At 63.3% G+C, this 44,062-nt stretch carries 43 protein-coding genes and 1 riboswitch (1 of these 44 cut by a window edge); of the genes, 23 read left to right on the top strand and 20 right to left on the bottom strand.

Annotated features, from left to right (window positions below; genetic code table 11):
- Positions 1-137: 137 nt before the first annotated feature.
- The 3 genes from HEP69_RS13620 to HEP69_RS13610 are packed head-to-tail and all read right to left on the bottom strand — an operon-like array spanning position 138 to position 4,782.
- A complete protein-coding gene (locus HEP69_RS13620; protein ID WP_290559091.1) occupies positions 138-830 on the bottom strand; it encodes a TetR/AcrR family transcriptional regulator in 693 nt (230 codons plus the stop codon).
- The gene (locus tag HEP69_RS13615; RefSeq protein ID WP_290559090.1) at positions 827-2,374 is read right to left on the bottom strand and encodes a trimethylamine methyltransferase family protein; all 1,548 of its coding nucleotides are present in this window, start codon (positions 2,372-2,374) and stop codon (positions 827-829) included. The genes HEP69_RS13620 and HEP69_RS13615 overlap by 4 nt, the downstream gene beginning before the upstream one ends.
- On the bottom strand, positions 2,371-4,782 hold the full coding sequence (locus tag HEP69_RS13610; RefSeq protein ID WP_290559089.1) for an FAD-dependent oxidoreductase: 2,412 nt from the start codon (positions 4,780-4,782) through the stop codon (positions 2,371-2,373). The genes HEP69_RS13615 and HEP69_RS13610 overlap by 4 nt, the downstream gene beginning before the upstream one ends.
- A 234-nt stretch (positions 4,783-5,016) precedes the next feature.
- Here HEP69_RS13610 and HEP69_RS13605 point away from each other — a divergent pair, with 234 nt between their 5' ends.
- A complete protein-coding gene (locus HEP69_RS13605) occupies positions 5,017-7,311 on the top strand; it encodes a bifunctional salicylyl-CoA 5-hydroxylase/oxidoreductase (protein WP_290559088.1) in 2,295 nt (764 codons plus the stop codon).
- 153 nt (positions 7,312-7,464) lie between these two features.
- Complete coding sequence (locus tag HEP69_RS13600; RefSeq protein WP_290559087.1) at positions 7,465-8,202, top strand: 3-keto-5-aminohexanoate cleavage protein; 738 nt, start codon at positions 7,465-7,467, stop codon at positions 8,200-8,202.
- Between the two features lie 547 nt (positions 8,203-8,749).
- On the opposite strand, the gene HEP69_RS13595 is transcribed toward HEP69_RS13600, so the two are convergent.
- A complete protein-coding gene (locus tag HEP69_RS13595; RefSeq protein WP_290559086.1) occupies positions 8,750-9,805 on the bottom strand; it encodes a pyridoxal-phosphate dependent enzyme in 1,056 nt (351 codons plus the stop codon).
- Positions 9,806-9,955: 150 nt separating this feature from the next.
- Positions 9,956-10,043: riboswitch (glycine riboswitch) on the top strand.
- A gap of 161 nt (positions 10,044-10,204) precedes the next feature.
- On the opposite strand from HEP69_RS13595, the gene gcvT reads away from it, so the two are divergent.
- From gcvT to gcvP, 4 genes are all read left to right on the top strand, one after another.
- On the top strand, positions 10,205-11,329 hold the full coding sequence (gene gcvT, locus HEP69_RS13590) for a glycine cleavage system aminomethyltransferase GcvT (protein WP_290559085.1): 1,125 nt from the start codon (positions 10,205-10,207) through the stop codon (positions 11,327-11,329).
- A 22-nt stretch (positions 11,330-11,351) separates the two neighbouring features.
- Positions 11,352-11,711, top strand: coding sequence for a glycine cleavage system protein GcvH (gene gcvH / locus HEP69_RS13585; RefSeq protein ID WP_290559084.1), 360 nt, complete (start codon positions 11,352-11,354; stop codon positions 11,709-11,711).
- Between the two features lie 141 nt (positions 11,712-11,852).
- A complete protein-coding gene (locus HEP69_RS13580) occupies positions 11,853-12,215 on the top strand; it encodes a VOC family protein (RefSeq protein WP_290559083.1) in 363 nt (120 codons plus the stop codon).
- Positions 12,212-15,061: an aminomethyl-transferring glycine dehydrogenase gene (gcvP, locus tag HEP69_RS13575; protein WP_290559082.1), complete on the top strand. Its 2,850-nt coding sequence runs from the start codon at positions 12,212-12,214 to the stop codon at positions 15,059-15,061. The genes HEP69_RS13580 and gcvP overlap by 4 nt, the downstream gene beginning before the upstream one ends.
- A gap of 163 nt (positions 15,062-15,224) precedes the next feature.
- On the opposite strand, the gene HEP69_RS13570 is transcribed toward gcvP, so the two are convergent.
- Positions 15,225-16,241 carry a phosphotransferase family protein gene (locus HEP69_RS13570; RefSeq protein ID WP_290559081.1) on the bottom strand — a complete coding sequence of 339 codons (1,017 nt, stop codon included), beginning with the start codon at positions 16,239-16,241 and terminating at the stop codon, positions 15,225-15,227.
- Between the two features lie 109 nt (positions 16,242-16,350).
- Between HEP69_RS13570 and HEP69_RS13565 the strand changes: the two genes are divergently transcribed.
- The 3 genes from HEP69_RS13565 (at position 16,351) to gndA (ending at position 20,059) form a co-directional block, all read left to right on the top strand.
- Entirely contained in the window at positions 16,351-17,586 is a 1,236-nt protein-coding gene (locus HEP69_RS13565) for an acyl-CoA dehydrogenase family protein (RefSeq protein ID WP_290559080.1), read from the top strand.
- A gap of 4 nt (positions 17,587-17,590) precedes the next feature.
- Positions 17,591-18,580: a 2-dehydropantoate 2-reductase gene (locus HEP69_RS13560; RefSeq protein WP_290559079.1), complete on the top strand. Its 990-nt coding sequence runs from the start codon at positions 17,591-17,593 to the stop codon at positions 18,578-18,580.
- An 81-nt stretch (positions 18,581-18,661) separates the two neighbouring features.
- The gene (gndA, locus tag HEP69_RS13555) at positions 18,662-20,059 is read left to right on the top strand and encodes an NADP-dependent phosphogluconate dehydrogenase (RefSeq protein WP_290559078.1); all 1,398 of its coding nucleotides are present in this window, start codon (positions 18,662-18,664) and stop codon (positions 20,057-20,059) included.
- A gap of 61 nt (positions 20,060-20,120) precedes the next feature.
- Here gndA and hrpB read toward each other — a convergent pair whose 3' ends face one another.
- Positions 20,121-22,565 (bottom strand): ATP-dependent helicase HrpB, encoded by a 2,445-nt coding sequence (gene hrpB, locus HEP69_RS13550; RefSeq protein WP_290559077.1) that lies wholly within the window; start codon positions 22,563-22,565, stop codon positions 20,121-20,123.
- Between the two features lie 114 nt (positions 22,566-22,679).
- On the opposite strand from hrpB, the gene meaB reads away from it, so the two are divergent.
- Positions 22,680-23,672, top strand: a complete 993-nt coding sequence (gene meaB, locus HEP69_RS13545) for a methylmalonyl Co-A mutase-associated GTPase MeaB (protein WP_290559076.1) — start codon at positions 22,680-22,682, stop codon at positions 23,670-23,672.
- Between the two features lie 89 nt (positions 23,673-23,761).
- Here the strand turns inward: meaB and HEP69_RS13540 are convergent, their stop codons facing one another.
- Positions 23,762-24,859 (bottom strand): DUF2855 family protein, encoded by a 1,098-nt coding sequence (locus tag HEP69_RS13540; protein ID WP_290559075.1) that lies wholly within the window; start codon positions 24,857-24,859, stop codon positions 23,762-23,764.
- A 222-nt stretch (positions 24,860-25,081) separates the two neighbouring features.
- Between HEP69_RS13540 and rpmB the strand changes: the two genes are divergently transcribed.
- The 3 genes from rpmB to HEP69_RS13525 all read left to right on the top strand — a co-directional run bounded on the left by rpmB (position 25,082) and on the right by HEP69_RS13525 (position 26,510).
- Positions 25,082-25,369: a 50S ribosomal protein L28 gene (rpmB, locus tag HEP69_RS13535; protein ID WP_290559074.1), complete on the top strand. Its 288-nt coding sequence runs from the start codon at positions 25,082-25,084 to the stop codon at positions 25,367-25,369.
- Positions 25,370-25,629: 260 nt separating this feature from the next.
- Positions 25,630-25,977 carry a hypothetical protein gene (locus HEP69_RS13530; protein WP_290559073.1) on the top strand — a complete coding sequence of 116 codons (348 nt, stop codon included), beginning with the start codon at positions 25,630-25,632 and terminating at the stop codon, positions 25,975-25,977.
- Between the two features lie 38 nt (positions 25,978-26,015).
- Entirely contained in the window at positions 26,016-26,510 is a 495-nt protein-coding gene (locus tag HEP69_RS13525; protein ID WP_290559072.1) for a copper chaperone PCu(A)C, read from the top strand.
- A gap of 22 nt (positions 26,511-26,532) precedes the next feature.
- Here the strand turns inward: HEP69_RS13525 and HEP69_RS13520 are convergent, their stop codons facing one another.
- Positions 26,533-27,231, bottom strand: a complete 699-nt coding sequence (locus HEP69_RS13520) for an NAD-dependent deacylase (RefSeq protein ID WP_290559071.1) — start codon at positions 27,229-27,231, stop codon at positions 26,533-26,535.
- Positions 27,232-27,274: 43 nt separating this feature from the next.
- Between HEP69_RS13520 and HEP69_RS13515 the strand changes: the two genes are divergently transcribed.
- Positions 27,275-27,718 carry a low molecular weight protein-tyrosine-phosphatase gene (locus HEP69_RS13515; protein WP_290559070.1) on the top strand — a complete coding sequence of 148 codons (444 nt, stop codon included), beginning with the start codon at positions 27,275-27,277 and terminating at the stop codon, positions 27,716-27,718.
- A 26-nt stretch (positions 27,719-27,744) separates the two neighbouring features.
- Here the strand turns inward: HEP69_RS13515 and HEP69_RS13510 are convergent, their stop codons facing one another.
- The 3 genes from HEP69_RS13510 to HEP69_RS13500 form a co-directional block, all read right to left on the bottom strand.
- A complete protein-coding gene (locus HEP69_RS13510) occupies positions 27,745-28,710 on the bottom strand; it encodes a LysR family transcriptional regulator (protein ID WP_290559069.1) in 966 nt (321 codons plus the stop codon).
- Positions 28,711-28,966: 256 nt separating this feature from the next.
- Positions 28,967-29,299 carry a hypothetical protein gene (locus HEP69_RS13505; protein ID WP_290559068.1) on the bottom strand — a complete coding sequence of 111 codons (333 nt, stop codon included), beginning with the start codon at positions 29,297-29,299 and terminating at the stop codon, positions 28,967-28,969.
- 472 nt (positions 29,300-29,771) lie between these two features.
- Positions 29,772-30,962, bottom strand: a complete 1,191-nt coding sequence (locus HEP69_RS13500; RefSeq protein WP_290559067.1) for a hypothetical protein — start codon at positions 30,960-30,962, stop codon at positions 29,772-29,774.
- 66 nt (positions 30,963-31,028) lie between these two features.
- Here HEP69_RS13500 and lepA point away from each other — a divergent pair, with 66 nt between their 5' ends.
- Both lepA and HEP69_RS13490 read left to right on the top strand, forming a co-directional pair.
- The gene (gene lepA / locus HEP69_RS13495; protein ID WP_290559066.1) at positions 31,029-32,828 is read left to right on the top strand and encodes a translation elongation factor 4; all 1,800 of its coding nucleotides are present in this window, start codon (positions 31,029-31,031) and stop codon (positions 32,826-32,828) included.
- A gap of 178 nt (positions 32,829-33,006) precedes the next feature.
- The gene (locus HEP69_RS13490; protein WP_290559065.1) at positions 33,007-33,291 is read left to right on the top strand and encodes a hypothetical protein; all 285 of its coding nucleotides are present in this window, start codon (positions 33,007-33,009) and stop codon (positions 33,289-33,291) included.
- On the opposite strand, the gene HEP69_RS13485 is transcribed toward HEP69_RS13490, so the two are convergent.
- The gene (locus HEP69_RS13485; protein ID WP_290559064.1) at positions 33,288-33,563 is read right to left on the bottom strand and encodes a hypothetical protein; all 276 of its coding nucleotides are present in this window, start codon (positions 33,561-33,563) and stop codon (positions 33,288-33,290) included. The genes HEP69_RS13490 and HEP69_RS13485 overlap by 4 nt on opposite strands.
- 230 nt (positions 33,564-33,793) lie before the next feature.
- Here HEP69_RS13485 and HEP69_RS13480 point away from each other — a divergent pair, with 230 nt between their 5' ends.
- Positions 33,794-34,072 carry a hypothetical protein gene (locus tag HEP69_RS13480; protein WP_290559063.1) on the top strand — a complete coding sequence of 93 codons (279 nt, stop codon included), beginning with the start codon at positions 33,794-33,796 and terminating at the stop codon, positions 34,070-34,072.
- 57 nt (positions 34,073-34,129) lie between these two features.
- Here HEP69_RS13480 and HEP69_RS13475 read toward each other — a convergent pair whose 3' ends face one another.
- Complete coding sequence (locus HEP69_RS13475) at positions 34,130-34,336, bottom strand: cold-shock protein (RefSeq protein WP_290559062.1); 207 nt, start codon at positions 34,334-34,336, stop codon at positions 34,130-34,132.
- Between the two features lie 233 nt (positions 34,337-34,569).
- Here HEP69_RS13475 and HEP69_RS13470 point away from each other — a divergent pair, with 233 nt between their 5' ends.
- Both HEP69_RS13470 and HEP69_RS13465 read left to right on the top strand, forming a co-directional pair.
- A complete protein-coding gene (locus tag HEP69_RS13470) occupies positions 34,570-34,890 on the top strand; it encodes an ArsC/Spx/MgsR family protein (protein ID WP_290559061.1) in 321 nt (106 codons plus the stop codon).
- A 44-nt stretch (positions 34,891-34,934) separates the two neighbouring features.
- Positions 34,935-35,303 (top strand): hypothetical protein, encoded by a 369-nt coding sequence (locus tag HEP69_RS13465; RefSeq protein ID WP_290559060.1) that lies wholly within the window; start codon positions 34,935-34,937, stop codon positions 35,301-35,303.
- A 21-nt stretch (positions 35,304-35,324) separates the two neighbouring features.
- On the opposite strand, the gene HEP69_RS13460 is transcribed toward HEP69_RS13465, so the two are convergent.
- The 7 genes from HEP69_RS13460 to HEP69_RS13430 all read right to left on the bottom strand — a co-directional run bounded on the left by HEP69_RS13460 (position 35,325) and on the right by HEP69_RS13430 (position 41,361).
- A complete protein-coding gene (locus HEP69_RS13460; RefSeq protein WP_290559059.1) occupies positions 35,325-35,882 on the bottom strand; it encodes a DoxX family membrane protein in 558 nt (185 codons plus the stop codon).
- A 14-nt stretch (positions 35,883-35,896) separates the two neighbouring features.
- Positions 35,897-36,643 (bottom strand): DNA-binding domain-containing protein, encoded by a 747-nt coding sequence (locus HEP69_RS13455; protein ID WP_290559058.1) that lies wholly within the window; start codon positions 36,641-36,643, stop codon positions 35,897-35,899.
- Positions 36,640-37,497, bottom strand: a complete 858-nt coding sequence (locus tag HEP69_RS13450; RefSeq protein ID WP_290559057.1) for a DUF692 domain-containing protein — start codon at positions 37,495-37,497, stop codon at positions 36,640-36,642. The genes HEP69_RS13455 and HEP69_RS13450 overlap by 4 nt, the downstream gene beginning before the upstream one ends.
- Positions 37,498-37,599: 102 nt before the next feature.
- Complete coding sequence (locus tag HEP69_RS13445; protein WP_290559056.1) at positions 37,600-37,887, bottom strand: DUF2282 domain-containing protein; 288 nt, start codon at positions 37,885-37,887, stop codon at positions 37,600-37,602.
- A 222-nt stretch (positions 37,888-38,109) separates the two neighbouring features.
- The gene (thrS, locus tag HEP69_RS13440) at positions 38,110-40,071 is read right to left on the bottom strand and encodes a threonine--tRNA ligase (protein WP_290559055.1); all 1,962 of its coding nucleotides are present in this window, start codon (positions 40,069-40,071) and stop codon (positions 38,110-38,112) included.
- Positions 40,072-40,207: 136 nt separating this feature from the next.
- Complete coding sequence (locus HEP69_RS13435) at positions 40,208-40,618, bottom strand: MAPEG family protein (protein WP_290559054.1); 411 nt, start codon at positions 40,616-40,618, stop codon at positions 40,208-40,210.
- Entirely contained in the window at positions 40,618-41,361 is a 744-nt protein-coding gene (locus tag HEP69_RS13430) for a metalloregulator ArsR/SmtB family transcription factor (RefSeq protein ID WP_290559053.1), read from the bottom strand. The genes HEP69_RS13435 and HEP69_RS13430 overlap by 1 nt, the downstream gene beginning before the upstream one ends.
- Before the next feature lie 111 nt (positions 41,362-41,472).
- On the opposite strand from HEP69_RS13430, the gene HEP69_RS13425 reads away from it, so the two are divergent.
- From HEP69_RS13425 to HEP69_RS13410, 4 genes are all read left to right on the top strand, one after another.
- On the top strand, positions 41,473-42,291 hold the full coding sequence (locus tag HEP69_RS13425; RefSeq protein WP_290559052.1) for a creatininase family protein: 819 nt from the start codon (positions 41,473-41,475) through the stop codon (positions 42,289-42,291).
- 1 nt (position 42,292) lies between these two features.
- Positions 42,293-43,039: an alpha/beta hydrolase gene (locus HEP69_RS13420; protein WP_290559051.1), complete on the top strand. Its 747-nt coding sequence runs from the start codon at positions 42,293-42,295 to the stop codon at positions 43,037-43,039.
- Between the two features lie 97 nt (positions 43,040-43,136).
- A complete protein-coding gene (locus HEP69_RS13415) occupies positions 43,137-43,751 on the top strand; it encodes a hypothetical protein (RefSeq protein ID WP_290559095.1) in 615 nt (204 codons plus the stop codon).
- A gap of 65 nt (positions 43,752-43,816) precedes the next feature.
- Positions 43,817-44,062, top strand: the beginning of a protein-coding gene (locus HEP69_RS13410; protein WP_290559050.1) for an alpha/beta hydrolase. 486 nt of this gene lie beyond the right edge of the window; 246 of the gene's 732 nt are visible here — the first part of the coding sequence; its start codon is at positions 43,817-43,819; the stop codon falls past the right edge of the window.

The following is a 44,062-nucleotide window of genomic DNA, read 5'->3' as shown; positions in this document are numbered from 1 at the left end:
GGCTCCCGAAGGGCCGGGCGACCCCTCCCTCGCCAGGATTTGAGGCCATCGGAGCAATCTGCGATCCCTACGACCCGACCGAGCGCTGGAACTACTTCAAGGCCGCCGGATATATCGCAGATTAATGTCGAAATGCTTTAGGTTTGGCGCGCGGTCGAAAGACTTTGAAACCGCGTCGCATAGGTGGTGAATTCTTCGACCTCCGCGGCCAGCGGTTCCTGCCCGGAAAAGATGCGCAGGTAATCCGGCACCCGGTCCAGCCGAATCTCGGCGGTCTCGGGCGGGCCTGCGAAATCATAGCCCAACTGCATGTAATAGAGCACTTTGGCGCGGGTCTCGGCCTCTCTATCGGGATAGTCATAGCGCCGGAACATCGCCGCCAGGGCCGCTTCCCGCGTGGCATCCGATCTATCGAGGGTGTGCCGGACCTTGGCGTCCCGCCGGGCCCAGTCACGGATGGCGAAATCCAGCGCGGTGTCAAAGAGCACCGGGTTGGCCGTGCAGCGGAACACGTTGCAGATGGCGGCGGTGATCGTGGGTGCTGCCGTCTCGGCCTGAGCTACCATGGCGGCGGTATTGCGTTCCTGCCAATCGGTCAGAAGGGCCTCCAGCAGATCGCGGCGTGAGCCGAAATACCAATAGAAAGACGAGCGCGAGACCCCCATCGCCTCGGCCAGAGTCAGGATCTTGACCCGGTCGACCCCGTCACGGATCAGCACATCCATCGCGATATCGATCCAGTCCTGACGCGTAACCTTGACATTGCCCGAGAGCGGTGCGCGATCCGGATCGTCGCGATGCAGCACGGGGTTTCGGAGCGGACGGCTCATGAGCTGACCGGCGGGGCGCCGCCCGCCTGCGTTTTGCGTGCGATATAGGCCATGAGCGCATCGACCTTGTCAGGGTCAACCCGGGGCCGTGCATCTTCGGACAGAATACGTTTCCAGACGGCGGTTGCACGTTGGGTCGCGTCCTCGCCGCCGCGATCTGCCCAGGTGCCGTAGTTGGAGAAATCATGCACGAGCGGTGCGTAGAACTCGGTCTGATAGCGTTGCATCGTGTGCGCTGCGCCAAAGAAATGCCCGCCCGGTTGAACCTCCGTCAGGGCATCGACAGCCCGCGCCGCTGTATCGGCCGGGGTGGGCACGCACAGCTCGGCCACGCTCTGGATCACCTCCAGATCGGTGATTAACTTTTCATAAGACACCGTCAGCCCGCCTTCGAGCCAGCCTGCTGCATGCATGATCACCGTGGCTCCGGCCAAGAGGTTGCCCCAAAGACCGAACTGCGTCTCGTTCGCGGCCTGCGCGTCCCCCAGATTGGCCGCACTTCCGGTGGCCGAGCGCCAGGGCAATCCCACCAGATCGGCCAGTTGTCCCGCGCCGACAGAGGCGCGCATATGTTCGGGCGTACCAAAGATAGGCGCGCCGGATTTCATATCCACATTCGAGGTGAACGTGCCGTAGGACACCGGCGCGCCGGGCCGCACCAGCTGGGTCAGGACGATTGCCGCCAGCGCCTCGGTATGGCTGAGCGTGAGCGCACCCGCCACCGTGATGGGCGCCATGGCCCCCATCAGCGTAAAGGGTGTCACGATGGACATCTGCTTGGCACGGGCAAAATCGATCAGCCCCTGGGCCATGGGAATGTCGATCTGGCGCGGTGAGTTGGTGTTGATGATCGTATAGGTCCAGGGATCGGCCTCGAACTGCGTCTGGCTCAGCCCATGGAAATCCGCCAGCATCTCGAAGACCTCTTCGACCTGCGGCGTGCCGCGCGCATAGGTAAAGGGGATCTTGTCCGACAGCGTCAGTTGCGCGTCCATGAAGGCATAATGGCGCAGGTGGCTCGGCACATCCTGCGGCTCGATCGCGGGGCCGAGGATGGGCAGCACGTCGAAATGCTGGATCAGCCGGGTGAACTCGCGGAAATCGCGGTTGCTGCCGGGGCGGCGGCCTCGCTCCAGATCGGTGGCATGGGGTGCTCCAGCGCCGGCCATGAAGATCAGCGCGCCCGGTTCATAAAGCACGGTGCGTTCGGGATTGCCGCTGCGCAGGGTGACAGAGGCGGGTGCGGTTTTCAACGCCTCCTCGACCGCCTCACGGCCGATCCAGACCATCTCGTCGCTTTCGTCGACCTTGCAGCCTGCCTTGGCAAAGATCGCGCGCGCCTCGGGCAACAGGACCTTGAGGCCCAGCGTTTCCAGAACGTTCAGCGCGTCATGGTGGATCGCGTGAACCTCGTCGTCAGAGAAGATCTTCATCCGAGGGAACGGGTTGCGCAGGGTGCGGTAATCAACGGTGCGGACCGGTGTCGCCACCTCCAACGCACGTTTGCGCCTGCCCTTGCGGATGGGGGTGGGGGCGCCGGTCATGATCGCATCGCCTTGCCGCCGGGGTCATAAGGGGAGGGAGCAATGACTGTGGCCGCGCGCTCCATGCCTACCACATGCACCGACAGCGCCTGACCGGGGGTCGATTGGGCGGTGTCCACCAGGGCCATGGCCAGCGATGTGCCAGTCGTGTGGCCATATCCGCCCGAGGTGACAAAACCCACGCGGGTGCCGTTGGCCCAGACCGGTTCGAACCCCGTGGCATCTGCTCCATCTGCGTCGACTTCCAGCGTGACCTGCCGTTGCGCGGGGCGATTGCCCTTGCGTTCGGCCAAGGCGGCGGCACGTCCGACGAAATCGCCCTTCTCCCAATCGATCCAGCGATCCATGCCGGTCATGCCCGGGGTGTAGCCTTGGGTGAACTCTGCGTTCCAGATGCCAAAGCTCTTCTCCAGCCGCAGGGAGTTGAGCGCGTAGAACCCGTATTCCTTAAGGCCCAGATCGGCGCCTGCCTCCATCAGGGTGCGGCGCAGCCCGATGTGATGCTCGGCGCGGACGTTGATCTCGTATCCCAACTCTCCGGTGACGGAAATCCGGGCAACATGTGCGCGCGCTAGCCCCACATTCATCTGCGTGCAGCCCATAAACGGCAGGGCGGAGGTACTCACATCCGCGTCTGTGACCCGTTCTATGATCTCACGTGACTTGGGTCCAGAGAGCGAAAAGCCCACCATCCCGTCCGAGATGTCGGTGACGCTTACACCGTCCTCCATATGGTCGTGATACCAGCGCATATGCCATGCGCGCAGATAATAGCTGCCCATGATCCAAAAGCGCCCGTCGCCCCAGTTGAAGACGGTCAGATCGCCCTTGAGGCGTCCCGTCTCGGCCACCATCGGCGCCAGCCGCGCGCGCCCCGGTGCGGGCAGACGCGAGGCCATCATGCGGTTCAGCCAGCGTTCCGCGTTAGGCCCCGAGACCTCGAACCGCGAAAAGCCCGAGATATCCAGCAGCCCGCAGGCCTCACGCACGGCGCGGCATTCTCCGGCTACGATCTCATGTGCGTTCGACCGGCGCAGGCTCGGGGTTTCCGCGAACCCCTCTGGCCCGAACATCAGCGGCACTTCGAGCCCGTAAGAGACACCCCATTGCGCGCCCGCCGCCGTCATCGCGTCATGGGCGGGGGCCATCTTCATGGGCCGTCCGGCGGGCAGCTGTTCGTTGGGATAGGTCATCACGAAGCGACGGGAATAGAACTGACCCGTCGTCTCTTTGATATAGCGCTTGTTGCCCGCGTAATCGCCATAGCGCGCGACATCCATGCCAAAGACATCCTCTTCGGGCTCGCCATGGACGATCCATTCGGCGAGGCTTTTGCCGACGCCGCCGCCCTGAAGGAACCCGGCCATCACCGCACAGGCGCACCAATAGCCGGGCTTGCCGCGCACCGGACCCACCAGAGGGTTGCCGTCGGGCGAAAAGGTGAAGGCGCCGTTGACCCAGGTCTTGATCCCGGCATCCTGCAAACAGGGATAGCGCTCGAACCCCAGCATCAGTTCGTGCTCGATGCGGTCGGGGTCTTCCTGCTGTAACTCGAACCCGTACTCCCAGGGCGCGCCGTCCATCATCCAGTGTTCGTGGTTGATCTCGTAAATCCCAAGCAGCATGCCCTTTTGATCCTGCCGCATATAGGTGAAGCCTTCGAGATCGGCGGTCATTGGCAGCATCGTATCCAGCTTGGCCACCTCGGGGATGCTGTCGGTCACCAGATAGTGATGGTTGAGCGGAGAGACCGGCAGCTCCATCCCGGCCATGCGCCCGACCTGCTTGGCCCAAAGACCCGCCGCGTTGACCACATGTTCGGTGCGAATGGTGCCTTTTTCAGTGACGACGTCCCAGCCGTCCCTGGTCTGGTTCAGCTCCAGCACGCGGTTGTTCTCGATTACTTCGGCGCCGCGTTTCTTGGCGGCTCCGGCATAGGCATGGACCGTGCCCGTGGTGTCGATATGCCCTTCGCGGTCCGCCCAAAGGGCACCCACAATGCCGTCGATATTCATCACCGGGTTCAGTGCCCCGGCCTCTTCAGGGGTGACCAGGCGGCAGTCTTCGATGCCAATGGTCTGGAATACCCGGTAGGCCGATTGCAGCCACTCCCAGCGTTCCGGCGTGCCCGCCAGCATCAGGCCACCGGTCATGTGCAGTCCGATATTCTGGCCGCTTTCCTTCTCGATCTCGCTCAGCAGATCGATGGTATAGGCTTGCAGCGCGGCGATATTGGGATCGGCATTCAGCGCGTGAATACCGCCCGCGGCATGCCAACTGGACCCGGCGGTGAGGATCTTGCGTTCGATCAGGCACACATCGGACCAACCGAATTTCGCCAGATGATACAGCACCGAGGCGCCGACAACGCCGCCACCAATCACCACGACCCGATAGTGAGATTTCATCGCTCGTCCTTCCGTGTCACGCCCAAGCATGTTGACGCTAATCAGGCGGCGTCGCTTCTGTCTAGACATTTGTGTCCAGTGGTCCTGAGTTTCTGTCCACGTCTGTCCAGTTCATAATGCACCACCGATTGCGCCGGTGTTTGGTTGCCACGCGCGTCCTCAAAACTTTAAGCTTGAAACGATTTGGGTGGACGTTACCTTTGCCGCAACACGGGATCATCAATGGAGCGAGACGTGAAAGCACTCTGTCTGGGCGGCGGGCCCGCGGGCCTCTATTTTGCCATCACCCTGAAACTGCGGCAGCCCGGGGCCGATGTAACGGTGATGGAGCGTAACCGGCCCGATGACACCTTTGGCTGGGGTGTTGTGCTGTCGGATGAGACGCTGGACAATCTCGAACAGAACGATCCGGTCAGCGCCGCGTCGATCCGGGCGCATTTCGCCTATTGGGACGATATCGCGCTGCACCATCGGGGTCAGAGGCTGGTCTCCTCCGGTCATGGCTTCTGCGGAATCGGGCGCAAGCAATTGCTGCTGTTGTTGCAGGACCGGGCGCGGGACCTGGGTGTGCATCTGAAATTCGAGACAGAGGTCGGCGCGGCCTCTGACTATATGGATGAGTATGACATCGTCGTGGCCTCGGATGGGCTGAACTCCAGAACCCGGCTTGAGTTCAAAGAGACGTTCAAACCCGATATCGACCTGCGTACCTGCTATTTCATGTGGCTGGGCACGCATCAGAAATTCGACGACGCCTTCACCTTCATCTTCGAGAAGACAGATAAGGGCTGGATCTGGGTCCATGCCTATCAGTTTGACGACGATACCGCGACGTTCCTCGTGGAATGCGGGCCTGAGACATTCGAGAATTTCGGCTTTGGCGAGATGACCCAGGCCCAGACGATCGAGACCTGCGAGGAGATCTTCAAGGACTATCTCGGCGGTCATGCCCTGATGACCAATGCCAACCACATTCGCGGTTCCGCCTGGATCCAGTTCCCGCGCGTGCTGTGTGAGCGTTGGGCGCATGAGAATGTGGTGCTTTTGGGCGATGCCTCGGCCACGGCGCATTTTTCCATCGGATCGGGCACCAAGCTCGCGATGGAGAGTGCCGCAGCGCTCGCGCATATGGTCACCGATGAGCCTACGCTCGAAAAGGCCTTTGCCCGTTATGAGGACGAGCGGCGGCTCGAAGTGCTGCGCCTGCAATCGGCGGCGCGTAACTCGCTGGAATGGTTCGAGGATGTGGAGCGGTATCTGGAGCTTGATCCGGTACAGCTGAATTACTCGATGCTCACCCGGTCGCAGCGGATCAGCCACGAGAACCTGCGCGAACGTGACCCTAAATGGCTGGAAAGCGCCGAACGTTGGTTTCAGACCCGGGCGGGTGTGGGCCCCAACGCGCCGGTGCGCGCGCCGATGTTTGCCCCGTTCAAACTGCGCGAGATGGAGCTGGCCAACCGCATCGTCGTCTCGCCCATGGCCCAATACAAGGCCGTCGACGGCGCCCCAACCGACTGGCACCTGATCCATTACGGCGAGCGGGCAAAAGGCGGCGCGGGGCTGGTTTATACCGAAATGACCTGCGTCTCGCCTCAGGGGCGGATCACGCCCGGCTGTCCGGGGCTTTATGCGCCCCAGCACGAGGTCGCCTGGCGCCGCCTGACCGATTTCGTGCATGCCGAAACGCAGGCCAAGATCTGTTGTCAGATCGGCCATTCGGGCCGCAAGGGATCGACCCAGCTCGGCTGGGAAGAGATGGACGCGCCGCTGAAAGAGGGCAATTGGGAGGTCATCTCGGCCTCGCCTATTGCCTGGTCCGATGCCAATCTCGTCCCGCGTGAGATGACCCGCGCCGATATGGATGTGGTGACCGAACAGTTCGTGCAGGCCGCTCGCATGGCCGAGCGCGCCGGGTTCGACATGATCGAACTGCACGCGGCACACGGCTATTTGATCTCCTCCTTCATCTCACCCAAATCCAATATCCGCACCGATGCATATGGCGGCAGCCTGGAAAACCGAATGCGCTATCCGCTGGAGGTGTTCACGGCGATGCGCGCGGCCTGGCCTGCGCACAAACCGATGTCGGTGCGCATCTCGGCCACCGATTGGGTCGGCGACGAAGGGGTGACGCCCGAAGACGCGGTAGAGATCGCGCGCGCCTTTTCCGAGGCGGGGGCGGATATCGTCGATGTCTCGGCCGGGCAAACCTCGACCGAGGCGCAGCCCGTCTATGGCCGCATGTTCCAGACACCGTTTTCGGACCGTATCCGCAACGAGGCAGGGATCGCTACCATGGCGGTCGGCAATATCTATGAGGCCGATCACGTCAATTCGATCCTGCTGGCCGGACGCGCCGATCTGGTTTGTCTCGCCCGTCCGCATCTCAGCGATCCCTACTGGACCCTGCGTGCGGGCGCGGGCATCGGCGACCGGCTGGCGCAGTGGCCGCAACCCTATGAGGCAGGGCGGGACCAGATGTGGCGTTTGGCTGACCGCGCTCAGGCCGATGAGATCCGCGCCTGAACCTTGTGCCATGCGGGGTTGTGCGCAATCATATGCGAACACCCCGTTTCGGGGGGCCATGGTTCGAGGGGAGGTCATGATCGACAATCAAGCGCAGTCCGGCGTAGAGGCCCCTGCCGCGCCACCGCTGCTGCGCTTTGAGAGACCGACCCCATGCTCCAAGCCTGTCTGAACGGGGGCCGCACGGCGGCAGAGACCCCGAACGTGCCGCTCACGCCCGAAGCTCTGGCGCGCGATGCCATTGCCGCGCGGGAGGCCGGTGCGGACGCCTACCATGTCCACCCGCGCAACGCCGAAGGCGCCGAAAGTCTGGCGCCCAAAGACGTCACGGCCGCCTTGCGCGCGATCCGCGCCGCGGTGCCGGGATTGCCCGTGGGCATCGGAACCGGCGCCTGGATCGCGCCCGGTGGTCAAGAGCGCCATGCCCATATCCGCGCCTGGGAGGAGCTGCCCGACTATGTGTCGATCAATCTCAACGAACCCGACTGTATCGACGTGATGGAGATGATGCACGAGCGCGGCATCGGGATCGAGGCTGGGGTATGGAGCGTTGCCGATGCCCGCAAGCTGTGCCGGGAAGCCAACAAATCTGATGTTCTGCGTATTTTGGTGGAGATGCCCGACGTCGCGGCTCCACGTGCCCGGACCGAGGCAGCGCTGTGCCTGGAGTTGCTGCGCGCACGCGGTGCGACGGCTCCGATCCTGTTGCATGGTGAAGGTCAAAGCGCCTGGCCTTGTGTCGTCGAAGCGGCACGATTGGGGCTTGATACACGTATGGGATTTGAGGATGTGCTGGACTTGCCGGATGGGACGCCCGCGCCATCGAACGCCGCGCTGATCGGCGCGGCCCGTGATCTGATTGACCACAGCTCGCAAGGACTCACCGGCTGAGCACGGGCAGGGGTCAAGACCCACAGGCCAGACCAGGTATCGCAGGCCGGATTGACCATGTGCCGCGGACCCGCCAGCCGTCATTCGGGAATTATCGGCGCCGGCTGCATTGGTCGCCATGGGACCTGCCGCTCCATAACGCCGGGACGCGTTGCCGAGAAAAAAGCAAAGCCACGTTCCCTGCCAAGCATAGGCTCACACACCAGCCGCCTCTCGGGGTCTAGCACGACCTTTCCGGATCGCTCTCTGGTTCGCTGCAAAAAAACCGTCAGGTTCGCGCCAAGTGGGCAGGTCCCGTGCTGTTGCGCTGCCCGACCTCAGGATCGCGGTTGCTGCCGACCGGCTCCACAGCCTCCGAGGCTCAGCGAACCCAAAGACGGAGCGTGCAATGCAGGCGGCCGACCCGGTTGCTCCGCTGGCAATGGACACATAGCGACTGCGCTATTCTGTGGTCCGCTGTCTGGGCATCCCTCACACCCGACAAGACCGGCTTGAACGGGACCGCGGTCATCAGCACTCTGTCGTTCGGACCTTTGGCGGCAGTTTCTCAGATCTCGCACCCTTCGCTGAGGATTGCCAGCACACGCGCCTCGGAGGTGAGATGCAATGCAGCGCGATGCGGGGCAGAGGCCAATAAGGCCGCGATCCCGCTCACACCTTTGGGCGTGGAGGCCAAGCCCATCTCGGCCAAGCGCTCGACCGCGTCCTCCACGTCCGCCTCGGACATCCGCGCAAAGACATCCGCATCTCGCGCGAGCCCCTGCATAGCGATCACCGAGGCCCCTTCGTAGCCGTGTCCCGCTGGCTCATGCGTGCTGCCGCGGGCGGTGGCCTGGATCGCTGTCCCCAGTCCGGCCGGGGCGTCTGGTTCCACCACGATAATGCGCGGTTCCGCCCCCCAATCGCGCCGGGCCAGGGTTGCACAGGCAGCCGCAAACCCGCCCGCGCGGGCCTGGACGAACACATGGCTGGGTGGGACAGGGATCTGGGTCAACACCTCCTCCATCAGGACCAGATACCCTTCCATTATCTGGAGGGGGCGATCAGTGTAGCCGGGCCAGGACGTGTCTGAGAGCAGCCTCCAGCCTTCCGTCTTGGACGCGCGGACGGCGGCGGCGTGGCTGTCGGTGTCGCAGCCCCCCTCGCGGACGACCTCAGCACCCTTGGCGCGCAGGCGATCCGCGACCGTCTCAGGCGCGCATTGGGGAATATAGATGACTGACCGGGCGCCAAAGGCCCGCGCGCCCATCGCCACCGCAAGGCCATGCGCGCCCGCGCGCGCCGCGACATAAGTGACCCCGGTCAGCGCGCTGCCCATATCGGTGGAGTTGCTGGCATCGGCGTCCTGGGCAATCGCATAGGCGGCCCCCAGCGCCTCGACACTGCCCAGTCCCATGCGCGTCCGCTCATCCTTGATATGGACCGCGCGCACACCAGCCATCCGGGCCAGATCGTCGCGCGCCAGCAAAGGCGTCTGCACATCCGCAGGGCAGCGCGCCAACAGGTCCAGTGGCCTGTCCGACCGGACCGATGGGACCGGGACATCCGGGTCGAGGCTCAAGATTCCAGAGCCGTCCCGAAAGGGGTTCGTCAATAATTCCATACTGCCCCCGGGGGGTGAGACATCCGTTCGGCCCATGTCCTCTCAGACATCCGCGCTCACCCTGGTTTAGAGGGTTCGGCTAAAGGACGGGTAAACGACACCCGCGCGTTTTTTGGCTTGCCCGGGAGAGCACCGCGCGATACCGGTGTACGCGTGCATACGGGAGAATCGGCGCATGCCGGTGCCGAAGGAGCAACCGCCCCGGAAACTCTCAGGCCACAAGGACCGGATGCGCAGCAAAAAGACTCTGGAGAGAGCCCGGATTTGACGGGACGCCGAAGGGATAACGATCTCAGGCGAAAGGACAGAGGGGGCATCTGATGCGTCGCGCGGTTGCGCGGACTGGGATGCCGGATGGTTTATCACATGACCAGATCGGCCTGGAAACAGGGACGGGGTATGAGCGATCTGAACCGCACGCCGCTTTATGACACGCACCTTCAGCTCGGGGCCAAGATGGTGCCGTTCGCGGGCTATGAGATGCCCGTGCAATATGCTGCCGGCGTGATGCAGGAACATCAGCACACGCGCGCGCAGGCCGGACTTTTCGATGTCAGCCATATGGGGCAGCTGCGTGTCAGCGGCCCATCATGGGAGGCTGTGGCACTGGGCCTTGAGCGGCTGGTACCACAGGATGTTCTGGGTCTGGCCGACGGGCGCCAGCGATATGGTCTGTTGACGAACGACGCGGGCGGGATATCGGACGATCTGATCTTTGCCCGACAGGGGGATGCGCTTGTCATCGTGGTCAACGCGGCCTGCAAAGAGGCTGATATCGCCCATATCCGCGCAGCTTTTGAGCCGGATCTGACGGTAACGGATCTGGCGGATCGGGCGCTGATCGCTTTGCAGGGACCCGTGTCCGAAGCGGTCTTGGCCCCGCTTGATCCCAGGGCCGCCGAGATGCGCTTCATGGACTGTGCGCATTTGGATCTGGGCGGGGTCGAGGTTTGGGCGTCGCGTTCGGGTTATACCGGCGAGGACGGGTTTGAAATCTCGGTCCCGGCGACTGCAGCGGCGGGTCTTGCCGAAGCTTTGCTGGCACACAGCGCCGTTCAGGCCATCGGTCTGGGCGCGCGTGACAGTCTGCGGCTGGAAGCGGGCCTGTGCCTGTATGGCCAGGATATCGACGCAGGCACCACCCCTGTGGAGGCCGGGCTGACCTGGTCGATCCAGAAAGTGCGCCGCGCGGGCGGCGCGCGCGCGGGTGGATTTCCCGGTGCCGATCGCATTCTTGCGGAGCTACAAGACGGTGCCGCGCGTCGGCGGATCGGCCTGCGGCCCGAAGGGCGTGCACCGATGCGCGCAGGCGTGCCGCTTTTCGCGGTGGCCGAAGGCGGCACTGCGATCGGACAAATCACCTCGGGTGGGTTCGGTCCGACGGTCGGAGGCCCACTTGCCATGGGCTATGCGCCCAATGCGCTGGCGCAGCCAGGCGCTGTACTTTTCGGAGAGTTGCGCGGCAAACGCTTGCCCGTCACTGTGACACCGCTGCCCTTTGTGGCGGCCCGCTTTAAACGCTGAATACCCAGGGAGGGGACATCTGATGAAATACACCGAAGAACACGAGTGGCTGCTGGCAGAAGGGGAGTTGATCGTGGTGGGCATCACCGAACACGCCGCCGAACAATTGGGCGATGTGGTGTTTGTCGAGTTGCCGGATGAGGGCGACGAGGTCAGCAAGGATGACGAGATCGTGGTGATTGAGAGCGTCAAGGCCGCCTCGGACATTCTGGCCCCTCTGGATGGCGAGATTGTCGAAATCAACGAGGCCCTCGTCGAAAACCCGGCCCTGATCAACGAAGACGCCGAAGGCGCTGCGTGGTTCTTCAAGATGCGGCCGTCGGATCTCAGCCCGATGGACGATTACATGGACGCCGCCGGGTACAAGACATTCATCGGCTAAGGCACGGAACGGGCCAGAGACCCGCCTGACTTCGGTCAGTCCAGGCGCGGATCGCACCGACGGGCGCGCCTGTGAGGCCATGTTGCAGGGGTCATCAGGGTCCTAGTGGTGCGGCAGGACCAATCACCAAACGGAGTGCCAATGACCATCTTGCGGATCGTTCCAAATCTGGCAGCCGCCGACCCCGACGGGCTGGCGGCCTTCTACGGGTCGGTGTTCGGCCTCGCTCCGGTGATGGAGGCGGGGGTCATCGTCGCCAGTGCCGCGCCGGGAGAGGCGCGGGTACAGATGAGCTTTGCGCGCGCGGGCGGCTCGGGTACGCCCGTCCCCGCCGTGTCGATCGAGGAGGACGACCTTGAGGCGGCTCTGACCCGTGCGCGCGGAGCGGGAGCACGCATCAGCTATGGACCGGTGACCGAGCCCTGGGGTGTACGCCGCTTTTTTCTGCAAGATCCCGAACACAATCTGATCAACGTGCTCAGCCATATCGAGGAGCCGACATGACCTTTACGCCAAGTGACTATCTTCCCTACGACTTCGCCAACCGTCGCCATATCGGCCCCAGCCCCGCCGAGATGGCGGAGATGCTGGAGGTTCTGGGCGTCGACAGTCTGGATGACCTGATCGACCAGACCATCCCGGCCGCTATTCGCCAGAAAGAGCCGTTGGATTTCGGCAAAGCCTATTCCGAGCGCGAGCTCTTGCACCACATGCGCAAGGTTGCGGCCCGCAACAAGGTTCTGGTCAGCCTGATCGGGCAGGGGTATCACGGCACCGTCACACCTCCGGCGATCCAGCGCAACGTACTGGAAAACCCGGCTTGGTACACCGCCTATACCCCCTATCAGCCAGAGATCAGCCAGGGACGGCTGGAGGCGTTGTTGAACTTCCAGACGATGATTTCGGATCTGACTGGGCTGGAAATCGCCAATGCCTCGCTGCTGGACGAGTCCACCGCCTGCGCAGAGGCGATGACCATGGCCCAACGCGTGGCGAAATCGAAAGCCAAGGCGTTTTTCGTGGACGAGAATTGCCATCCTCAGAACATTGCGGTGATGCGGACGCGGGCCGCGCCGCTGGGGATTGAGGTGATCGTCGGCGATCCGTCGGATATGCAGGCCGATCAGGTCTTTGGCGCGATCTTCCAGTACCCTGGCACATATGGTCATCTGCGCGATTTCACCCCTCAGATCGCGGCTCTGCATGCGGCCAAGGCCATCGGTGTGATCAGCGCCGATCCACTGTCGCTGACCTTGCTGAAGGAACCCGGCGCGATGGGCGCGGATATCGCTGTGGGCAGCGCGCAGCGCTTTGGTGTGCCGATGGGCTATGGCGGGCCGCATGCGGCCTATATGGCCACCAGACAAAGCTATGCCCGCGCCATGCCCGGCCGCCTTGTGGGGGTCAGTGTGGACAGCCATGGCAACCGCGCCTACCGGCTGTCGCTGCAAACCCGGGAGCAACATATCCGCCGCGAAAAGGCGACCTCGAATGTCTGCACGGCGCAGGCGCTGCTGGCGGTCATGGCCTCGTTTTATGCCGTGTTTCACGGTCCCGAGGGCCTGCGGGCGATTGCCCAGCGTATTCACCGCAAGACCGTGCGTCTAGCCCGCGGGCTGGAGGCTGCGGGCTTCAAGGTCGAGCCCAAGGCGTTCTTTGACACGATCACGGTGGATGTGGGTCTGTTGCAGCGCGGCGTGTTGCAGGCTGCGGTCCGCGAAGGGGTGAATCTGCGCCGTGTGGGCGAGACCAGGATCGGTATCACCCTGGACGAAGCGACCCGTCCGCGGGTGATCGAGGCGGTCTGGCGCGCCTTTGGCATCGTTATGGAAGATACTGATTTCAAACCCGAGTACCGCCTGCCGGATGATCTGGTGCGCGAAAGCGGCTATCTCGAACACCCGATCTTTCACATGAACCGGGCCGAGACCGAGATGATGCGCTATATGCGCCGTCTTGCCGACCGCGACCTGGCGCTTGACCGGGCGATGATCCCGCTGGGCTCGTGCACGATGAAGCTCAACTCGGCGGCCGAGATGATGCCGGTGAGCTGGCGGGAGTTCTCTCTGATGCACCCGTTCTGCCCGCCCGATCAGGCCGAAGGATATCGGTATCTGATTGACGATCTTTCGGCCAAACTGTGTGAGATCACCGGCTATGCCGCCATCTCGATGCAGCCCAACTCCGGCGCGCAAGGCGAATATGCGGGGCTTTTGACGATTTCTGCCTATCACCGGGAACGCGGAGAGGGGCATCGCAATATCTGCCTGATCCCGATGAGCGCGCATGGCACCAACCCGGCCTCCGCCCAGATGGTGGGCTGGACGGTGGTCGCGATAAAATCGGCGGAAAACGGGGATATCGACCTCGATGATTTCCGCGCCAAGGCAGAGCAATATGCCGACAGGCTGGCCGGTTGCATGATCACCTATCCTTCGACCCACGGTGTGTTCGAAGAAACGGTGACCGAGGTCTGCGACATCACCCATCAGCACGGCGGCCAGGTCTATATCGACGGGGCCAATATGAACGCGATGGTCGGGCTGTCGCGGCCGGGCGATCTGGGCGGGGATGTCAGCCACCTGAACCTGCACAAGACCTTCTGCATCCCCCACGGGGGCGGCGGGCCCGGAATGGGACCCATCGGCGTCAAGCAACACCTGGTGCCCTATCTGCCCGGTCATCCAATCACCGGCGGCGCACAAGGTCCGGTCTCTGCCGCGCCATTTGGGTCGCCCTCGCTCTTGCCGATCAGTTGGGCCTATTGCCTGATGATGGGCGGCGAGGGGCTGACCCAGGCCACGCGCGTGGCGATCCTGAATGCCAATTACATCGCCAAGCGGCTGGAGGGCGCATTCGATGTGCTCTATCGCGGCGGCGGAGGCCGGGTGGCGCATGAGTGCATCATCGACACCCGCCCTTTTGCCGACAGTGCCGGTGTCACCGTGGACGACATCGCCAAACGTCTGATCGATTGCGGGTTTCACGCCCCCACCATGAGCTGGCCCGTCGCGGGCACGCTGATGGTCGAGCCGACCGAAAGCGAGACAAAGGCCGAGCTCGATCGGTTTTGCGAGGCCATGCTTGCGATCCGCGCCGAGATCCGCGGGATCGAGGAGGGGCGGCTGGATGCCGACACCAACCCCCTCAAGATGGCGCCGCACACCATGGAGGATCTGGTGCGCGACTGGGACCGGCCCTACAGCCGCGAGCAAGGGTGCTTTCCGCCGGGCGCGTTCCGGGTAGACAAGTACTGGCCGCCTGTAAACCGGGTCGACAACGCTTGGGGCGACCGCCACCTGATCTGCACCTGCCCCCCGATGGAGGACTACGCCGAAGCGGCAGAGTGATCAGATAGCGCGCCTGCGGCGCATTCCTTTCTGGTCATTGGGGGCGCTGCCCCCAAACCCCCGCCGGTATTTAGAAGAGAAGAAGCCATCCTCACGACCTTGCATTTCTTCTCTTTCAAAATACCGGCGGGGAGCGCGAGGGGCTGGCCCCTCGCTCCTGTCCTTATCCATCTGCCAAAAGGCGAGCCTGCTTGGCCATGACCTCGATCACGTGCCGCATCTGTCCCAGATCGCGCGGATTGGATGCATTTCCATCCAGTCCGCGCCTCAAAACGCCCTGGAGGATCGCCAAGAGGCGGAAGAACGAAAAGACCAGATAGAACGTCCAGTTCGCGGGCTGTTCGATGCCGCGCCGTTTGCAGTAAAGCGCGACGTATTGCTCTTCGGAGGGCAGGCCAAGGCTCGCGCGATCCACGCCGCCCAAGCCTCGGAAATGCCCCTCATGCGGCAAGCGCCAATGCATGCATTGATAGGCAAGATCGGCCAGCGGGTGGCCCAGGGTCGACAGCTCCCAATCGAGGAGCGCAACCACGTCTATCCGGTGAGGGGCGAACATCATGTTGTCGATCCGGTAATCGCCATGCACGATGCTGATCGCGCCGTCATCGGGAACCATATGCGCCTCCAGCCAGTCGATCAGCCAATCGGCATCGGGCAGAGGGTCGGTCTCGGAGGCCGTGTATTGCCCCGACCAGCGCTCAAGTTGACGGGCAAAGTAATTGCCGGGTTTGCCGTAATCGCCCAAGCCAACCGCATTCGGGTCGACCGAATGGAGCCGGGCCAGCGTCAGGTTCATCCGGTCGTAAACCGCCGCGCGATCCTGGTTGCTCAGCTCGGGCAGGGCAGGGTCCCAGAAGATCCGGCCCTCCATCATCTCCATCACGATAAACTGTGTACCCATCGGAGTGTCTGCACTTGACAGGTGATACATCCGCGGCACCGGCACATCCGTCCCCTCCAGCGCCTTCATAACGCGAAACTCGCGGTCTACGGCGTGCGCGGACTTCAGCAATTTGCCCGGCGGTTTGGCTCTCAACACATAGGCCTGCGCGCCCGAGGTCAGTTTGTAGGTTGGATTGGATTGCCCGTCACCGAACTTCTCGATCGCATCCAGCGTGCCGAATCCTTCCACATTTTCCTGTAGATAATGCTCCAGCTCGCGCTGATCGTACTTGTGCATGACGCTGCGTTCTCCCCGTAGACATTGTCCGCGCATCTAAGCAATCCTCCGGATCAAAGGTAAAGGTGGGACGCGCCGTCATGCGCTGCGTCCGACGGGAGGAAGAGAGATGGACATGAATTTCGGGATGCGGGCCGAAAACCGCGCGCTGTTGGACCGCGTGGCCGCGATGGTCCGCGATGACATTATGCCGCTGGAGCAAGAGTATCAGGCCGAGATCGGCACCGGAGACCGCTGGACCTATACCGCCCGCCAGACAGAGATCCTCGAAGGGCTCAAGGCAAAGGCCAAAGCCGAAGGTCTGTGGAATTTCTGGCTGACCGACAGCGACAAGGGCTTTGGCCTGAGCACTGTGGAATACGCTCTTTTTGCCGAAGAGATGGGCAAGACCCCTCTGGGTGCGGAGGTCTTCAACTGCTCGGCCCCCGATACCGGAAACATGGAAGTGTTCGAGCGCTACGGCTCTGACAAGATGAAGCAAGAGTGGCTCGAACCTCTGCTGAACGGAGAGATCCGCTCGGCCTATCTGATGACCGAACCGGATGTGGCCTCTTCGGATGCGACCAACATCTCGATGTCCTGTGTGCGCGACGGCGATGACTATGTCTTGAATGGTGAGAAATGGTGGGCCTCGGGTGCCGGTGATCCACGCTGCCGGGTCTATATCACCATGGTACGCACCGGGGGCGAGGGCACGCCCAAGCATCAGCGCCACTCGATGATCGTCGTACCTGCGGAGGCGGACGGGATCGAGATCCTGCGCCCGATGGAAGTTTACGGCCATGATGACGCGCCGCATGGTCATATGCATATCCGTTTTGCCGATGTGCGCGTGCCGACCGAGAATATGCTTCTGGGCGAAGGGCGCGGATTCGAGATCGCGCAGGGCCGTCTGGGGCCGGGGCGGATCCATCACTGCATGCGCGCGATCGGGCAGGCCGAGGCCGCGCTGGAACAGCTCTGCCGCCGGTCCGTGCGGCGCGAGGCGTTTGGCAAGCCGTTGGCGCAACTGGGTGCGAATTACGACATCATCGCCGAATGCCGGATGGAGATCGAGATGGCGCGGCTGCTTTGCCTCAAGGCCGCCTGGTACATGGATCAGGGCGATGGGCGTGCCGCCGCGCCGTGGATTTCGCAGATCAAGGTGATCGCGCCGCGCGTGGCGCTCAAGGTCATCGACGAGGCTGTGCAGATGCATGGCGGCCAGGGGATCAGCCAAGATACACCGCTGGCGCAGGCTTGGACCCATGTGCGCACCTTGCGTCTGGCCGACGGGCCGGATGCGGTTCACCGCCGTCTGGTGGCGCGGGCCGAGCTGAAGAAATACACTCAGGAACTGGTGTGAACGGATGGTTGGCCCCCGGATCGTGATCGCCGGGTCAGGCAGCATCGGCTGTTTCGTGGGGGGCTGCCTGGCCGATGCGGGTCATGATGTCGCCTTTCTTGGCCGCGCGACTGTGCTGGACGGCATCCGCGACCAGGGTCTGCGTCTCACGGATTTCACCGGGCTTGCCGTGGCCGTGCATCCTGCGACACTGTCCGATGATCCCGCGATCCTGGGCGAGGCGGATCTGATCCTTGTCACCGTCAAATCCGGCGCAACCTCCGAGATGGCGGAGCTGATTGCCACCCATGCCCAGGGTTCGGCCACGATCGTCAGCCTGCAAAACGGGATGGAGAATGCCGCGATGCTGAAAGACCGCCTTCCCGACAGCGATGTGCGGGCGGGCATGGTGCCCTTCAACGTGGTCCCCAAGGGGCCGGGCGCCTATCATCGTGCGACCTCGGGCGAGATTGCGATTGCGGCCGGTCCTGGGGAGTGGGCGGCCCTGCTCAGCACGGCCGCATTGCCCATCACCGAAACCGACCGGATCGAGGCGGTGCAGTGGGCCAAACTGCTCTTGAACCTGACCAATGCCATCAATGCTCTATCGGGGCTGCCTTTGCCTGAGATGTTGCGCGCGCGGCCTTGGCGGCTGTTGATGGCCGATCAGATGGCTGAGGCGCTGCGCGTGCTCAAGGCCGCGGGGATCCCGGTGCAGTCCTCTGCTCCGGTGCCCATGTCCTGGGTGCCCAGAATCCTGCGTCTGCCCACGCCACTTTATACCCGGGTGGCGGCGGGTATGCTGACGATTGATCCCGAGGCGCGCACGTCAATGGCCTATGACCTGATGGCCGGGCGCCTGACGGAGGTCGATCAGCTTCAGGGACGCATTCTGGAACTGGCCCGGAATCGCCGGATCGCAACGCCAGTGATCGCCGCCGTCCACCGTGCAGTGAAATCCGCTGAAGCTGGGGGCACAACGCCTCTCAACCCGGCCCAGATCCGGGCGGCGTGATCGCCCGCCCTTGATCCGGGTTGCATGGCGCGCGGAACGCAGTCAGTCTGTTCGGCACGAATGCACGCAAGGCGAGGCAGCATGGCATCAGCCGATATTGGGGTTTACGGGCTTGGCACGATGGGCAGCGCACTGGCGTTGAACCTCGCAGGCAAAGGGTTCACCGTCACCGTCACCAATCGCGAGATTGACTGGATTGCCCCGTTTATGGCCGAGGCCGAAGAGTTGTCGGCCCGGATCGTGCCCCAGCAGACGCTTGCGGGTTTTGTGGCCGAGCTCAAGACACCTCGGGTCATCCTGTTTATGATCCCGTCGGGCGCGCCCATGGATGCGATGATCGACGCGGTTACGCCGCTTTTGTCCGAAGGCGATACGATCATCGATGGTGGCAATGCCGATTTTCACGACACGCGCCGCCGTGCACAGGCCATGGCGGACACCGGTCTGCACTATGTCGGCATGGGCGTGTCGGGGGGCGAGGCCGGCGCGCGCACCGGCCCGTCGATGATGGTGGGCGGGACCGATCACAGCTGGCAACAGCTCCGCCCGATGGTCGAGGCGATTGCCGCGCGGTATCGGGGGGCGCCCTGCGTTGCGCATCTGGGCCCGGACGGGGCCGGGCATTTCGTCAAGACGGTGCATAACGGTATCGAATATGCCGATATGCAGATGATCGCCGAGATCTATGGTCTCTTGCGCGATGGTGACCATTGGGACGCGCCGCGTATCGGGGCTCTGTTCGCTCACTGGAACGAGGGACCGCTGGAAAGCTTTCTGACCGCGATCAGTGCCCGAGCGCTGATGGCCCTGGATGCCGAGACGGGCCAACCGATGGTCGATGTGATCGCCGACCGCGCGGGCCAGAAAGGCACCGGGCGCTGGACGGTGATCGAGGCGCTGAAACTGGGCCAATCGGCCAGCACGATCGAAGGGGCTGTGGCCGCGCGGGCCTGGTCGGCGGAGGCCGAGGCACGCCGGATGGCCGAGACGCTCTATGGGCCGGAGACAGGCCCGCTCAATCTGTCCGAAGAGACGCTGGAAAGCGCGCTCATGGCCGGTCGCATCCTGTCGCACGCGCAGGGCTTTCGGGTGCTGGACGCAGCCTCCGACCTCTATGACTGGTCGCTCGATCCCGCCCGCATCGCCGAGATCTGGCGCGCGGGCTGTATCATCCGGTCGGCCTTGCTCGACGATCTCGCAGCCGCGTTCCGCTCCGATCCGCCGCAGGGTCATCTGGTCTTGTCGGATGGCATCGCTGCCCGTCTTGCGGTCGCCATCCCGGCTTTGCGCCAAACCGTGGCCGCAGCAGTGACCGCCGGGTTGCCGGTGCCTGCGCTGTCGGGGGGGCTGCAATGGTATGACAGCCTGACCCGGGCGCGCGGCACCGCCAATCTGATCCAGGCACAGCGGGATTTCTTTGGCCATCACGGGTTTGAGCGGATAGGCGCAGAGGGCACGTTTCACGGCAAGTGGGGCTGATCCAAAGCGTCTCGACTGTCTTTTGAGATTTCACGCAAGGCATGACCCTTGAGGCGCGCGCTTAGGTGCCGCGCCGCTTGGCCCGCAGGGTCGGATCGGCCTGGGTCGGATCCTCGGGCCAGGGATGTCTGGGATAGCGCCCGCGCATATCCTTGCGTACATCTGCGTAACTTGTGGCCCAGAACCCCGGCAGATCGCGGGTCACCTGGACCGGGCGCTGGGCGGGCGACAGCAGGGTCACGATCAGCGGCACACCGGCACTTGTCGGGTGGCGCGTCACGCCGAACATCTCTTGCAGGCGCACGGAGATCCCCGGCGCTTCCCCGGAATAGTCGATCGGCACCTTGCGGCCCAGTGGGGTGATGAACTGACCGGGCACCTGGCGATCCAGCGCCTGGAGCTGATCCCAGTTCAGCATCGCGCGCAGCGCGGGCAGAGGATCGAACCGCTTCCAATCCTCGGCGCTGCGCACGTCCGAAAGCATCGGCAAGAGCCAGCTCTCAAGGTTTTCGAAAAGGGCCGTTTGGGACATGTCGGGCAAATTGGTTCCATTGGCGCGGGCCAGTTCCACCCTGGCGACAAACCGCGCCGCAGCCCCGTCCAGGCGCAGGCCCAGATCGCGCACCCCGTCCAGCATGGCGCGGGCGATGGCGTCGTCGGGCACGTCCTTCCAAACCCGGTCCTCCAGCACCAGCGCGCCGAACCTTTCCTGCTTGCGGGCCACAACGCGGCGGTCGCGGCGCGACCAGGCGCAAACATCCTGCCAGCCGATCTGGTCGGCAAAGAGGGTGCGGATCTCCCCCTCCGAGATCTGGGCGGTCAGCCGCACGCGTGCCTCGCGCGGATCGCCGTCAAGATCCGTGGCCACCAGATAGGGCGCGCCCGCCAGCGGATCGCCATCGGGCATCACAGCGCCCTTGCCGCCTGAGAGCACATAGCGCGGCGCCTCGCCCTTGCGGCGCTGGGCGATGCGGTCGGGATAGGCGAGAGCCGCCAGCGCGGCGGTAGAGAGCTCACGCCCGGGCCCGGCCCGTCGCCTCAGCCGCCGGGCCTCGGCCCGCACGCGGTCGAGGGTGCCGCGATGCACCTCATGCCCCCGATCCCGGGCAAAGCGGTGGGGATCGCGCAGCGCCTCCACCCGCAGGGCCAGATCCAGGGGGGCGCCTTTCAACACATCCCGGTCGCCCATCAGCGCGGCCAGATCCGCCGCATCCGGTCCGCCCACAATCAGCATATGGCCCAGGCGCGGGTGCAGCGGCAGCGCTGCCAAGGCCCGCCCGTGGCCGGTGATCCGATCCGCGCCATTCAACGCGCCCAGCATCCGCAACAGCGCCTGCGCCTCGGCATAGGCGCCGGGATTGGGCGGTGTGAGAAAGGCCAGATCCTCCGGCGCGGCCCCCCAGACGGCCAGTTCCAGGGCGAGCGCAGCCAGATCCGCCGCCTCGATCTCTGCCGGGGGGAAGGCGGCGAGCGCGCCCTCTTCGCCTTTGCTCCAGAGCCGGTAGCTGACGCCCGGTGCGACACGGCCCGCGCGGCCCGCGCGTTGTGTGACCTCGGCGCGGGTCACCCGTTCGGTCACCAGCCGGGACATCCCCGATCCCGGATCGAACCGTGCCCGCCGCGCGCGACCTGCATCCACCACCACCCGGATATCGGGAATGGTGAGAGAGGTCTCGGCAATCGCGGTGGCCAGCACCACCTTGCGCCCGTCGGCCAGCGGCGCGAGGGCCGCGCGCTGGGCCGCAAAATCCATGGCTCCAAAGAGCGGTTGTATCCGGCAGTCGGACGGCAGGCGTTTGGCCAAGACCGCCGCGGCGCGCCGGATCTCGCCTTCACCGGGCAGAAACACCAACAGGCCGCCGCCCATCTTGCGCGTCCCGGCCTCGGCGCGCGTCACCAGGTCGTGTAGATGCGGCTCCCACCGGCCCGGCCCCAGCGGGCGGTCGAGCCAGCACGGCTCGACCGGAAAGGCGCGGCCTTCGGCGGTCAGGATGGGGGCGTTCATCAACCGCGCCACCGGCTCGGCATCAAGTGTTGCCGACATCGCCAGCACGATCAGATCCTCGCGCAGCGCACCCCTGACCTCCAGCGTCAGGGCAAGGCCAAGATCGGCATTGAGGGAGCGTTCGTGAAACTCGTCAAAGATCACCGCGCCGATACCGGGCAGGTCGGGGTCGGACTGGATCATCCGGGTCAGGATGCCTTCGGTCACGACCTCGATCCGGGTGGCGCGCGAGGTTTTCGCCTCCCCCCGAATGCGGTAGCCGACGGTCTGGCCAATCTCTTCGCCCAGACTCTGCGCCATGCGTTCGGCGGCGGCGCGCGCGGCCAGGCGGCGCGGCTCCAGCATGACGATGCGGCCATGGGTGAGTTCCGCGTCAAGCAGCGCCAACGGCACGCGGGTGGTCTTGCCCGCGCCGGGAGGGGCTTGCAGCACCGCGCGCCGGTCCCGGCGCAGGGCCGCGACCAGATCGGGCAGGATGTCATCAATGGGCAGCCGGGTCATCGCCCGGGTTATGGCCTGCGCGGCGGCGTGCGTCCAGCGGATCGGTCAATCGGCTCTGGACAAGCCCCGCGATTGGCCGTCATTTATCCCGCCAAAGAGCAGGGCCAGAGACAGATGGATATCACCGAACTGGGCAACAGGATCATCGCGGGCGATCGCAGGGCATTGGCGCGCGGCATCACGCTGGTGGAAAGTGCGCGCGCCGATCACCGCGCCGATACAGCGCGGTTGATGGAGGTGTTGCGCGGGGCGGACCGGCAGGCTTTGCGCATCGGATTGTCGGGCACGCCGGGGGTCGGTAAATCCACCTTTATCGAGAGTTTTGGCATGATGCTGATCGCGCAGGGCCTGCGGGTGGCGGTTCTGGCGGTCGATCCCAGCTCGGCCCGCTCGGGGGGGTCGATCCTGGGCGACAAGACGCGGATGGACCGGCTGAGCCGCGCGCCGGGCGCGTTTATCCGACCCTCGCCCAGCCAGACCCATCTGGGCGGCGTTGCAAGGCGCACCCGCGAGGCGGTTCGTCTTTGTGAGGCCGCGGGGTTTGACATTGTGCTGATCGAGACGGTGGGCGTTGGTCAGTCCGAGACGGTGGTGGCCGAGATGTCGGACATCTTTCTGTTGCTGCTGGCCCCGGCGGGCGGGGATGAGCTGCAAGGCGTCAAACGCGGCATCATGGAGATGGCCGATATCATCCTGGTCAACAAGGCCGATGGCGATCTCAGACCGGTGGCGATGCGGACCTGTGCAGACTATGCCGGTGCGCTGCGCCTGTTGCGCAAACGCCCGCAGGACCCTGAGGGGTATCCCAAGGCGATGACGGTTTCGGCGCTGGAGGACACAGGGCTGGAGATCGCCTGGGACGAGATCAAGACGCTTGCAGACTGGCGCCGCGCGCACGGCCATTGGGCCGCGCGCCGTGCCGATCAGGCGCGCTACTGGTTCCAGCAGGAATTGCGTCAGGCGCTGTTGGCGCAGCTGGAAACGCCTGAGATGCGCGGCCATCTCGCGGCGCTGGGCGATGCGGTGGCGGGGGGGCAAACCTCGCCCGCGGCCGCGGCGCAGGAGATGCTGGCGCTGTTGCGCCAGACATCCGGCGCGCGGCCGTAACCAAATGGACGCGCCTGCGGCGCGACACGGTTCTGTTGCCGCAAGGCCCGGATCTGAGCCCCCGGATCTCTGAGCGGATGGTCGATGGATCAGCGCTCCCAGAGCGAAACCATATCCCCCTGTGCAGGATCGAACTGACCTGCAAGCGCCGAGAGGTAGCGTGCCTTTACGGCGTCGGGACCCGCATGGGTGACCACACTCAGCCAATCCGTGGTTGTCATAAAGGCCGCCCATGCGTCACCCAGCCGGGACTGGAACCCCTCAAAGCCCCAATCCGCGATCCGGTCCTGCGCGTAGGACGGGGCAAAGAAGAAGGCCGGTTTGGGTCCGGGCAATCCGGGCACGCGCAGATTTGCGTTTTGCCAGTCGGTCACCCCCACCTGTGCGCTGTGGCGCATGAGGTCACCGAAATGGCTGTGGATGCGCATGGTCAGATCGCCGTTCCCCGAAAAATCCACATAGACCGACGGTGCGGGGGATAGGGTCGAGATATCCGCATAGCTCACGACATGGTCGTAAAGCCCCAGCCCCTCGACGAAGGCGATGTTGCCGGGGCTCGTGAGGCCGATCACCTGAACGCCATCGCGTCTGTGCCGCGCCATCTCGGCGGCAAGGCCCAGTGCCGTCTTGCTCGACGCGCTGGATAGAAGGAGTTGCCGGGCGCCGAACATCTCGTTTTCCAGACAGAAATCGGCCAGCAGGAACGAGGTTGTGAAAAGCGGGCGGAAAAGTGCGATCTGCGGCTCGGCCCGTGGCTCATACCCTGGATCGGTGTCCGTCAGGGCATAGCGGTTATAGATCGGCGACATCGCCTGGCGATGCGGCGCCAGATCGCTGAACCCGTCCGGGCCGATCCTGCCGGGCTGTACCATCAGATGGGTGGACATCGGCACATAGCCACAGACCCGCTGGCCGACGGAAATCTCCGGCACGCCGGAGGCCACGACATCGGCAAACCCCCAGGCCGGGATGCGGCCAAAGCCCTCCTGCTCGGTGGGAAAGAAGTTCCAGTACCCCAGGCTGTCTGTCGCGGTGCCATAGGTAATCGTATTGGCGGTCAGCGCGAAGCGATCCACACGCAGCAGGACATGGCCTTCGGGCGCCATGTCGGGATGCAGGGCGGTCGCGATGCGGGCAGCGGTCAAATCATGGCGGTTGATGATCAGATCCTGTCCGGTGATGGTCATTGGGGCCTCCGTGTTCGCATGCTATGATCACCCTGCGCGCGCAGGTGCGGGGGATGCAAGCATGCCCTATCGTCATCATTTCTGGCCGCTGCGGGAACCGGCTTGACCCGATACGCGATTCCTCCTATGTCGATCCAACCAGATTTCGGGCGCCGCCAATGGCAGCGCCCTTGTGCATTTGGCAGGGAACCGCCTGCCTCTGAGATACGAAGGATGACACCCATGTCGCGCCGCTGCGAACTGACCGGAAAAGGCCCGATGGTAGGCAACAATGTCAGCCACGCCAACAACAAGACCAAGCGCCGGTTTCTGCCCAACCTGAACGATACCACGTTGCATTCCGAAACGCTGGGCCGTGCGGTCAAACTCCGCATCTCTGCCCATGCACTGCGCAGCGTCGATCATCGTGGCGGCCTGGACGCATTCCTGGCCAAGGCCAAGGACACCGATCTGTCGGCCCATGCGCTGAAAATCAAGAAAGAGATCGCCAAGGCGGCCGCCGCCTCCTGACGCAAGATGGATGAGTGGATGTAGATTTGAGCCTCGCGGCAACGCGGGGCTTTTTGCTCTGGGCAAGTCATAAGCCATACCAGAGACAAGGCGCCAGGCCCACGCCGCGCGTGTCGACGACGGGGCCAAGGCGTCGGGTTCATGACCGGGCGGTCCCGAGGGGGCGGTATCTCGACATGGTCGATATCTCGCACGGCCGCTCCCGGAAGAGGTGCGAATGTGCATTTTACCTGCCGGGCGAAGGGTCTATATTGCGCGCGATGAAGCCGCGTCCCCTCCTCTGCGCCGTTTTGGCGTTCTGTCTGGTTATCACCGGTCAGGTCGTGGCACAGGCCAAGGCAGCCGCGCCCGCGACAGGGCAGATGGTGCTGTGCGTCGGGGCCGGATCCATCGTCGTGTTCACCGATGCCGAGGGTAAACCAACCTCTGCCCCGCATCTGTGTCCCGATTGCACCTTGGGCGCGTTGCCGGGCCCCGCTGGAGCGGACCGGGTCTCACGATCGCGGGATCGGTCTGGCCAACGGCTGAGATGGCCCGTTGTCGCGCTGGGGCAGCCGGTGTCCTGCGGCGCCTTGCTGAGCGCGCGTGACCCGCCCGCTGGGATCTGATCCACATCTCCTAGAATTCACACAGAAAGGGACCAGACATGTCCTTGAAAACCACTCTCTTCGCTGCGGCTGCTGCCGCGTTGCTGGGCACCACCGCCTGGGCCGACGGTATCATGGTCAAAGACCCCTATGCGCGGTCTTCTGGGGCCAATGCGGCCAGCGGGGCCGCGTTCATGGGGCTGATGAACCATGCCGACAGCGATGACCGGCTTATCGCGGCCCGTTCCGACGTGGCCCAGCGGGTCGAAATCCACACCCATATCGAGGACGCCAATGGCGTCATGCGCATGGTCGAGGTCGAGGACGGCATCCCCGTGCCCGCAGGTGGCATGGCACTGCTGCAACGGGGCGGCGATCACGTGATGCTGATGGGCCTTAACCGGTCGCTGACACAGGGCGACGAAATCTCGGTCACGCTGGTCTTTGAGAACGCGGGCGACATTGATGTCACCATTCCCGTGGACCTCGAGCGCAAGCCGACCCATGGTCATGGTGGCGGCCATATGCACGGTCAGACAAAGACCGACGGCTAAACGCGGTTCTCGGGCCGCGCGGCTAGGTCGCGCGGCCCAAAAGCTCCTCCACCCATTCCGGGACGATCCGCGACGCAGGTCCAAACCGCCTCTCGGCAAAACTGGACACGACCGAGGAGGGCTCAAGGTTCAGCTCAACCGTGTGGGCCCCCGCGTGCGCGGCATCTTCCACGAACCCCGCTGCGGGATAGACGGTGCCAGAGGTGCCGATCGCGGCAAACAGATCGGCTTCGGCCAGATGGGTCAGGACCTCGTCCATCCGATAGGGCATTTCTCCGAACCAGACGACATCGGGTCGGCCCTTCGGGGCGGCGCAGCGCGGGCAGCTCTGCCCCGGAGACATCTCATCGGGAGCCTGCCAGCGATGCCCGCAGGCGGCACAAAGCGCACCGGCCAGCTCGCCATGCATATGGATCACCCGGCGCGCACCGCCTGCCTCGTGCAGGGCATCGACGTTTTGCGTGACCAGCGTCACGCGTCCGCGCCAGTGGGTCTGCAACCGCGCCAGCGCCAGGTGCGCCGCATTCGGGCGGGCCTTGGCGGCCTGCACCCGGCGCGCGTTATAGAACCGGTGCACCAGCGCGGGGTCGCGGGCGAACCCTTCGGGGGTGGCCACGTCTTCTATCCGGTGCTGGCTCCACAAGCCGCCTGCGTCGCGAAACGTGCCCAGGCCGCTTTCCGCGGAAACCCCTGCCCCGGTGAGAATGACGATGTTTTTCATGCCCCCTCCTTGCGCGCGCCAGCGTGGCATGGAAGATGCCATTATGGCCAGTCGTATTCTCTTTGTTTGCCTTGGCAACATTTGCCGGTCGCCTGCTGCCGAAGGGGTCTTTCGCGCGCTCCGACCCGATCTAGGGGTCGACAGCGCAGGCACTGCGGGCTGGCATGTGGGCAAAGCGCCTTACGCGCCGATGCAGGATGCCGCGCGCACCCGGGGCATCGATCTGTCGGATTTGCGCGCGCGTCAGTTCTGTGGCGCGGATTTCCATCGGTTCGATCTGATCCTCGCCATGGACACTCAGAACCGCACCGCGATCGAAGCGTTGCGCCCCGGCGGGGCCGAGACGCCGCTGCGCCTATTTACCGATTTCGCGCCGGGGTCCGGGATGGATCACGTGCCCGATCCTTATTATACGCGCGATTTTGATGGTGCGCTCGACCTGATCGACGAGGCCGCGCATGGTCTGGCCGCGCATCTCAGCCGATAGGTCAAAGCGTTGCTCATTGCGCGGGCTCAGTCGGGGATGATCCGCAAACGCCCGTTCAACCACGGCAGGCGCGACGTGGCCGGATCGATCATCTGGGCTTGCACCAGCCGCCGCACGGTCTGGGCGATTTCGCGCGGCACCTGATCGGACCAATCCGACCCGGCAAAGAGCGATATCGTGCGGGAAAACTCGGCAAATGGCAGCGGATGTGCCGCGATATCGTCATGAAACCGGGTTGCCCGCATATATCCCAGGGGCGTCGTGATCGCCCAGCCGATGCGCCGGGCCACCATCGCCATCAGCGCCAGATGGCTGCCCACCTCGAACCGGTGCTCGAACGCCATGCCTTCGCGGGTCATCTGCACTTCGATCTGGTGGCCGATCATCTGTTCGCGGGCATAGCGCAGGAAGGGCAGATCGCGCAGCGCGGAAAGCGGATCCGCGGGGTTCACTGTCAGGTGCTGCGGGGTGACGAGGATGAACGGATCGCGCACCAGCGGGTATTCGGTGATCGTCTCGCGCGTCTCACCGGTGCTGGCGGCCACCGCCACATGCAGATCGCCCGCCACCATCGCCTCGCTGATCTCATGGCTGGGGGCGGTGATCATCTTGAACCGGCACGAGGTCAGGCTGTCGGCCAGGATGGTGACCAGACGCGGTGTCAGATCGTTATCGAAATCGTCGATCAACCCGATGCTGAGCGTGTCGAGATGGGTCAGATCCATCACCGTCAGTTCGCTTTGTGCCAGCCTCAGTTCCGACAGGACAACCTCCGTGCGCGCCAGGAAGCTGCGCCCGGCCGCGGTCAGCCGCATGGGCCGCTTGCCGTGATCGACCAGGTCGGCCCCAAGCGCGGATTCGAGATTGCGCAATTGCTGGCTGACAGCAGGCTGGCTCAACCCGGTCATCTCAGCCGTCCGCGCAACCGAGCCGGACGCGGCCAAGACCTCGAACACCTCCAGCCCGCGCAGGCTTATCCCCTTTTTCAGCATATGTGCATGGCTCCGCCAGTTTTCGGATTTGTGAAATCAACTTGGTGCAAGGTCAAGCGGATCACCAGTTTGGCGTCAGGAAATTCGTATTTTCCAAATAAGGGCCAAGGCGGTGATGCGTTGCGGCGAACCGGCAGATCTGTCCTGGCCGGATCCGATAAGGGGGCGGCAACAGGCTCTGGGCTCACGGCGCCGAGCGTCGGAAGAACCCGGACCCGAGGGCCCGGCCAAGGCGGCCGCCCCGCTCAGGTCAGGATCAGCTGCACAAATCCCGCGCGGTCGAGCCGAACCTGGACCAGCGCGCCCAGAACGCGTCGTCGCGCTCGGTGTCCGACAGGCGCACCGAATGGGCCAGCGCCGCATCGCGAAAGAACGGCGCGCCGCGCCGCTGATCGGCCCCGCTGAGGGTCTGATCGGCAGCCGCCTGAATACAGCCGCAGATCTGCCTGTTCGCCGCAGACCGGCCCGAATTCACGCAGGCCGTCTTGATCGGACCGCTCGCGGTCGCAAACCGCGTCGCAGGCTCGGTCCCGCCGCCGCCGCAGGCCACCAGAATACCACATGCCAGAATGGCCAGGAATTTACCCATATCGCCTTGCCCTATACTGCGCCCCACGCCGGTTGGTGCCGGCAGGTTGTCTTGCTGGGTGGATTATGGCGGAAACCGATGCAGGGGGCAATTCACGAAGGTGGGGGTGATGTGGAGGAGACTTCGCCAAGGCCCTGAGCCAAAAAGCACTGGACATTGAACGAACCTGCCGCCCGGCGGCCGCGCCGGGCCGCGCCGATCCGCCCCCGTCAAACCAAAGGTTTGCCTTCGGCAAAATGGGTGGCGCGATTGCGCCACCCCTCGGATCGGCGCGGCCCTCAGTGCAAAGTACCACTGCGCGGAATCAAGGCCTCAGGCCGCCGCGCCATCGCCAGGCCGCCCCCCGGTCTGGCGATTGGGTGCCACCAGCGCATAGATCGGAGGAAAGATGTGGCTGGCTGCCATAAAGCGTCTCAGAACGTCGGTCGAGCGCCAGCCCGCGGCCTGGCGATGGCACGGCTCAGGGCGTCGATTATGGCCTTAGCCATATTTCAGCTAACTCAATAATTTTCTGCAATTTGTCCGGATGGGTCACGAAATAGCCGCCGCCTACAACAGGGATGCCCCATTGGATCGTCGTGTTTATCGCCAGATCAACTTTGCGACCGACGTACCTGCAAGCTGCAAGGAACCAGCCCCGCAGGACCGCCAACGCTTGCAGAGCCCTTGATTGGTCCGGCGCGTCTGCCTTAGCCTCTTCTTCAAGTGTATCCAGCGCCGCCCAAACGATTTCCACTTGGGTCACCAACTGCGGATCATCTATCAGTTCGGGCGGATTGTTGTGCCCCCGCAAGGGCACAAAGCTCTCAGATGCGACACGCGTTTCACTGTCACGCAGATCCGTGATAATCGGCCCGAGCGCCCGCCGCGCCTCAATCGCCCGAATAGCCTCTGCTACCTTGGCCAGCGCATCTTCGCCCTCCCAAAGATCATCCGGCAGGGTCGCCACTTCAATCGCCAGATCCCAGTCGCGGAACGTGCCCTCCCACATCTGAGCGTACCAGCGGCGCCAGAAGGTCCAGTCGGGATCGCTGTCTAGATAGTCCAGAAACTGCGCGTGGTATTCTGCAATGGATGGGGGCGGGGAGGCGTCCGGCCAGACCGGTTCTCGCATCAGCGCTTCGGGAGCGCGGATGGTATCTCGTGACACGGCGGAGAGGGCGGCGGAGCGGGCGGCGGAGTAGGCGGAGTCGGCGGAGTCGACGGCGGAGAGGGCGGCGGAGTAGGCGGAGTCGGCGGCGGAGAGGGCGGAGCGGGCGGCGGAGTAGGCGGAGTCGGTGGAGTCGGCGGAGTAGGCGGAGTCGACGGCGGAGAGGGCGGCGGAGTAGGCGGAGCGGGCGGAGTCGGCGGAGTCGACGGCGGAGTAGGCGGAGAGGGCGGAGTCGGCGGCGGAGTAGGCGGAGAGGGCGGCGGAGTAGGCGGAGAGGGCGGAGCGTTCCAACGCATCCACATCTGCGGGTCGACCCGAGCCGCGACCCGCAGATGTGAGGATGGCCCAAAACGACACCAGTGTAAGCGTTTTCCTCCGAGCCCTATCAAACAGGCATAGTGTCGCCAAAACACGCAACGCCGCCCGGCTGGCCATGGCGCACCGCATTTCCACGCTTTGCGTCTCAAACCACGCTTGCGCGCTGTCAAAATCCGAAAAATCTACCTCAGCCACGCACCATCCGCCCGCAATCCATCATCCCCCTTGCCAACCCCCCAAAACCCTTACATATCCCCGAACATGACACCGCTTTCGCATATCCGCAATTTCTCCATCGTGGCGCATATCGACCACGGGAAATCCACGCTCGCCGACCGGCTGATCCAGGAGACGAACACCGTCTCGGCGCGGGATATGAAGGAGCAACTGCTCGACAGTATGGATATCGAGCGCGAGCGCGGGATCACCATCAAGGCCAACACCGTGCGGATCGATTATACCGCCGATGATGGGGAGGCTTATGTGCTGAACCTCATCGACACGCCGGGGCATGTGGATTTCGCCTATGAGGTCAGCCGGTCGATGCGCGCGGTCGAAGGCTCGCTTCTTGTGGTGGACAGCACGCAAGGGGTGGAGGCGCAGACGCTCGCCAATGTCTATCAGGCGATTGACGCCGATCATGAGATCGTGCCGGTTTTCAACAAGATCGATCTGCCCGCCTCCGATATCGACCGGGTGGCGGAACAGGTGGAGGATGTGATCGGCATCGACGCTTCGGGCGCGATCCCGGTCTCGGCCAAGACAGGGCAGGGCATCCATGAGGTGCTGGAGGCCATCGTGCGGCATCTGCCGGCACCTCAGGGCACGCGCGACGCGCCGCTCAAGGCGATGCTGGTCGATAGCTGGTATGATGCCTATCTGGGCGTGATCGTTCTGGTGCGCATCATGGACGGGGTTCTGAAAAAGGGCGACCGGATCAAGATGCTGTCGAACGGATCGACGCATCATGTGGACCGGATCGGCGTGTTCCGCCCCGAAATGACGCAGATCGACGAATTGGGGCCGGGGGAGATCGGGTTTCTGACAGCCTCGATCAAACAGGTGCGCGACACCCGCGTGGGCGATACGATCACCCATGAGAGGAAGGGCACAGAGGACGCTTTGCCCGGCTTCAAGCCCTCGGTGCCAGTGGTGTTTTGCGGTCTTTTCCCGGTGGATTCGGCTGAGTTCGAGGATCTGCGCGATGCCATCGAGAAGCTGGCGCTGAACGACGCTTCGTTCAGTTTCGAGATGGAGACCTCCGCAGCACTTGGCTTTGGCTTCCGCTGCGGGTTTCTGGGGCTGTTGCATCTGGAGGTCATCCGCGACCGGATCGAACGCGAATACGATATCGAGCTGATCACCACAGCGCCCTCGGTCGTCTATCACGTCTTCATGCGCGACGGCACGATGCGCGAGCTGCACAATCCCGCCGACATGCCCGATCTGACCCATGTGGATCATCTGGAAGAGCCGCGCATCAAGGCCACGATTCTGGTGCCGGATGAGTATCTGGGCGATGTGCTGAAGCTCTGCCAGGATCGGCGCGGGATCCAGGAGGATCTGACCTATGCCGGGTCGCGGGCGATGGTGGTCTATGACCTGCCGCTCAACGAGGTGGTGTTCGATTTCTATGACCGGCTTAAATCGGTGACCAAGGGCTATGCCAGTTTCGATTATCAGATGATGGGATATCGCGAGGATCATCTGGTCAAGATGCAGGTTCTGGTGAATGACGAGCCGGTCGATGCGCTCTCGACGATGGTGCATCGCGACCGGGCCGAACAGCGCGGGCGGGCGATGTGTGAAAAGCTCAAGGATCTGATCCCGCGGCATATGTTCAAGATCCCGATCCAGGCGGCGATCGGCGGCAAGGTCATCGCGCGCGAGACGCTGTCGGCGCTGCGCAAGGACGTAACGGCGAAATGCTATGGCGGGGATGCGACGCGCAAACGCAAGCTGCTGGACAAGCAAAAGGCCGGCAAGAAGAAGATGCGCCAGTTCGGCAAGGTGGATATCCCGCAAGAGGCGTTTATCTCCGCGCTCAAGATGGATGGGTAAGGGGGCGACCCTTTTTTTGCTGGCGCGGGGTATGTGAGCCGCAGAGTGGGGGCCAGCCCCCACACCCCCGGGAATATTTTCAGCCAGAAGAAGCAGCAACGCTGCGCACAAAAACAGTGTGAATTTTGGGATGAAAGATATCCACAGAGCGTCATAGATCTGTTACAAAGCGCGCATGATGCGACTTGCCTTGACCTTTGCCCTGATTGCCCGGCCTGTTTGTGCAGCCAGCCCGATTGCAGAAGTGATCTGCGAGCCGACCGAGGTTTTGCACAGCAAGCTCACCAGCCAGTTTGGCGAGACCCGACAGGCCATGGGGCTGAGGGGGCGTGAGCAGATCATGGAGGTCTGGACCGATCCCCAGGGCGATTGGACCATGGTGGTCACCTATGCGTCAGGCACCTCCTGTATTGTGGCGATGGGGGAGCATTGGCAAACCGTCATGCCGCAGGACCCGGCTTAGCCGCCCAACTCGGCGCGGGCCTGTTTGCGCATATTGGCAACCAAAATGGCGTTGTCGGTCTCCCAGGCTTTGAACCCGGCATAGGCCGCGCGGTTTCGGGCCGCGATTTGGTGTGCGGTCAGTGGGCCCTCGCCCTCCAGACCCGAGAAATATGTTTTGACCATCTCATAGCTGCGTTGGCAGCCAATCAATTCCTCGGCGGTGAGGGGGCGGGTCGAGGCGGCGCTGTCGCACATGTAATAGATGGCCAAGAGTTTGAGAAATTCTGTCACCTGACACTCCATGTTCGGGGGATGAAAGATGAGAACGCGCGATCTCGGGCTGTGGTTTGAGCTTAGAGGGAGGCGGGCTCCGCTCCAAAGAAAAAATGCTGCACTGCGGCATTCTGCGCGTGCGTGCAGGGTGGATGCCCAAGAAACAGACTGTTTCCGATTTCAGAAAGTGCTGGACTTGACCCCCTGTCAGTTTGCATGGTGTTGCCATCTTAACGGGGGAAAGTCTGATGCGTTTTCAACGAGTTCTTTCAGCGGCCGTGGTCGCGACAATTCTGGGCGCCGTGCCCGGCATGGCAATGGATGCCAAGATCTATCCGTATCACGCCAAGCAGAATTTCTGTCCGGCGGGTCTTCAACCGGTGACACTGGGCGGGGTGATCTGCTGTGGCACACCGAACCAATCGGTCAGCTATCAGAGCGTCATGCAACACCCGGCGCAAACGCGCAGCCACCGCGTGGCCAGCGCGCGCGCTGATTGCCCTGTTGGTGTCAAGGGCTGTCGCTGATTCCGCTGCGGTCGCGGCGCGCGTCTTTGTCAGGCCGCGCGCCAGGTGTTGCGCGGTCTAAAGTGTCTTGATATCCGCAGCCATCGGGCGGCCATCCCGACCGTCCTGAAGTTCGTATGACACTTTCTGATTATCGGCGAGACCTTGCAGCCCCGACCGTTCAACAGCCGAAATATGCACAAACACATCGTTTCCCCCCTGGTCCGGGGCGATGAAGCCGTAGCCTTTTGTACTGTTGAACCATTTCACGGTGCCTGTCGGCATGTCCCGTGTCTCCTTCTGACTTACTCACTCTTTTCAGAGGGCTGGCGCGCCCCCCGTCACCCAGTTCGGAACACTGTGAGGGATCAAGGGTCATGCCTTGCGAAACCGACCACTTTGTTCACCTCTCAACTGTCTCCCTCTGAAAAAGATTGCACGACACAGCGAAAAATCAAGAAAAAGGCAGGAGTCGATTCAAGAATGACGAAAATCTGCTTAAGAAACAGGAGATCTCGATGATCCTCTATGGTCTGAAAAACTGCGATACCTGCCGCAAGGCGCTTAAGGTGCTAGACGGCGCGCGCCTGGTCGATGTGCGCGCCGAGGGCGTCGAGCCACCCGTCATCGAGGCCGCGCTGGCACAATTCGGCGAGGCGCTGGTCAATACCCGCTCGACCACATGGCGGGGGTTGAGCGAGGCAGAGCGGGGCCGGGATCCCGCGGCGCTTTTGGCCGAACATCCCGCATTGATGAAGCGTCCGTTGATCCGGGACGATGCGGGTGTCTTGTATCTGGGGTGGACACCGGCCACGCGAACGGCCCTTGGCGTCGGCTGATCCAGGCCTTAGGTGACACTCTGGCAAGACAAGGAGAGACAGGCATGCGCAGCGCCGCCGCTATCTTGGGGATCATCGCCGGGCTGACCGGCATGGTCGTCGGCTTTTTCGGCTATGGCTATACCGCCGCGGTCGAGCATTTCGGCGAGATCGACGGCATCGCCACTCATGTCAGCAATGTGGAGCTGATCCGCACAGTGTCTCTGATGGCACCGATGCTGGCCATTGCCGGTGGCGCCATGGCGCGGATGCGCGCCTTGTGGGGCGGGGCGCTGATGCTGCTATCGGCAGCGGGGATGTATTACGGGTTTGGGTTCAACGTCTTTACCATGTTCCCCATTGCCTTTGCCGGTGTGGCGGGTGTGCTGGCCGTGGCGGCAGGCAAACCGGATGAGCCGAAGGCGCATTTCTAGGCGCCTTGCGGCCATGCAGCGTCAGGCGGCACGCCGATTGCCAAACACCCGGTCCAGCGAGACTGGCCCGCCGCCTTTCAGCACCAGCACGATCAGCACGAACATCCAGAACATGCGCTGATCCAGGATCACGCCGTCCGGGATGCGGTCAAACATCGCGCCCAGCGTTTCGATATGGGCGATGCCGCCATGGCCGTAAAGATCGGTCAAGGATTGGACGATCACGAACCCGATCATCCCGATGCTGGCCAGCCGCGTCAGCAGCCCGACCACGATCAACAGGGGCAGCACGAACTCGGCCACCGTGCCTGCGGTCACCACCGCCCAGTGATAGAGGGTCAACTGGCTGACATCAAAGCTGACGGCTTCCATCGCTTTGGGAAAGACCTGGGCATAGGCGCCCAGCGACGGTTGGAAGATCCCGAAGATGCCATCGCCAAGCTTGGTCATCCCCGAGGCCCAGAAGTAAAACAGCAGCGTGGAGGCGAAGACAAACCTGGCCAGTGTCGGCAGCAGCCAATCGGCGGATCGTTCCAGAGGGTTGAAAATGGCGTTGTACAAAGCGGTAAGTGCGGACATGGCCTTGGGTCTTTCTAGTTGAGGGCGCAAATGGCGCCGCCGTCAATCAGCAGCGCAAGAACGGGTGTCAGATCGAATTGCGGCGTCTCGGCAAGGGCCGCGTCATGGGCGGCTCCCAGCGTCGCACCCGTCCGGAGCGCGTCGATGAACGCGCCGCCACCTGCGGGCAGGAGGTGAGGCATTGGGTCGAATTCCGGGCGCAGGATCACGACATCCTCGGCTTGCGGCTTGGGCTTGGGCGCGCCTGGTTCGGTGTTGAACCGCCACAGGCTGTGAACCGGCCAGATCGACCGCAGGTGCCGGACTGCCGGGGCGAGGGTCAGCCGTGCCGCCATCAGTGCTTTGGGTGTCAGAGAGCCCAGCGTGGCAGGGTCGATGGGCGCGGTATCCGCGGCGTGATACGAGCTGCGCAGCGCCAGTTCCAGACGGGCCACATCCCCGAGATATCCCAGATGCTGGAGCTGCGGCATCTGGGCGACAAACGCGGGAAAGCTGGCGCCGTAAAACATCATCAACGGCGATTGCGGTGGGTGCGCGCGCAGAAAAAGTCCCGCAAGCCCATCCATGTTCTGTTGTCCGAGCAGCTTTGTTACAACGGGAAATCCCTCGCGCAGCGCCTCGGTCAGGGAAACGGCGACGTTGTTGCGATAGACGTTGTAACGTCGCCCGGCGGGGCGCTTTAGCCCGTCGATCAGCCCATCGGGCACGGGTTCAGCACCATCCAGAAGGGCCGAGCGAAACGCACTTTGCGAGACGGTCATGCGGCAATCCGGGTCAGAGCGGTTGCTGCGCGTGCCGCTTCGGTGGCCAGAACCGGCCAATCGGGCACATCGGTATCCCATTCAACCAGGGTGGGACGCGGACCAGAGCGATCCAGCGTATGATCCAAAAGCGCCCAAACCGGGTCGACAACTGCGCGGCCATGGCTGTCGATCAACAGCGGCGCGCCGTGGTCGTCTTGGTCTTCATCATGGCCGCCCAGGTGGATTTCCCCTACCTTATCAAGAGGGTACGCATCTATATAGCCTTGCGGTGAATACCCGAGATTGGTGGCCGAGACAAAGACGTTGTTGACGTCCAAAAGCAGGCCGCACCCTGTCCGGTGCGCGATCTCGGCCAGAAAATCCGTCTCCGACCAGGTGCTTTCGGCAAAGGCGAGATAGCTTGAGGGGTTCTCCAACAGCATCTGCCGCCCAACGACCTGCTGCACTTGGTCGATGTGAGCGGCGACGCGGGTCAGGGTCGCGTTGGTATAGGGCAGGGGCAAAAGATCGTTGAGGAACTCCGCGCCATGGGTGGACCAGGCCAGATGCTCGGAAAAGCTTGCCGGTTTCAACCAGCCCACCAGCTTTTTCAGCCGCGCCAGGTGGTCGGGATCGAGAGGGCCCTCCCCCCCGATGGATAAACCCACGCCATGCACCGAGATGGCAAACCGCTCCGACAGCGCGCGCAACTGGGCCAGCGGTCGCCCCCCCTCGCCCATGTAGTTCTCGGCGTGAATCTCCAGCCATTCAACCGGGCCGGGATCGTCCAGAATCTGGGCAAAATGCTGAGGTTTGTATCCCACGCCGGGGGCGTTGGGCAGCCGGTCGTATCGGGGGGTGGCGTCAAGCATTTCGCAACTCTCCGCAAAAACTGGGAACCGGTCGAGGCCCGTGTTCAAGCTTGAAGAACCGGCGTGGCCCGGACGAGGGAGACCGGACCACACCAGATGTCGTTAGCTGGGCAGGTCACGATCCAGCGCTTCGAGCGAGCCGATACGGCCATCTGGCAAGTCGATCTCGGCGCAGGTGCCCGCGTCGACCAATGTCCATGCGTTGCCCTGATAATCCACGGTCGAGGTGCCCGCGCAGGTGGTGCCGGGGCCTGCGGCGCAGTCGTTCTGGCCAGCCAGGCTCACACCATAGCATTTTTCCTTGGCTTGTGCGCTTGCGGTGGTGGTCTGACCGACCAGAGCGGCAGCGACGGCGCCAGCGACGGCCAGAGTTTTCATGGTATTGGACATCTTCATTTCCCCTTGGGTTGGTAATGGGTGTCTGTGTTCGACACCAATAAGGTACTGGGGACCAACGGTCGATGTGAATTCACGAGCCTGTGTCTCACGCCTGCGTCAATGCATGTGACGCTCGGACGCCTTGTAAGATATTGAAAATACTCGATTGTGATCGAATTGTTTCAATCGGACCCCGCGCTGGAGGCCCGATTTATGGCTGTTTCGTATTAATTGTTACAAAAGATCCGGCGGCGTTGCCGCACCCGCCAACATCTTTGTTACATCTGCCAGTGTTTCCACGCGGGTCTGTTTCTCGCCCAGTTGCCGAAGGGTTACGGTCCGGTCGTCGATCTCGCGGTGACCAACGGCCAGAATCACCGGCACCTTGCCGACAGAGTGTTCGCGGACCTTGTAGTTGATCTTCTCGTTGCGGATATCGGCTTCTGCCCGGACACCGGCGGCGGTCAGGGCCGCGACCACCTCATGCACATAGGCATCGGCCTCTGACACGATGGACGCGACAACCACCTGTCGCGGTGCCAGCCAGAAGGGCAGCTTGCCCGCGTGTTCCTCGATCAGAATACCGATGAACCGCTCGAACGAGCCCAGGACCGCGCGGTGCAGCATGACCGGGCGATGCTTGGCCCCGTCGCTGCCGATATAGGTGGCGTCCAGCCGCTCGGGCAGCACGAAATCCACCTGCAGCGTGCCGCATTGCCAGTCCCGCCCGATCGCGTCGGTCAGCACAAACTCCAGCTTTGGGCCGTAAAACGCCCCTTCGCCGGGGTTCAGCTCGAACGCACAACCTGCGGCAGTCGTGGCGGCCTTGAGGGCGTTTTCGGATTTGTCCCAGACGGCATCCGATCCGGCGCGCAGGTCGGGCCGGTCAGAGAACTTGACCTTGAAGCTTTCAAATCCAAGGTCGCGGTAGATGTCGCTGAGGAAGTCAATAAAGCGCTTGGTCTCATATTCGATCTGGTCCTCTCTGCAAAAGATGTGCGCATCGTCCTGCGTAAATCCGCGAACGCGCATTATTCCGTGTAACGCACCGCTTGGCTCGTACCGGTTGCATGATCCGAATTCGGCCATACGCAGAGGAAGATCACGGTAAGACTTTAACCCTTGGTTAAAAACCTGAACGTGACAGGGACAATTCATCGGTTTCAGGGCGTTCATACGCTTTTCGTTGATGCCCTTGTCGGAGGTGCTCTCTTCCTCGACCTCCACGATGAACATATGCTCCTGGAACTTGTCCCAGTGGCCCGACGCCTCCCACAGCTTGCGGTCAACGACTTGCGGGGTGTTGATTTCAACGTATCCGCCCGCGCGTTGCTTGCGGCGCATATAGTCCTGAAGCTGGGTGTAGATCATCCAGCCATTGGGGTGCCAGAAGACCTGGCCGGGCGCTTCCTCCTGCATGTGGTAAAGGTCCATCTCGCGGCCCAGTTTGCGGTGATCGCGCTTGGCGGCCTCCTCCAGCATGTGCAGATGGGCTTTGAGCTTTTCCTTGCCGGTGAATGCCACGCCATAGATCCGTTGCAGCATGGCGCGGTCGCTGTCGCCCCGCCAATAGGCGCCTGCGATGGACATCAGCTTGAAGGCATCCGCCGGAACCTGACCGGTATGTTGCAGATGCGGACCCCGGCACAGATCTTGCCAATGCCCATGCCAATACATGCGGATGGGCTCGTCACCCGGGATCGCCTCGATCAGCTCAACCTTATAGGGTTCATTATTGGCGTTGTAGAACTCAATCGCCCTGGAACGCTCCCAAACCTCTGTCGTGACGGGATCGCGCTTGTTGATGATCTCTTTCATCTTTGCTTCGATCCGCTCCAGATCCTCGGGGGTAAAGGGCTCCTCGCGGTCGAAGTCGTAATACCAGCCGTTTTCGATCACCGGCCCGATGGTGACTTTGGTCGCGGGCCAGATCTCCTGCACGGCACGGGCCATGATATGGGCCAGATCGTGGCGAACCAGCTCGTTGGCCTGCGCGTCATCCTTCATGGTGTGCAGGGCGATCTGCGCGTCCTCTTGGATGGGCCATTGCAGGTCCCAATGCTGACCGTTCACGGTCGCGCTGATCGCTTTCTTGCCCAGAGAGGTCGAGATGCCCGAGGCGACTTCGGCGGGCGTTACCCCTGCGTCGAAGCTGCGTGCATTGCCATCGGGGAAGGTGAGTGAGATTTGGGCCATCAAAAGCCTCCTCGTCGGTTTGGCGCCCACGGAACGCCCGGTTGCGGGTATGTCGATCCGGCTTCAATGGCGCCAAGGAAAGGGGCTGTCAAGCATCTGCCTGACAGCCCCGCTGCATCTGAGGTGGCCCGGTCACTTAGGCGGCGGCGAACACCGCATAGGCCATGATCAGGCAGCAGAGCCAGCCCAGCGTAAAGACGATGGGGCGCAATGGCATGCCCAGAAAGCCTGCGGTCATGCCGATCGCATGGATCACGCGCAGCCAGAAGAATGCAATCGCCGTCCAGTAGGTCAGCACGGTGAAACCGTCCAGCGCGTGCACGATCAGCACAAGCACCGCAAAGGGCATCGCCTGCTCAAGCAGGTTCAGATGGGCCCGGTGCGCCCGGTGGACCCAGGGTCGCAGCGTGCGCAGATCGACGGGGCGGCCGAAATTGTCCGGGTCCCCCTCTTCGCCATTGATGCCGACGATAAAGGGGATCCACATCGACACGGCCAGGATCATCAGGCAGGTCAGAACGCCCAGTTCGGTGGGAAAGCTTTCCATCACATCGCCGCCTTCATCGCAGTGCCGGTCTCCAGATAGGATTTGAGGCTGGCGGCCAGACGCGCCCAGCCTTCGGCAAACCCTTCCTGACCCGGTGCCATATCGTAATGCTCGATCGTCAGCTTGCAGCTGTCGCCCTGCGGTTCGATCAGATAGACCATATGCGAGGCAGGTGCGTCAGGCCCCATGAATTTCGGCTCGAACGTCATGGCGATACGGGTTTTGGGGTCCATCTCGGTGGTGACCTGGCGCAGCATCGGGTTGCCGTCGGGCAGGATGAACTCGGTCACGTTGTCGGGGCGCGCATCGCCGCGCACCTCGTTGCACATGAAGTGATAGGCCGCCATTTGATCGGCCTTGGTCAACGCATCCCACAGCGCGTCCTGTGTGCATCGGATGAAAGTCTGCATCATGAAATCGGGTTTACCCATTACTGTCTCTCTCTCCAGTCGTGATTTGAGGTCACTCAGCGCCTGCGCCTGCGGTCGCAAGAACGGTGCGACCCAGCGGTCGGTCATTTCCTGCAGCGGCAGTGCGTTCAGATAGTGGTATTTGAACCGCCCCAAGCGGCGCGTGACGATGAGATGGGCGTCTTCGAGAACCTTGAGATGTTTCATGACACCGAAACGGGTCATGTCCAGCTGCTCTTCCAGATCACTCAGGGATTGCCCGTCGTTGCGGCGCAAGCTGTCCAGCAGCGCGCGCCGGGCCGGGTCGTTGAGGGCTTTGAAGATCGCATCCATGGTATCATTATAGGTTACTATCAAGTCACGTGACAATAGAGTCACTTAAAAATCGCATTGAAGGTGCCCCAACCCCATGCAGAATAGGCGAAACACTAAATGGAGCACGGCATGACCGAAGTGGATTGGACACGTTTGAAAGCGCAGGAACTGCGCGTCTTGGCCGAACAGGAGGCCGTGGTGATTCTGCCCGTCGCGTCGATTGAACAGCACGGGCCGCACCTGCCGGTGATGACCGACACAAGGCTGGGCCATGAGGTTGCCCTGCGTGCCGCACGCCTGGCCTTTGCGCGGCAGCCCACGGTCGTGGCCCCGGTCGTGTGGTCGGGCCTGTCAGAGCATCACATGCCCTTTGGCGGCACGCTGACGGTCAGCCACGCCACATTCCGCGCGCTGGTCGCCGATCTGATCACGGCACTGGTGCGGCAGGGGTTTCGCAAGATCCTGATCTCCAACAGCCATGGCGGCAACATCATCGCGATGCAGCAGATCCTCGATGAGTTGTCGCCCGATTGCCCCGCCACGCTGGTTGCCACGACCTATGTGTCGGAGGCCGGTGCGCGCTATGGCGAGATCCTGGAAGATCAGCCAAGCGTCATGCATGCCTGCGAGGCCGAAACCTCGATGATGATGGTGTGTGAGCCCGATCTGGTGGACAGCTCCGATCTGGCCGCGTTGAATACGCCAATGGACGGGCCCAAGTTTCTGGGCGCGGGCGAGGCGTCTTATCGCTGGCGGCCCTTTGCGCATGTGACCGCGAACGGGGTCGCGGGTCTGCCGGGTAAATCCACCGCCGAGAAGGGCGAGCGGCTCTTGCAGGTGGGCGCCGAGGCGGTTGCAGATCTGATCGCCGATCCCGAAACATGGGTCGCGCCCCAGGACATGCGCGGCGACAGGCTGGCTGGTGTGGCCTTCCGAAAGGACGTGTGACATGGCCGCGCAGGGCATGTTGGAGACCGCGCAGGGGCGGCGGCTGGCCTATCACCGGACGCAGGGTGCGGGGCCATGCATCGTTTTCCTGGGCGGGCTGAAATCCGACATGGAGGGGACCAAGGCGGTGCATCTTGAGGCCTGGGCCCGTGCGCGCGGGCAGGCCTATCTGCGGTTCGACTATTCCGGCCATGGTGAGAGCTCGGGCCGGTTCGAGGATGGCGCGATCGGGGACTGGCATCTTGACACCTTGGCAGCGATTGATGCGCTGACAGAAGGGCCGCTGATCGTCGTGGGTTCGTCCATGGGCGGCTGGCAAGCGCTGCTCTTGGCGCGTGCGCGGCCTCAGCGGATCGCAGGTCTGATCACGATCGCGGCAGCCCCGGATTTCACCGAAGACGGCTATTGGGCCAGCTTCACCGAGGACGAAAAACAGACGCTTGAGGCTGTGGGCCAAGTGGAACGCCCATCCGATTACATGGACCCCTATGTCATCACGCGGCGTCTGATCGAGGATGGGCGCGACCATCTGGTGCTGCGCAGCCCGCTGGTCTTGCCCTTCCCGGTCCGCTGCCTTCAGGGCACGGCGGACACGGCGGTCAGCGCACAAACGGCGCTGCGGCTGCTGGAGCATGCGGACTGTCCCGATATGCGCCTGACACTGGTCAAGGATGCCGATCACCGGTTCTCGGATGGGCCGTGCCTGGGCATGATCGAGGCGGCGGTGGCCGAACTGTCACAGCGATAGGCGGCGGCTTTACAAAGGCTTGTTTCGGCGCAACTCTGACCGCCTCAAACCGCGCAACCCGATCAGAGAGGCCACCGACATGCGCAGACCCGGGTCGATGTGGAGCCTTGAGACGCTGGGCCGGGTGCGGCTGTCGCGTCATTTCTTCATGCGGGAGTTTCTTTACTCCGAGATCGGGAACTTCCACGAAATCCAGAATATCCCCGACGATCCCGATCTGGCCATCGAGACTGGGCGCGCGTTCTGCCAGACCCTGCTCGATCCTCTGGAAGAGACCTTTGGCCGGGTTGCGGTGCGCTCGGGGTACCGCTCGCGCAGGCTCAACCGGTTCGGCAATGAAAACCGGCTGAACTGTGCACGCAACGACAATCCGTTGGAGTGCCATATCTGGGACTGGGCCAGCGGGGAGGGGCGGGTTGCGGGCGCTTCTGTCGTGATCCCGTGGTTTTCCGATCAGTACGATCAGGGCCGCGACTGGCGGGATCTGGCCTGGTGGATGCACGACCATCTGGATTACTCCGAAATCTGGTTCTTTCCCAAGCTTTGCGCGTTCAACCTGGTCTGGCGGGCGGTGCCGCGCCGCCGGATTGACAGCTATATCGCGCCGCGCGGCTGTCTCTTGCGGCCAGGTGCCGAACCCTCCGAACGAGTAGAGGCGCGGCAGGCCCGCTACAGCGACTTCCCGCCATTCCGGGGGATCGCAATGCCCTGAATGCCGCATTTCCGGCTTGCCGGTGGCCTGTCTTTCGCCCATCACTTGGCAACGGAACGGCAACCATGGGGCAGGGGACGGAAAACGTGGCAGAAGCGGTGGTTCTGATCCCCGGCCTGATGTGCGATGCCCGGGTATTCCAGTATCAGATCAATGCGTTATCCGCGTCACGCGCAGTCATGATCGCGCCTGCCGTGGTGGGCGAGCGCATCGAGGAGATGGCCTCGGCCCTCTTGGATGCGCTGCCGCAACGCATGGCGCTGGCTGGTGTCGGGCTGGGCGGTACGGTCGCGATCGAGATCCTGCGCCGG

The organism is Aestuariivita sp., from assembly GCF_021404545.1.
Lineage (GTDB): Bacteria > Pseudomonadota > Alphaproteobacteria > Rhodobacterales > Rhodobacteraceae > Aestuariivita.
Note: the sequence above shows the minus strand (reverse complement) of the source record. Positions and strands in the feature narration are given on the sequence as shown.

Bases quoted from the DNA above. Each gene is read 5' to 3' on its own strand.
- HEP69_RS13620 (WP_290559091.1), bottom strand. From the start codon at position 830: ATGAGCCGTCCGCTCCGAAACCCCGTGCTGCATCGCGACGATCCGGAT.
- HEP69_RS13615 (WP_290559090.1), bottom strand. From the start codon at position 2,374: ATGACCGGCGCCCCCACCCCCATCCGCAAGGGCAGGCGCAAACGTGCG.
- HEP69_RS13610 (WP_290559089.1), bottom strand. From the start codon at position 4,782: ATGAAATCTCACTATCGGGTCGTGGTGATTGGTGGCGGCGTTGTCGGC.
- HEP69_RS13600 (WP_290559087.1), top strand. From the start codon at position 7,465: ATGCTCCAAGCCTGTCTGAACGGGGGCCGCACGGCGGCAGAGACCCCG.
- HEP69_RS13595 (WP_290559086.1), bottom strand. From the start codon at position 9,805: ATGGAATTATTGACGAACCCCTTTCGGGACGGCTCTGGAATCTTGAGC.
- gcvT (WP_290559085.1), top strand. From the start codon at position 10,205: ATGAGCGATCTGAACCGCACGCCGCTTTATGACACGCACCTTCAGCTC.
- gcvH (WP_290559084.1), top strand. From the start codon at position 11,352: ATGAAATACACCGAAGAACACGAGTGGCTGCTGGCAGAAGGGGAGTTG.
- HEP69_RS13580 (WP_290559083.1), top strand. From the start codon at position 11,853: ATGACCATCTTGCGGATCGTTCCAAATCTGGCAGCCGCCGACCCCGAC.
- gcvP (WP_290559082.1), top strand. From the start codon at position 12,212: ATGACCTTTACGCCAAGTGACTATCTTCCCTACGACTTCGCCAACCGT.
- HEP69_RS13570 (WP_290559081.1), bottom strand. From the start codon at position 16,241: ATGCACAAGTACGATCAGCGCGAGCTGGAGCATTATCTACAGGAAAAT.
- HEP69_RS13565 (WP_290559080.1), top strand. From the start codon at position 16,351: ATGGACATGAATTTCGGGATGCGGGCCGAAAACCGCGCGCTGTTGGAC.
- HEP69_RS13560 (WP_290559079.1), top strand. From the start codon at position 17,591: ATGGTTGGCCCCCGGATCGTGATCGCCGGGTCAGGCAGCATCGGCTGT.
- gndA (WP_290559078.1), top strand. From the start codon at position 18,662: ATGGCATCAGCCGATATTGGGGTTTACGGGCTTGGCACGATGGGCAGC.
- hrpB (WP_290559077.1), bottom strand. From the start codon at position 22,565: ATGACCCGGCTGCCCATTGATGACATCCTGCCCGATCTGGTCGCGGCC.
- meaB (WP_290559076.1), top strand. From the start codon at position 22,680: ATGGATATCACCGAACTGGGCAACAGGATCATCGCGGGCGATCGCAGG.
- HEP69_RS13540 (WP_290559075.1), bottom strand. From the start codon at position 24,859: ATGACCATCACCGGACAGGATCTGATCATCAACCGCCATGATTTGACC.
- rpmB (WP_290559074.1), top strand. From the start codon at position 25,082: ATGTCGCGCCGCTGCGAACTGACCGGAAAAGGCCCGATGGTAGGCAAC.
- HEP69_RS13530 (WP_290559073.1), top strand. From the start codon at position 25,630: ATGAAGCCGCGTCCCCTCCTCTGCGCCGTTTTGGCGTTCTGTCTGGTT.
- HEP69_RS13525 (WP_290559072.1), top strand. From the start codon at position 26,016: ATGTCCTTGAAAACCACTCTCTTCGCTGCGGCTGCTGCCGCGTTGCTG.
- HEP69_RS13520 (WP_290559071.1), bottom strand. From the start codon at position 27,231: ATGAAAAACATCGTCATTCTCACCGGGGCAGGGGTTTCCGCGGAAAGC.
- HEP69_RS13515 (WP_290559070.1), top strand. From the start codon at position 27,275: ATGGCCAGTCGTATTCTCTTTGTTTGCCTTGGCAACATTTGCCGGTCG.
- HEP69_RS13510 (WP_290559069.1), bottom strand. From the start codon at position 28,710: ATGCTGAAAAAGGGGATAAGCCTGCGCGGGCTGGAGGTGTTCGAGGTC.
- HEP69_RS13505 (WP_290559068.1), bottom strand. From the start codon at position 29,299: ATGGGTAAATTCCTGGCCATTCTGGCATGTGGTATTCTGGTGGCCTGC.
- lepA (WP_290559066.1), top strand. From the start codon at position 31,029: ATGACACCGCTTTCGCATATCCGCAATTTCTCCATCGTGGCGCATATC.
- HEP69_RS13490 (WP_290559065.1), top strand. From the start codon at position 33,007: ATGCGACTTGCCTTGACCTTTGCCCTGATTGCCCGGCCTGTTTGTGCA.
- HEP69_RS13480 (WP_290559063.1), top strand. From the start codon at position 33,794: ATGCGTTTTCAACGAGTTCTTTCAGCGGCCGTGGTCGCGACAATTCTG.
- HEP69_RS13475 (WP_290559062.1), bottom strand. From the start codon at position 34,336: ATGCCGACAGGCACCGTGAAATGGTTCAACAGTACAAAAGGCTACGGC.
- HEP69_RS13470 (WP_290559061.1), top strand. From the start codon at position 34,570: ATGATCCTCTATGGTCTGAAAAACTGCGATACCTGCCGCAAGGCGCTT.
- HEP69_RS13465 (WP_290559060.1), top strand. From the start codon at position 34,935: ATGCGCAGCGCCGCCGCTATCTTGGGGATCATCGCCGGGCTGACCGGC.
- HEP69_RS13460 (WP_290559059.1), bottom strand. From the start codon at position 35,882: ATGTCCGCACTTACCGCTTTGTACAACGCCATTTTCAACCCTCTGGAA.
- HEP69_RS13455 (WP_290559058.1), bottom strand. From the start codon at position 36,643: ATGACCGTCTCGCAAAGTGCGTTTCGCTCGGCCCTTCTGGATGGTGCT.
- HEP69_RS13450 (WP_290559057.1), bottom strand. From the start codon at position 37,497: ATGCTTGACGCCACCCCCCGATACGACCGGCTGCCCAACGCCCCCGGC.
- HEP69_RS13445 (WP_290559056.1), bottom strand. From the start codon at position 37,887: ATGTCCAATACCATGAAAACTCTGGCCGTCGCTGGCGCCGTCGCTGCC.
- thrS (WP_290559055.1), bottom strand. From the start codon at position 40,071: ATGGCCCAAATCTCACTCACCTTCCCCGATGGCAATGCACGCAGCTTC.
- HEP69_RS13435 (WP_290559054.1), bottom strand. From the start codon at position 40,618: ATGGAAAGCTTTCCCACCGAACTGGGCGTTCTGACCTGCCTGATGATC.
- HEP69_RS13430 (WP_290559053.1), bottom strand. From the start codon at position 41,361: ATGGATGCGATCTTCAAAGCCCTCAACGACCCGGCCCGGCGCGCGCTG.
- HEP69_RS13425 (WP_290559052.1), top strand. From the start codon at position 41,473: ATGACCGAAGTGGATTGGACACGTTTGAAAGCGCAGGAACTGCGCGTC.
- HEP69_RS13420 (WP_290559051.1), top strand. From the start codon at position 42,293: ATGGCCGCGCAGGGCATGTTGGAGACCGCGCAGGGGCGGCGGCTGGCC.
- HEP69_RS13415 (WP_290559095.1), top strand. From the start codon at position 43,137: ATGTGGAGCCTTGAGACGCTGGGCCGGGTGCGGCTGTCGCGTCATTTC.